This window comes from Campylobacter sp. CFSAN093233, assembly GCF_011068165.1.
Lineage (GTDB): Bacteria > Campylobacterota > Campylobacteria > Campylobacterales > Campylobacteraceae > Campylobacter_D > Campylobacter_D jejuni.
The window spans coordinates 114,524-170,738 of sequence record NZ_JAAMWY010000008.1 but is presented as its reverse complement, the minus strand read 5'-3'; the positions used below and the strand labels follow the sequence as shown (position 1 = coordinate 170,738).

The 56,215-nt window shown below is 29.8% G+C and carries 59 protein-coding genes and 4 pseudogenes (2 of these 63 cut by a window edge); 41 read left to right on the top strand and 22 right to left on the bottom strand.

Features of this window, described 5'->3' with window-relative positions:
• Positions 1-701, top strand: partial view of a tRNA (N(6)-L-threonylcarbamoyladenosine(37)-C(2))-methylthiotransferase MtaB gene (gene mtaB / locus FBF15_RS08160; protein ID WP_002858158.1) — the 3' portion only. Its footprint begins 550 nt before the window's first position; the window shows 701 of its 1,251 coding nt (coding positions 551-1,251); its start codon lies off the left edge, out of view; the stop codon is at positions 699-701.
• 3 nt (positions 702-704) lie between these two features.
• Positions 705-2,321 carry an ATP-dependent metallopeptidase FtsH/Yme1/Tma family protein gene (locus tag FBF15_RS08155; protein WP_032580799.1) on the top strand — a complete coding sequence of 539 codons (1,617 nt, stop codon included), beginning with the start codon at positions 705-707 and terminating at the stop codon, positions 2,319-2,321.
• Between the two features lie 8 nt (positions 2,322-2,329).
• Here FBF15_RS08155 and FBF15_RS08150 read toward each other — a convergent pair whose 3' ends face one another.
• Positions 2,330-2,746 carry a PepSY-like domain-containing protein gene (locus tag FBF15_RS08150; protein ID WP_032585073.1) on the bottom strand — a complete coding sequence of 139 codons (417 nt, stop codon included), beginning with the start codon at positions 2,744-2,746 and terminating at the stop codon, positions 2,330-2,332.
• A gap of 98 nt (positions 2,747-2,844) precedes the next feature.
• Between FBF15_RS08150 and FBF15_RS08145 the strand changes: the two genes are divergently transcribed.
• Positions 2,845-3,363, top strand: a complete 519-nt coding sequence (locus FBF15_RS08145; protein ID WP_002853058.1) for a rhomboid family intramembrane serine protease — start codon at positions 2,845-2,847, stop codon at positions 3,361-3,363.
• A complete protein-coding gene (locus tag FBF15_RS08140; protein ID WP_002852934.1) occupies positions 3,360-3,872 on the top strand; it encodes a histidine phosphatase family protein in 513 nt (170 codons plus the stop codon). Before FBF15_RS08145 ends, FBF15_RS08140 begins: the two co-directional genes overlap by 4 nt.
• Before the next feature lie 15 nt (positions 3,873-3,887).
• On the opposite strand, the gene rpoD is transcribed toward FBF15_RS08140, so the two are convergent.
• Positions 3,888-5,756 (bottom strand): RNA polymerase sigma factor RpoD, encoded by a 1,869-nt coding sequence (rpoD, locus tag FBF15_RS08135; protein ID WP_002852997.1) that lies wholly within the window; start codon positions 5,754-5,756, stop codon positions 3,888-3,890.
• Between the two features lie 79 nt (positions 5,757-5,835).
• On the bottom strand, positions 5,836-6,717 hold the full coding sequence (locus FBF15_RS08130) for a LysR family transcriptional regulator (protein WP_002855820.1): 882 nt from the start codon (positions 6,715-6,717) through the stop codon (positions 5,836-5,838).
• Positions 6,718-6,829: 112 nt separating this feature from the next.
• On the opposite strand from FBF15_RS08130, the gene FBF15_RS08125 reads away from it, so the two are divergent.
• Positions 6,830-7,927 carry a YeiH family protein gene (locus tag FBF15_RS08125; RefSeq protein ID WP_002859196.1) on the top strand — a complete coding sequence of 366 codons (1,098 nt, stop codon included), beginning with the start codon at positions 6,830-6,832 and terminating at the stop codon, positions 7,925-7,927.
• 94 nt (positions 7,928-8,021) lie between these two features.
• On the top strand, positions 8,022-8,594 hold the full coding sequence (locus FBF15_RS08120) for a hypothetical protein (RefSeq protein WP_002859197.1): 573 nt from the start codon (positions 8,022-8,024) through the stop codon (positions 8,592-8,594).
• Between the two features lie 15 nt (positions 8,595-8,609).
• On the opposite strand, the gene rsmG is transcribed toward FBF15_RS08120, so the two are convergent.
• Together rsmG and ribA are read right to left on the bottom strand one after the other, a co-directional pair.
• Positions 8,610-9,176 (bottom strand): 16S rRNA (guanine(527)-N(7))-methyltransferase RsmG, encoded by a 567-nt coding sequence (gene rsmG, locus FBF15_RS08115; RefSeq protein ID WP_038816712.1) that lies wholly within the window; start codon positions 9,174-9,176, stop codon positions 8,610-8,612.
• The gene (ribA, locus tag FBF15_RS08110) at positions 9,177-9,737 is read right to left on the bottom strand and encodes a GTP cyclohydrolase II (RefSeq protein WP_002855920.1); all 561 of its coding nucleotides are present in this window, start codon (positions 9,735-9,737) and stop codon (positions 9,177-9,179) included.
• Positions 9,738-9,794: 57 nt separating this feature from the next.
• Between ribA and hemB the strand changes: the two genes are divergently transcribed.
• The 6 genes from hemB to FBF15_RS08080 are packed head-to-tail and all read left to right on the top strand — an operon-like array spanning position 9,795 to position 15,550.
• On the top strand, positions 9,795-10,778 hold the full coding sequence (gene hemB, locus FBF15_RS08105; RefSeq protein WP_038816714.1) for a porphobilinogen synthase: 984 nt from the start codon (positions 9,795-9,797) through the stop codon (positions 10,776-10,778).
• Positions 10,775-11,695, top strand: a complete 921-nt coding sequence (argF, locus tag FBF15_RS08100) for an ornithine carbamoyltransferase (protein WP_038816715.1) — start codon at positions 10,775-10,777, stop codon at positions 11,693-11,695. The genes hemB and argF overlap by 4 nt, the downstream gene beginning before the upstream one ends.
• A complete protein-coding gene (locus FBF15_RS08095) occupies positions 11,692-12,183 on the top strand; it encodes a DUF2603 domain-containing protein (protein WP_002873198.1) in 492 nt (163 codons plus the stop codon). Before argF ends, FBF15_RS08095 begins: the two co-directional genes overlap by 4 nt.
• Positions 12,170-13,525: an oxygen-independent coproporphyrinogen III oxidase gene (hemN, locus tag FBF15_RS08090; RefSeq protein ID WP_038816716.1), complete on the top strand. Its 1,356-nt coding sequence runs from the start codon at positions 12,170-12,172 to the stop codon at positions 13,523-13,525. Before FBF15_RS08095 ends, hemN begins: the two co-directional genes overlap by 14 nt.
• Before the next feature lies 1 nt (position 13,526).
• Positions 13,527-14,792 (top strand): (Fe-S)-binding protein, encoded by a 1,266-nt coding sequence (locus tag FBF15_RS08085; protein ID WP_002853513.1) that lies wholly within the window; start codon positions 13,527-13,529, stop codon positions 14,790-14,792.
• On the top strand, positions 14,789-15,550 hold the full coding sequence (locus tag FBF15_RS08080; RefSeq protein WP_072233167.1) for a DUF5416 family protein: 762 nt from the start codon (positions 14,789-14,791) through the stop codon (positions 15,548-15,550). Before FBF15_RS08085 ends, FBF15_RS08080 begins: the two co-directional genes overlap by 4 nt.
• A gap of 2 nt (positions 15,551-15,552) precedes the next feature.
• Here the strand turns inward: FBF15_RS08080 and FBF15_RS08075 are convergent, their stop codons facing one another.
• Positions 15,553-15,759 carry a hypothetical protein gene (locus FBF15_RS08075; protein WP_052773679.1) on the bottom strand — a complete coding sequence of 69 codons (207 nt, stop codon included), beginning with the start codon at positions 15,757-15,759 and terminating at the stop codon, positions 15,553-15,555.
• 235 nt (positions 15,760-15,994) lie between these two features.
• Between FBF15_RS08075 and FBF15_RS09510 the strand changes: the two genes are divergently transcribed.
• From FBF15_RS09510 to FBF15_RS08060, 4 genes are read left to right on the top strand one after another with little or no spacing between them, the layout of a single operon-like run.
• Positions 15,995-16,405, top strand: a complete 411-nt coding sequence (locus FBF15_RS09510; protein ID WP_072233166.1) for an MFS transporter — start codon at positions 15,995-15,997, stop codon at positions 16,403-16,405.
• On the top strand, positions 16,393-16,617 hold the full coding sequence (locus FBF15_RS09505) for a hypothetical protein (RefSeq protein WP_072227251.1): 225 nt from the start codon (positions 16,393-16,395) through the stop codon (positions 16,615-16,617). The genes FBF15_RS09510 and FBF15_RS09505 overlap by 13 nt, the downstream gene beginning before the upstream one ends.
• A gap of 20 nt (positions 16,618-16,637) precedes the next feature.
• Entirely contained in the window at positions 16,638-17,213 is a 576-nt protein-coding gene (locus tag FBF15_RS09500; protein ID WP_072233165.1) for a hypothetical protein, read from the top strand.
• Position 17,214: 1 nt separating this feature from the next.
• The gene (locus tag FBF15_RS08060) at positions 17,215-18,366 is read left to right on the top strand and encodes a M20 aminoacylase family protein (protein ID WP_002860727.1); all 1,152 of its coding nucleotides are present in this window, start codon (positions 17,215-17,217) and stop codon (positions 18,364-18,366) included.
• A gap of 3 nt (positions 18,367-18,369) precedes the next feature.
• Here FBF15_RS08060 and yaaA read toward each other — a convergent pair whose 3' ends face one another.
• Positions 18,370-19,110 (bottom strand): peroxide stress protein YaaA, encoded by a 741-nt coding sequence (yaaA, locus tag FBF15_RS08055; protein ID WP_002860726.1) that lies wholly within the window; start codon positions 19,108-19,110, stop codon positions 18,370-18,372.
• Positions 19,111-19,202: 92 nt separating this feature from the next.
• The gene (gene jlpA, locus FBF15_RS08050) at positions 19,203-20,321 is read right to left on the bottom strand and encodes a lipoprotein adhesin JlpA (protein ID WP_002860725.1); all 1,119 of its coding nucleotides are present in this window, start codon (positions 20,319-20,321) and stop codon (positions 19,203-19,205) included.
• Positions 20,322-20,540: 219 nt separating this feature from the next.
• On the opposite strand from jlpA, the gene FBF15_RS08045 reads away from it, so the two are divergent.
• On the top strand, positions 20,541-21,380 hold the full coding sequence (locus tag FBF15_RS08045; RefSeq protein WP_002860724.1) for a cysteine ABC transporter substrate-binding protein: 840 nt from the start codon (positions 20,541-20,543) through the stop codon (positions 21,378-21,380).
• Positions 21,381-21,420: 40 nt separating this feature from the next.
• A complete protein-coding gene (locus FBF15_RS08040; protein ID WP_002869891.1) occupies positions 21,421-22,668 on the top strand; it encodes an MFS transporter in 1,248 nt (415 codons plus the stop codon).
• On the opposite strand, the gene FBF15_RS08035 is transcribed toward FBF15_RS08040, so the two are convergent.
• Positions 22,651-23,919 (bottom strand): M20/M25/M40 family metallo-hydrolase, encoded by a 1,269-nt coding sequence (locus FBF15_RS08035; RefSeq protein WP_165434627.1) that lies wholly within the window; start codon positions 23,917-23,919, stop codon positions 22,651-22,653. The genes FBF15_RS08040 and FBF15_RS08035 overlap by 18 nt on opposite strands.
• Before the next feature lie 67 nt (positions 23,920-23,986).
• Between FBF15_RS08035 and FBF15_RS08030 the strand changes: the two genes are divergently transcribed.
• Positions 23,987-24,514, top strand: a complete 528-nt coding sequence (locus FBF15_RS08030) for a thermonuclease family protein (RefSeq protein WP_002853671.1) — start codon at positions 23,987-23,989, stop codon at positions 24,512-24,514.
• Between the two features lie 8 nt (positions 24,515-24,522).
• Positions 24,523-24,696, top strand: a complete 174-nt coding sequence (locus FBF15_RS08025) for a hypothetical protein (RefSeq protein WP_002853638.1) — start codon at positions 24,523-24,525, stop codon at positions 24,694-24,696.
• Here the strand turns inward: FBF15_RS08025 and FBF15_RS08020 are convergent, their stop codons facing one another.
• From FBF15_RS08020 to FBF15_RS07985, 8 genes and pseudogenes are all read right to left on the bottom strand, one after another.
• Complete coding sequence (locus tag FBF15_RS08020) at positions 24,697-25,275, bottom strand: hypothetical protein (RefSeq protein ID WP_002853367.1); 579 nt, start codon at positions 25,273-25,275, stop codon at positions 24,697-24,699. It lies immediately after the preceding gene.
• Between the two features lie 72 nt (positions 25,276-25,347).
• Positions 25,348-26,238 carry a tRNA 5-methoxyuridine(34)/uridine 5-oxyacetic acid(34) synthase CmoB gene (gene cmoB / locus FBF15_RS08015; RefSeq protein WP_002859209.1) on the bottom strand — a complete coding sequence of 297 codons (891 nt, stop codon included), beginning with the start codon at positions 26,236-26,238 and terminating at the stop codon, positions 25,348-25,350.
• Positions 26,239-26,320: 82 nt separating this feature from the next.
• Positions 26,321-28,046: pseudogene (locus FBF15_RS08010) on the bottom strand (ShlB/FhaC/HecB family hemolysin secretion/activation protein).
• Between the two features lie 57 nt (positions 28,047-28,103).
• Positions 28,104-28,244 (bottom strand): annotated as a pseudogene (locus FBF15_RS08005) (hypothetical protein).
• A 264-nt stretch (positions 28,245-28,508) separates the two neighbouring features.
• Positions 28,509-28,833, bottom strand: a pseudogene (locus FBF15_RS08000) (hypothetical protein).
• A 1-nt stretch (position 28,834) separates the two neighbouring features.
• On the bottom strand, positions 28,835-29,596 hold the full coding sequence (locus tag FBF15_RS07995) for a hemagglutinin (protein ID WP_230116296.1): 762 nt from the start codon (positions 29,594-29,596) through the stop codon (positions 28,835-28,837).
• On the bottom strand, positions 29,544-29,720 hold the full coding sequence (locus FBF15_RS09745) for a hemagglutinin (protein WP_011049821.1): 177 nt from the start codon (positions 29,718-29,720) through the stop codon (positions 29,544-29,546). Before FBF15_RS09745 ends, FBF15_RS07995 begins: the two co-directional genes overlap by 53 nt.
• A gap of 467 nt (positions 29,721-30,187) precedes the next feature.
• A pseudogene (locus tag FBF15_RS07985) lies at positions 30,188-32,494 on the bottom strand (hypothetical protein).
• Positions 32,495-32,636: 142 nt separating this feature from the next.
• Between FBF15_RS07985 and FBF15_RS07980 the strand changes: the two are divergent.
• Positions 32,637-33,011, top strand: coding sequence for a thioesterase family protein (locus tag FBF15_RS07980; RefSeq protein WP_002871746.1), 375 nt, complete (start codon positions 32,637-32,639; stop codon positions 33,009-33,011).
• Here the strand turns inward: FBF15_RS07980 and FBF15_RS07975 are convergent.
• From FBF15_RS07975 to FBF15_RS07965, 3 genes are read right to left on the bottom strand one after another with little or no spacing between them, the layout of a single operon-like run.
• Positions 33,003-34,193 (bottom strand): hypothetical protein, encoded by a 1,191-nt coding sequence (locus tag FBF15_RS07975; protein ID WP_052795127.1) that lies wholly within the window; start codon positions 34,191-34,193, stop codon positions 33,003-33,005. The genes FBF15_RS07980 and FBF15_RS07975 overlap by 9 nt on opposite strands.
• Positions 34,190-34,798 carry a uracil-DNA glycosylase family protein gene (locus FBF15_RS07970; RefSeq protein ID WP_002853338.1) on the bottom strand — a complete coding sequence of 203 codons (609 nt, stop codon included), beginning with the start codon at positions 34,796-34,798 and terminating at the stop codon, positions 34,190-34,192. Before FBF15_RS07970 ends, FBF15_RS07975 begins: the two co-directional genes overlap by 4 nt.
• Positions 34,795-35,274 carry a GNAT family N-acetyltransferase gene (locus tag FBF15_RS07965; protein WP_002867426.1) on the bottom strand — a complete coding sequence of 160 codons (480 nt, stop codon included), beginning with the start codon at positions 35,272-35,274 and terminating at the stop codon, positions 34,795-34,797. Before FBF15_RS07965 ends, FBF15_RS07970 begins: the two co-directional genes overlap by 4 nt.
• Positions 35,275-35,404: 130 nt before the next feature.
• Between FBF15_RS07965 and rpmH the strand changes: the two genes are divergently transcribed.
• From rpmH to FBF15_RS07885, 16 genes are all read left to right on the top strand, one after another.
• Positions 35,405-35,539 carry a 50S ribosomal protein L34 gene (gene rpmH / locus FBF15_RS07960; RefSeq protein WP_002776864.1) on the top strand — a complete coding sequence of 45 codons (135 nt, stop codon included), beginning with the start codon at positions 35,405-35,407 and terminating at the stop codon, positions 35,537-35,539.
• Positions 35,536-35,862, top strand: coding sequence for a ribonuclease P protein component (gene rnpA / locus FBF15_RS07955; protein ID WP_002860715.1), 327 nt, complete (start codon positions 35,536-35,538; stop codon positions 35,860-35,862). The genes rpmH and rnpA overlap by 4 nt, the downstream gene beginning before the upstream one ends.
• Complete coding sequence (gene yidD / locus FBF15_RS07950) at positions 35,859-36,200, top strand: membrane protein insertion efficiency factor YidD (protein WP_002853395.1); 342 nt, start codon at positions 35,859-35,861, stop codon at positions 36,198-36,200. The genes rnpA and yidD overlap by 4 nt, the downstream gene beginning before the upstream one ends.
• Positions 36,197-37,783, top strand: coding sequence for a membrane protein insertase YidC (gene yidC / locus FBF15_RS07945; RefSeq protein WP_038817017.1), 1,587 nt, complete (start codon positions 36,197-36,199; stop codon positions 37,781-37,783). Before yidD ends, yidC begins: the two co-directional genes overlap by 4 nt.
• Positions 37,784-37,786: 3 nt before the next feature.
• Entirely contained in the window at positions 37,787-38,605 is an 819-nt protein-coding gene (locus FBF15_RS07940) for a Jag N-terminal domain-containing protein (RefSeq protein WP_002859220.1), read from the top strand.
• A complete protein-coding gene (mnmE, locus tag FBF15_RS07935) occupies positions 38,598-39,926 on the top strand; it encodes a tRNA uridine-5-carboxymethylaminomethyl(34) synthesis GTPase MnmE (protein WP_038817018.1) in 1,329 nt (442 codons plus the stop codon). The genes FBF15_RS07940 and mnmE overlap by 8 nt, the downstream gene beginning before the upstream one ends.
• Positions 39,927-39,936: 10 nt before the next feature.
• Entirely contained in the window at positions 39,937-42,123 is a 2,187-nt protein-coding gene (gene purL, locus FBF15_RS07930) for a phosphoribosylformylglycinamidine synthase subunit PurL (protein WP_032590965.1), read from the top strand.
• Complete coding sequence (locus tag FBF15_RS07925) at positions 42,120-42,890, top strand: DnaJ family molecular chaperone (RefSeq protein ID WP_038817019.1); 771 nt, start codon at positions 42,120-42,122, stop codon at positions 42,888-42,890. Before purL ends, FBF15_RS07925 begins: the two co-directional genes overlap by 4 nt.
• Before the next feature lie 2 nt (positions 42,891-42,892).
• Positions 42,893-44,425 carry a bifunctional phosphoribosylaminoimidazolecarboxamide formyltransferase/IMP cyclohydrolase gene (purH, locus tag FBF15_RS07920; protein WP_038817020.1) on the top strand — a complete coding sequence of 511 codons (1,533 nt, stop codon included), beginning with the start codon at positions 42,893-42,895 and terminating at the stop codon, positions 44,423-44,425.
• A 98-nt stretch (positions 44,426-44,523) separates the two neighbouring features.
• Positions 44,524-44,985 (top strand): DUF3365 domain-containing protein, encoded by a 462-nt coding sequence (locus FBF15_RS09970; protein ID WP_165434626.1) that lies wholly within the window; start codon positions 44,524-44,526, stop codon positions 44,983-44,985.
• A 456-nt stretch (positions 44,986-45,441) separates the two neighbouring features.
• Positions 45,442-45,975 (top strand): methyl-accepting chemotaxis protein, encoded by a 534-nt coding sequence (locus FBF15_RS09965; RefSeq protein ID WP_038817021.1) that lies wholly within the window; start codon positions 45,442-45,444, stop codon positions 45,973-45,975.
• Between the two features lie 15 nt (positions 45,976-45,990).
• Entirely contained in the window at positions 45,991-46,110 is a 120-nt protein-coding gene (locus FBF15_RS09960) for an MCP-domain signal transduction protein (RefSeq protein ID WP_072233164.1), read from the top strand.
• A gap of 15 nt (positions 46,111-46,125) precedes the next feature.
• On the top strand, positions 46,126-46,560 hold the full coding sequence (locus FBF15_RS07900; protein ID WP_038817022.1) for an META domain-containing protein: 435 nt from the start codon (positions 46,126-46,128) through the stop codon (positions 46,558-46,560).
• 98 nt (positions 46,561-46,658) lie between these two features.
• Entirely contained in the window at positions 46,659-47,636 is a 978-nt protein-coding gene (locus FBF15_RS07895) for an agmatine deiminase family protein (RefSeq protein WP_038817023.1), read from the top strand.
• Complete coding sequence (locus FBF15_RS07890; protein WP_002853697.1) at positions 47,633-48,520, top strand: cation diffusion facilitator family transporter; 888 nt, start codon at positions 47,633-47,635, stop codon at positions 48,518-48,520. The genes FBF15_RS07895 and FBF15_RS07890 overlap by 4 nt, the downstream gene beginning before the upstream one ends.
• Positions 48,517-49,389 (top strand): N-carbamoylputrescine amidohydrolase, encoded by an 873-nt coding sequence (locus tag FBF15_RS07885; protein WP_002928034.1) that lies wholly within the window; start codon positions 48,517-48,519, stop codon positions 49,387-49,389. The genes FBF15_RS07890 and FBF15_RS07885 overlap by 4 nt, the downstream gene beginning before the upstream one ends.
• An 11-nt stretch (positions 49,390-49,400) precedes the next feature.
• Here the strand turns inward: FBF15_RS07885 and FBF15_RS07880 are convergent, their stop codons facing one another.
• On the bottom strand, positions 49,401-50,747 hold the full coding sequence (locus FBF15_RS07880) for an SH3 domain-containing C40 family peptidase (protein ID WP_052773681.1): 1,347 nt from the start codon (positions 50,745-50,747) through the stop codon (positions 49,401-49,403).
• A 48-nt stretch (positions 50,748-50,795) separates the two neighbouring features.
• Between FBF15_RS07880 and pif1 the strand changes: the two genes are divergently transcribed.
• Both pif1 and FBF15_RS07870 read left to right on the top strand, forming a co-directional pair.
• Entirely contained in the window at positions 50,796-52,139 is a 1,344-nt protein-coding gene (gene pif1 / locus FBF15_RS07875) for an ATP-dependent DNA helicase Pif1 (RefSeq protein ID WP_002867436.1), read from the top strand.
• A 9-nt stretch (positions 52,140-52,148) separates the two neighbouring features.
• Complete coding sequence (locus FBF15_RS07870; RefSeq protein ID WP_002888359.1) at positions 52,149-52,883, top strand: hypothetical protein; 735 nt, start codon at positions 52,149-52,151, stop codon at positions 52,881-52,883.
• Here FBF15_RS07870 and lolA read toward each other — a convergent pair.
• The gene (gene lolA / locus FBF15_RS07865) at positions 52,880-53,389 is read right to left on the bottom strand and encodes a LolA-like outer membrane lipoprotein chaperone (RefSeq protein WP_002894186.1); all 510 of its coding nucleotides are present in this window, start codon (positions 53,387-53,389) and stop codon (positions 52,880-52,882) included. The genes FBF15_RS07870 and lolA overlap by 4 nt on opposite strands.
• Positions 53,390-53,488: 99 nt before the next feature.
• Between lolA and secA the strand changes: the two genes are divergently transcribed.
• Together secA and FBF15_RS07855 are read left to right on the top strand one after the other, a co-directional pair.
• A complete protein-coding gene (secA, locus tag FBF15_RS07860; protein ID WP_052803943.1) occupies positions 53,489-56,077 on the top strand; it encodes a preprotein translocase subunit SecA in 2,589 nt (862 codons plus the stop codon).
• Positions 56,074-56,215 carry the beginning of an ABC transporter permease gene (locus FBF15_RS07855; protein ID WP_002894188.1) on the top strand. Its footprint extends 1,064 nt past the window's final position, so 142 of the gene's 1,206 nt are visible here — the first part of the coding sequence; its start codon is at positions 56,074-56,076; its stop codon lies beyond the right edge, outside the window. Before secA ends, FBF15_RS07855 begins: the two co-directional genes overlap by 4 nt.

Here is a 56,215-nt window from a genome sequence, read left to right as displayed (position 1 = left end):
TAACAGGGACTAATATAGGTTCATATGGGCTTAAAAATGGCACAACCCTAGGCAAGCTTTTGCAAAAAATGGGACAAATTTTAGGTATAAAACGCATAAGGCTAGGTAGTTTAGAACCTGCACAGCTTGATGAAAGTTTTTTAGAAATCTTAGATGAAGCTTGGCTTGAAAGGCATTTACATATTGCATTGCAACATACAAGTGAAAAAATGCTTCGTATAATGAGAAGAAGATCACATACGGATAATGATTTAAAGCTTTTTAATACTATAGCAAGCAAAGGATATGCTTTAGGGACGGATTTTATAGTAGCTCATCCAGGCGAGAGTGAAGAGCTATGGCAAGAAGCTTTAAGAAATTTTAAAGAATTTCCACTCACTCATATCCATGCTTTTATTTTTAGCCCTAGAAACAACACGCATTCTGCTACCATGAAAGATGTGATAAATGGAACTTTAGCTAAAGAAAGGCTAAACACTTTAAAATCCATAGTAGAAAAAAATAATTATGAATTTAGGAAAAAAAATCAAGTTTCACTTGAAGTTTTGGTAGAAAATCAAAAAGATGGTTTTTTTGAGGGTTATGATCAGTTTTTTAATAAGATCAAAATTAAAAGTGATAAAGATATAGCTAAAGAATGGATCGTTATATCTGAATATGAAGTACAAGAAAAGTCTAACTTTACAAATTTAAAAGGCTAGATAATGAAAAATAAAAAGATAATTTTAGCATCTTTTATGGTTTTATGTATGCTTTTGGGAATTTTATATTTTAAAAATGAACCTAAATATATAGATGAAAATCTTTATCAAAGTCTATTAAGCCAAAATTTAATCCAAAAAGCTGTGATTGATAAAGACGAAATTTGGCTTAAGGCAGAAGGTGAAAATTACGTAATTATAAAAGATGGCATAGATATAAAAACACTTTTATCAAAAGTTCCCGTAGAGGTTAAAAAAGATAATACGCTTTGGGTGTTTTTTGTTTTACTTATTTTTATTATCGCACTTTTTATAAGTCTTGGTTATTTTGCTCGTAAAAAAGAGTTGGCTAAATATCCAATATCAAATAAGAATCAAAATCACACTCAAGCTCAAAATTCAAATATAAATTTAGAAAGTTCCCATATAAAACCTGTGATTTCAAATATTACTTTTAATGATGTAGCAGGTGTTGATGAAGTTAAAATGGAGCTAAGCGAACTTGTGGATTTTTTACAAAATCCTAAAAAATATAAAGAATTTGGTGTAAAAATGCCAAAAGGTGTTTTAATGGTAGGCCCACCTGGTGTAGGAAAAACATTGATAGCAAAAGCAGTTGCAGGAGAAGCAGGGGTGCCATTTTTTTATCAAAGTGGTTCAAGTTTTGTTGAAATTTATGTAGGTATGGGTGCAAAAAGAGTTAGAGAGCTTTTTTCAAAAGCTAAAATGATGGCGCCTAGCATAGTTTTTATTGATGAAATAGATGCCGTAGGTAAGGCAAGAGGAGAAATGTCAAATGTTGAAAGAGATAGCACTTTAAATCAACTTTTAACTCAAATGGATGGTTTTGAGGATAATAGTGGGGTTATTGTTATAGCTGCGACAAATAAAATCGAACTTATGGATCCTGCTTTATTGCGTTCGGGGCGTTTTGATAGGAGAATTTTTTTATCTTTGCCTGATTTTAAGGATAGACTTAAAATTTTAGAAATTTATATGAAAGATAAAAACAATAATATCAATTTAAATAAAATCGCTAAAGCAAGCGTAGGTTTTAGTGGAGCAGGGCTTGAAACTTTGGTCAATGAAGCAGCAATTAATGCTTTAAGAAGAAATAGTGCTTTAGTTGAGGAAAGCGATTTTTATGCTGTATTAAATAAAGTTCTTTTAGGTAAGAAAAAGATTTTAAGTTTTAATGATGAAGAGAAGAAAATTCAAGCCACTTATCAAGCTGCAAAAGCTTTGAGTGCGTATTATTTTGACATAGGATTTGAAAAAATCACTCTCATTGAAGATCGTTTTAAAGAATATGAGCATAATATAAGATCAAAATCAGAGCTTATCAATCGTATAAAAGTTTATTTGGCTGGTTCTAGAGCCATGAGATTGATTTACAATGAAAGTTATACTAACTCGCAAGATGATTTTTTAAAGATTAAAGAATTGCTTGATTATATGTTGAGTTTTGATATGTTGAAAGAGTCAAATTTAAGTGAACAAAAAAAAGAAATGGATGAATTTTTAAATTCTATGAAGGATAAAATTTTAAAATTATCAGAGCTTTTGCTTGAAAAAGAAAAGATAGAATATGACGATGTTAAAGATATAATGCAGGTTTGATGATATGTTTAATCATCAAATTCTTTATATAAGATAGTTCCATTAAAATCTATAAGAATTTTTATATCGTTATCAAGTTTAATCTTATAATGGTTGATTTTTCTTTCAATTTCTCTAGCTTTTGTATTTGGAAATTCGCTTTTGATGATATTGGCTAAATTTTGAGGTAAAAAATCTAGATCAAAAGGAAAGGCTTTATTTTCAATTTCCTTCCAAGCTCCATCTATATCAAATTCAAGCTCTGTTCCATCGCTAAGATAGACTTCATAGGAATTTTTGTCTTTTTGCACGATCCCTATAGGCGCTTTGAAATTATGTTGTAAAAATTCTTTAGAAACATTTGGTAAATTATCAGCAGAAATTATTATATCAGCATTTAAAGATAAACTTAAAATAGTAATAATATTTAAAAATTTAATTTTCAATATTTTTCCTAAATTATTTTTTAGTAAAATTGTAAAGAATTTATGTGAATTTTATGTGAATTTTAAGACAATATTATAAAAAATAAAGGTTTTATATTTTGCTTACAATTTTTTTAATTTTTTTAAATATTTTATGTTATTTTTTGATTTCTTATGATTATTACAATATCCTTGGTTTGAATATTTTATTTTTTAATGGAGCTTATTGGCAGCTTTTAAGTTCAATGTTTTTACATGGAAATTTAACTCATCTTATATTAAATATGATAGTTTTGTTTCAATTTGGGCGTATGTTAGAAACTTATTTGGGTGCTTTGTGTTTTATTTTTATTTATTTTATTGGCGGATTGTTGTGCTCACTTTTAAGTGTTTTTTATGTGTATTTTGATTTTAAATATTTTGGAGAAAATATAAATGTCATAGGCGCTAGTGGTGCAATTTGTGTTTTAATGGGCTTTTATGCTGTTATTGATAAAAATAGCACAAAAGGACTTATAGTGGCAATTTTACTTATGAGTTTTGTGCCATTGCTTATGGGGGTAAATGTTGCTTGGTATGGTCATATTTTCGGGTTTATGTGTGGTTATATTTTAGCTAAAATAAAAGAGGTAAAATGAAAAAAATTTATATTATAAGACATGCAAAAGCAAGTAAGAGTGAAGACATCGATGATTTTGAAAGAAAACTTACTAAGAGTGGAAAGGAAGATTTAAAAAAACTTTTTAAAAATCTTGCTTCGCATGAAATTCATCCTGATTTGGTGCTATCAAGTCCTGCTGTTAGAACCGCTAAAACAGCGAAAAAAATAGCCAAATTTTATAATTTTGATAAAAATAGAATTTGTTTTGATGAAAGATTGTATCTTTGCAATGTTGAAAATTTGCTAAAAATTCTGCAAGATATTGATGATGAGTTTAATGAAGTATTTTTAGTGGGTCATAATCCTAGTTTAATGGAGCTTGGAGAGTTGTTAAGTTCGCTATGTTTAGCTTCTTTTCCAACTTCTTCTATCTTGTGTTTAGAATTTGATATTAAGGAATTTAAAAATTTAAAAAAACATAGCGGAAAATTAGTTTTTTTTGAACATGTACGCAAGTTAAAAGAAGAAAAAGATCTGGGTTTTTAGTAAGGAGATTGACTCTTACTTCCAACCTTCTATATAATTTTTTAGTTTTCTTCCTACTTTAGGGTGTTTGAGTTTTTTTATAGCTGAGCTTTCTATTTGTCTCACTCTTTCTCGAGTGACATTAAGTTCCTTTCCAATTTCCTCTAAAGTTCTATCACTTTCATCATCCATTAAACCAAAACGCATACGAATTACCGCTTTTTCTCTATCGTTTAATTGATCTAAAACTTCATCAATTTGTTCTTTTAAATCATCCTTTAAGATATGATCCATTGGAGAAAGTGAATTTCTATCTTCAACAAAATCTCCAAATTTACCATCATCTTCATTTCCTATTGGAGCTTCAAGAGAAATTGGTTCTTTTGTGATTTTAATAACTTGTTTAACCTTATCTACGCTTAAACCTACTTCTTTAGCTATAACACTGACATCAGGTTCTTTTCCATCTTTTTGTAGATGTTCGCGGATAATTTTATTAATTTGATTGATGGTTTCTATCATATGGATTGGAATTCTTATGGTTCTTGCTTGATCAGCTATAGCCCTTGAAATAGCTTGCCTGATCCACCAAGTTGCATAAGTGGAAAATTTATAACCCCTTTTGTATTCAAATTTATCCACAGCTTTCATCAAACCTATATTTCCTTCTTGGATAAGGTCTAAGAAAGGCAGACCACGATTTGTGTAGCGTTTAGCTATGCTTACAACAAGGCGCAAGTTTGATTTTGCCATTCTTCCTTTTGCTTCATCAGAGATTTTTTTACCGCGTTTAATTTGCTCCAAAATTTCTTTTAAGCGTGATTTTTCAAGATCAAAGCTTTTTTCACTGGCTTCTTTAGTTTGAAATAGTTTTTTAATTTCCATATAAGTGCTTACCATGGTTGTTTCTAAAGCTCGCTCTGTGATTTCTTCTTTGCTCAATTTTGTAATATCTTTTAAAATATCTGCATGGCGTTTTTTAAGTTCATCAGAAAACATAGGTAAGCGGTATTCTAAACGCTTAAGTTCTTTGTCAAATTCTTCATCACTTTTTAGTGCAGTTTCCATTGATTTTACGATTTCGCTAATAAGTTTTGAAGTAGGGCCTAGATCCATTAATTTTTCTTTTAAAATATTTTTTTTGAACGCAATGCTTAATTTATCTAAAAGTTCATCTCCGCTTTCTTTGTCTTTGGATGTTTTTAGCCAATCTTTTTTAGCTTTTTCTAGAGCTTTAAATTTTTCTATAACTTTTAAAGTTCTTTCATCTTCTTTTTTGCTGTTTTTTTTAGTATTTTCTTCATCTGATTCTAATTCTGTTTCGTTTTCTTCATCTTCATCTATATCAAGTTCATCAAGTTTATCATCACTTTTTTCTTCATCGTCAAAGCTTTTAAATAGTTCTTTTACCCTTCTTTCTCTGTTTATTAAAGGTTCTTTATAATCTAAAATAAAATCTATCAAATAAGGTACAGAACAAAAAGCATCAATGATAATATCTTCGCCAAGTTCTATTTTTTTGGAAATTTCAATTTCTTCATCTTTGTTTAATAAAGCAATTTGTCCCATTTCTCTTAAATACATACGAACAGGAGAGTCTGATCTGCTCCATTCTAATAAATCGTTTTCATTGGCTAAATCAAATTCGTTCTCAAGGCTTGTATCTTGGAGTTTTTGTTTTTCTTCTTGAAGTCTTTTTGCATCTTCTATGTTTTTCATTTGTGCAATTTCAGCTGCTGAAAAAAGTTGCACTTTGTGTTTTTTCATTAATGCTTGCACTTTTTTAGTGGTTGATGCACTTGGTTGTTTTGTAAGATATTTTACCAATTTTTCATATGTGATATAATCTTTTGCATTTTCTTGAAATAATTCTTCTAATTCAGCTTCTTGAGTTTTGGCGTTCATTGATTATCCTTGAAATTTATATAAGCTTTGGATTTTATCTAAAAATTGCTTAACTTTCTATATAAATCGGTTATTATGTTTATGATTTGAATATTTTTTCAAATTTTTCTAAAGCTCTGTTAAAATTATAATTTTTTCTTTTTAAGGTATAAAATTTACGCTTTAGGTCGATATTTTTTAATTTAATTTCATAAAGTGTTGAATTTTTTAATTCTTTTTCTATGCTTTTTTTGGAAAAAATAGAGATTGCTTTTTTTTGTAAAACAAGTTCTTTAATCGCAGCCATTCTATCAAGTTCAAGAAAAATATTAAGTTTTTTTGAGCTTGCACCAATTTCGTTTAAAAATTTATCCCTTAAGCCTGAGCCTACTTCTCTTAAAATCCACTTTTGTTCCAAAAGTTCATCGATATAAAATTCTTTTTCATTGAGTTTTTTATCACTTGTAGCTACTATAAGTTCATCATCTTGCCAAAAATTTATTTCTAAATTTTCATACTCCACTAAAGCTGGATCAAGTTCTGCTTCAATGATTGCAAATTCTATATTTCCGTTTTTTAGTAAATTTAAACATTCTTTTGAATTCTGCGTTTGAGAGCGAATTTCTATGTTTTTAAATTCTGCCTTAAAATCAAATAAAATAGGAGCTAAAAAATGTTCAGAAATGCTTTGAGTTGAGGCTATTTTTATTTCCCCTAAGAGCATACTTTCGTCGTTTAATTTTTCTAAGCTTTGGTAGTAGGCTTGTATAATTTTTAACCAATTTTTTCCTAGTTCTAAAGCTTTTGGTGTAGGTAAGAGTTTTTTTCCAAGTCTTTCAAATAAAATGCCATCAAATTTATTTTCTAAATTTTTAATTACTATTGAAACATTAGGTTGAGTTATGGAAAAATTGTTGGCTGTATGAGTTGGACTTTGAGTGTTTAAAAGATCTAAAAATATTTCCATATCTTTGATTTTCATGAGTGATTCCTTTATTTAATAAAAAAAAATTATTATAAAAATTAAAATAATATATTTCTATAATTTTAATAAAAAAAATATAATAACACAAAATTTACAAAAAGGAAAATAAATGAAAACAAGTTTTTTAGCACATAGCGTGGCTATAGTGCGATCAAATTTTAAGGGTTTGCTTTTTACTGCTTGTATAGTGATTTTTGCTATGTATCTTTCTAGTGTTCAAAGTATCAAAGATACCACTCATTTAGCAGCGACTGCTTTTGCTATTATCATAGGAGTGTTGCTTTCTCCTTGGTTTTTTAAATACCAACATCATTTTCAAGCCGGAGTGCATTTTAGTGCGAAAAAACTTTTAAGACTTGGCATTGTTTTATATGGTTTTAATATCACTTTAACTGAGCTTTTAAGCGTAGGATTGAAAGGATTTTTGCTTTCTGCTATAGTGATATTTTTTGTTTTTATTATTGCTTTATTTGTGGGAACGAAAATTTTTAAACTCGATAAAGAAACTTCTATGCTTGTTGGAGCTGGAAGTGCGATTTGCGGTGCGGCAGCGGTTTTAGCACTAGAGTCAAGTTTGAAAAGTGATCCTTTTAAGGGAATTTTAGCTGTAGGTACGGTGGTGATTTTTGGACTTGTATTTATGTTCTTATATCCCATAGCTTTTTCTTTAAATCTTTTTCCTTTTTTTGATCAAAATGCTATGGGTGTTTTTATGGGAGCTACGTTGCATGAGGTGGCAAATGTCGCAGGTGCTGCTGAAATGGCAAAGGATATGGCAGGATTTGAGCAAGGTGCTTCTAATGTTGCAGTGATTATAAAAATGATGAGAGTGATTTTACTTGTGCCTTTTTTGCTTATAGTGACTTATTTTTTCGCTAAAAATCAACATTCAAGCAGTGGAAAAACTGCAAAAAGTATCACTATACCTTATTTTGCTTTTGCATTTTTAGGCATGATAGTTTTAAATACTTATTTAGCAAGCAAAGAAAGTATTTTAGGTATTGCTACGAGTGATATCATCTCTTTAGGTAAAACACTTTGTACTTTATGTATCGTTTTTGCTATGGCAGCTTTAGGCTTGCAAATTGACTTTAAAAAATTTTTAAAAAGTGGCTCTAGGGTATTTGGCTTGGCTTTTGTTTTAGGGCTTGTTTTGGTTTTTGGAGGATATTTTTTAACCTTAGCTTTTAAAGGTATACTTTGGTAATAAAAATTATTTTTTATTTTAGAAAATTTTATTTTATTAATCAACTAAGAATATAATTTAATTCATTAATTAAATTTATTAAAAAGGAATAAAGATGAAAAAAATTCTTGTAAGTGTTTTAAGTTCTTGCTTGTTAGCTTCGGCTTTAAGTGCTGTATCTTTTAAAGAAGATAGTTTAAAGGTTTCTTTTGAAGGATATAAAACTAAAGATATGATAGGAACAAAAGGTGAATTTAAAAATGTAGAATATAAATTTTCTAAAAATATAAAGGATTTGGCAAGTTATCTTAAAGGCGCTAAAGCTACTATAAAGCCAAGCAATGCTTTTATGGGTGAAGGCAATGATATTATAACCAATAATATCACAAAAGTATTTTTCCCTGCTTTATTGGGAGATACGGATATTAAAGTTGTTTTTCAAGATGTGATTGCGGGTGAAAATAAAGGCGTTATTTCAGCAAAAATTACTATGGATAAAAAAAGTACTATTGTACCTTTAACTTATACCATCAAAGATAATAAATTTGAAGCTAAAGGACAACTTGATTTGCATACTTTTAAAAATGGTTCTAAAGCATTAAAAGCATTAAGCGATGTTGCTGCAGGACATGGTGGAATTTCTTGGCCTTTAGTGGATATCAGTTTTAATGCTGATTTAGCAGAATAAAAAGTAGCCTTAGGGCTACTTTAAAATACAATATCTTCTTAAATTATTTTCAAAAATTTCATAATCTTTTATATTTTCAAGTTCTTGATAAATTTCACTACCTTTCCATAAAATAAAAACTGTATTTTCATCTTTTAGATTTTTGCAAATTTCAAGCAAAGGCTTGACATCCATTAAGGCTCTTGAAGTGATGATATCAGCTTTAAAGGTATTCTTGTATTCTTGAACTTTTTCTTTGTAAATATGTAAATTTGGAAGTTCACATTCTATTTTTAATGTCCGCAAAAAGGCAGCTTTTTTGGGATTGGGTTCGAAAAGATGAAAATTGCTTTGCAGTAAAAAAGCTAAAAATACAGCTGGAAATCCTGCGCCACTTCCTATATCGGCAAGATTTTTTGCTTTAGAAAAATCATAAAAATCTAAAATTTTAATACTATCAAAGATATTTTCATCTATATTTTTTAAATGAGTAAGATTGTGAATGCGGTTAAATTTAGATAATAATTCTTTATAAATTTTTACCTTTTCTTCAAAGTTTTTTAAATCGTAGTTTTGCAAAAAATCATAATCTTTAAAAATCATTTATTTAAGATGTCCCATTTGAGTTTGTTTTATGTTTAAATACTCTACATTAAAACGATTAGGTTCTATTAAAATCGGTATGCGTGTGATGATTTTTTCTTTGATAGAATCTAGCTTTTCAGGGTTATTTGTGAGTAAATTAACCTTAGAAATTTCATAGTGTTTGAGTATAAATTCTACAATTTCATAAGTTCTCTCATCGGCTTTAAAGCCAAGCTGATGATTTGCTTTAATCGTATCAAAACCTTTATCTTGTAAAGCATAAGCATTAACCTTGTTAAAAAGCCCTATACCCCTTCCTTCTTGCCTAAGATAAATCACCATTCCGCCATTCTTTTCTATATATTTTAGTGAAAATTCAAGCTGTTCCCCACAATCACACTTTAAACTTCCTAAAGCATCTCCTGTTAAGCACTCTGAATGAATTCTTAGATTGAGTGTGTCTTTTGGAGTATTTTTAAATATACATAAATGTTCTTTATCATTTTCTTTGAAACTTTGTATTTGGAAATTTCCCCATTTGCTAGGTAAATTCGCAATTTCTGAAATTTTTATTTTCATTTACTACTCTCTATAATCAAATTTATGTTAAGATTTTAGCAAAAAAAGGACAAAAAAATGTTTAAAAGATTTAGAAGATTAAGGCTTAATGAAAACTTAAGAGCCATGGTAAGAGAAAATTCTTTAAGTGTAAATGATTTGATTTATCCGCTTTTTGTGGTTAATGGAACGGGAATAAAAAAAGAAATTTCTTCTATGCCTGATGTGTTTCAAATGAGTTTAGATGAAATTTTAAAAGAGTGTCAAAATGTAGTTAATTTAGGCATTAAAGCCATTATACTTTTTGGCGTTTTGGAAAATGAGAAAAAAGACAGCTGTGGAAGCGATGCTTTAGATGATGAAGGGCTTGTTGCAAGAAGTATAAGAGAGATTAAGAAAAATTTTCCAGATCTTTTTATAATCAGTGATCTTTGTTTTTGTGAATACACAGATCACGGGCATTGTGGGATTATCGATCCAAAAACAAAAAGTGTGGATAATGATGTCACTTTAGAAATTTCAGCCAAACAAGCCTTAGTTCACGCAAGAGCAGGGGTAGATATGATAGCACCTAGTGGAATGATGGATGGTATTATCACTACTTTGCGCAAAGCTTTAGATAAAGAAGGTTTTGAAAATTTGCCTATAATGGCGTATTCTACTAAATTTGCTTCAAGTTATTATGGGCCATTTCGAGATGTAGCAGAATCAGCTCCAAGTTATGGAGATAGAAAAAGCTATCAAATGGATTTTGCTAATGGTAAAGAAGCTTTAGAAGAAAGCTTGGAAGATGAAGCACAAGGAGCTGATATTTTGATGGTAAAACCCGCTTTTGCTTATCTTGATGTGGTTAAAGAAATATCCCTTCATTCTAACTTGCCTTTGTGTGTTTATAATGTAAGCGGAGAGTATGCTATGTTAAAGGCAGCTAAAAATGCAGGAGTGATTGATTATGAAAAAGTTTTGTATGAAACTATGATAGCTTTTAAAAGAGCAGGGGCAAAGCTTATCATCACTTATCATGCCAAAGAATTAGCTAAAATGTTAAAAGGAGAAAAATGAAACATTTTTTAACTTTAAGAGATTTTTCTAAGGAGGAAATTTTAAGCCTTGTAAATCATGCTAGCGAGTTAAAAAAAGAGCCTAAAAAACTTTTACAAGATAAAACTTTAGCAATGATTTTTGAAAAAAACTCTACAAGAACAAGAATGGCCTTTGAATTAGCCATAACAGAGCTTGGCGGAAAGGCTTTATTTTTAAGTAGCAATGATTTACAACTTAGTCGTGGCGAGCCTGTAAAGGATACAGCTAGGGTGGTAGGGGCGATGGTTGATTTTGTGATGATGAGAGTCAATAAACATGAAACTTTACTCGAATTTGCAAGATATTCTAAAGCCCCTGTGATCAATGCTTTAAGCGAGCTTTATCACCCTACTCAGGTTTTAGGAGATTTGCTTACTATCAAAGAATGGAATAAGATGCAAAATGGTATAGCAAAAGTTGCTTTTATCGGAGATAGTAACAATATGTGCAATTCTTGGCTTATTGCGGCTGCGATTTTGGGCTTTGAATTTAGTATAGCTATACCAAAAAACTATAAAATTAGCCCTGAAATTTGGGAATTTGCTATGAAACAGGCTTTGATTTCAGGAGCTAAAATTTCCTTAAGTCATGATAAATTTGAAGCCTTAAAGGATAAAGATGTAGTCATTACCGATACTTGGGTTTCTATGGGTGAAGAGAATGAAAAAGAACGCAAGATTAAGGAATTTGAAGGATTTATGATCGATGAAAAGGCTATGAGCATTGCGAATAAAGACGCGATATTGCTTCATTGTTTGCCTGCTTATAGAGGTTATGAAGTGAGTGAAGAAATTTTTGAAAAACATGCAGATGTGATTTTTGAAGAAGCAAGAAATCGCCTTTATGTGGCAAAAGCCTTGCTTTGCTTTTTGGATAATCAGAGAGGAAGAGAATGAAAGAGCTAGAAAAGTATAGCACTTGCTTAAAGCGCATTGATGAATTTAGTCAAAATCTAGGAATAAAGAAAAAAGATAGAACGATTTTTAAAATGAAGCAAAGCGAGAGTGAAAACGAAAAATGTTTAGTTCTTGAAAATGGAAGTTTTGATTCTCCTGAGCCTTGGTTTGTGATAGATGAAAACGATGAAATTCACACTTTGCTTTCTTTACAAAGTCTTAAGAATATACTTGAAAGTTTAAAACAAAGTCAAAAAGAGAATTTTGAATTGCGTTTAGAAAAGGCGATTTATCAACAAATTCCTGTAGATTTTAACGATGTTTGGACGGTTGCCATGGATGAGATCAAGCAAAAGGCACAAAATGGTACTATGGAAGTTAGTATTGATCTTGAAAAATTAATTTCTAAAATCAAACAAGAGCATCCAAATTTATTTGTAGATATGCAAGCGATGATAGAAAGGGTAAACCAAAATGAGAGATTATAAAGCTTTTGTAAAATACTCTAAAGCAGGACCACGCTATACTTCTTATCCTACAGCAGTAGAGTTTAATACAAATTTCAAATACGAAGAATATATAGAAATTTTAAAAAAACAAGATAGATCTTTATCGCTTTATTTTCATTTACCATTTTGTAGGAGTGCTTGTTATTTTTGTGGTTGCAATGTCATCTATACTGCAAAAGAAGAGAGTAAAGAAAGGTATTTAACTTATATTTTTAAAGAGCTTGATATTTTAAGTACCATTTTAGATACTAAAAGAGAAGTGGTGCAAATGCACTTTGGTGGCGGAACTCCAACTTTTTTTAGCGCTAAACAACTTCAAAGTTTGATTTTAAAAATCAGATCTGTTTTTGGAAATTTTTCTAAAGATGCAGAGATTAGCTGTGAGATCGATCCGCGTTTTTTAAATGAGGAACAAGCCATAGTTTTAACGCAAAATGGCTTTAATCGTATCAGCTTTGGAGTGCAGGATTTTGATGAAAAAGTTCAAAAAGAAATTCATCGCATCCAGTCTTTTGAATTAACACAAAATGCTTTAAATCTTGTAAGAAATAAAGGCATAAAGTCTGTAAATATGGATTTAATTTATGGTTTGCCTTATCAAAATTTACAAAGCTTTACACAAACTTTAGAAAAAGTTATGCTTTTAAACCCTGATCGTTTGGCGATTTTTAATTACGCTCATGTGCCTTGGCTTAAGAAAAATATGAGAAAATTTGATGAAAATACCTTGCCAAGTCCTGATGTTAAGCTTGAAATTTTAGAATTTTGTGAGAAATTTTTAAGCAAAAATGGTTATAAAATGATAGGAATGGATCATTTTGCAAAAGAAAATGATGAGCTTTTTAAAGCTTTAGAAAATGGAACTTTGCATAGAAATTTCCAAGGTTATACTACCAAAGGCGGTGCTGATTTAGTCGGTATTGGGCTTACAAGTATAGGCGAAGGGCAAAGACATTATGCGCAAAATTTTAAAGATATGTCAAGTTATGAAGCTGCATTAGATAGAGGAGTTTTGCCTTTTGAAAGAGGCGTAGCTTTAAGCGATGATGATGAGCTTAGAAAAGCAGTGATTATGGAGTTAATGGCAAATTTTAAGCTTGATATCAAGTCAATAGAAAAAGAATTTTGCATTGATTTTCAGGAGTATTTTAAAGAGGATTTAAAAGCTTTAGAAGAATACAAAGATTTTATTAATTTTGATGAAAATTTTATCAAAGTCAATGAAACAGGCGTTTTGCTTATAAGAAATATTGCCATGTGTTTTGATGCTTATATGAAAAACATTAGTGAAGATAAAAAAGTATTCTCAAAAACGGTGTAAGATGAAATTTAGTCAAATAAGTGATGCTTGTGTTAAATGTGGCAAATGTATACCTGTTTGTACTATACATGAAGAAAATCGCGATGAAATTACTAGTCCAAGAGGATTTTTAGATCTTTTAGCTGCTTATAAAGAGGGAAGTTTAGAACTTGATAAAGAAGCTAAGAAAGTTTTTGAATCTTGTTTTTTATGCACCAATTGTGTTGAAGTATGTCCAAGTAAATTAAGAGTAGATAATGCCATAGAAGAAGTTCGTTATGATATAGCTAAAAAATTTGGTATAGCTTGGTATAAAAAACTTATTTTTTTCTTTTTAAGAAGACGCAAAATTTTAGATTTGGTAGCTAAGCTTGGCTATGTGTTTCAAAGTTGTGCGTTTAAAATTCAAAATGAGAATGAAAATACAGGTATGAAGGCAAGATTTTCCATGCCTTTTGTTAAAAAGGGAAGATTACTTACAAGTTTTAATAAAAAAAGTTTCTTAAATTCTAATCCAAAATTTATCAATAATGATGGAGAAAAAACAATAGGTTTTTTTGTAGGTTGTTTGGCGAATTATTTTTACATAGATACGGCTAATGCAGTGCTTAAAATCACTAAGGAATTAAAAATCAATGTGGATTTGATGAAAGAACAAGTGTGTTGTGGAGCACCGCAATTTTTTACGGGTGATTTTAAAAGTGTTGAAGTTTTGGCTAAAAAAAATATTGAGTATTTTGAAAAAAAATTAGAAAAATTAGATGCTATTATAGTTCCTGAGGCCACTTGTTCGGCTATGTTAAAGATAGATTATGAACATTTTTTTATAATGCAAAATGATTTAGACTGGGCAAAACGCGCAAAATGTGTGTCATCTAAGATATATATGGCTAGCGAGTATTTTTATAAATTTACTTCTTTGGAAGAAATTTTAAAAACAAAAAATAAATTTAATTATAGCATTACTTATCACGATCCTTGCCATGCAAGAAAAATGCAAGGGGTTTTTAAAGAGCCAAGAGAACTTTTAAAAACAAATTATCATTTTGTAGAAATGAGTAATTCTAATACTTGTTGCGGTTTTGGCGGGGTGGGTATGCAAACGGATTATTATGATAGAGCCTTAAGTGTAGGGCTTAAAAAAGCACAAATGATCGATGAAAGTAAGGCTAGTGTGGTAAGTGCCGAGTGTTCAGCTTGCAGAATGCAAATTTCAAATGCATTAGAACAAAATTCAAGCAAGGTTGTTTTTGCTAGTCCTTTAGAACTTATAGCAAAAGCTTTGTGATGATGAAGATAGTATTTAAAGGCAAAAGTTCTGAATATGAAATTCAAAGATCGTGCTTTTGTGTTGATGCTTTTGTGATTAAAGATAAGATTGAAGAACGAGATGGTGTTGATTTTATCACTTCAAATGTAGATCTTTTGGAATTTAGTGATGACAGTTTTACTTTTGAAGAAATTGTAAAACATTTTAATATTTGTGATAGTGAAGATATGATTATCGTTGAAGATTTTGACATGAAATCAAACAAAGATAATCAAAACCAAGAAGATGATATAGAACACAACATCCTAAAATCCGAAAAAATAATACATGAAAACACAAAACAAACAAGTATGCAATTTAAAAATTTAAAATTTTTTTCAAGAATTTTTAAAAATGAAAATTTTCTTTCTGATTTTAAAGAAAGTAAGCAAGAAGTTGTTACTATCAAAAAACATGAAAAACTTGAAATTTTTAAAAATTTATCTCAAGAAGATCAAGAAATTAGCTTTGTTAAAATTGAAATTTTAAATTATGATAGTAATGAAGATAGTTTAAACTTTAATCTTGATATATTTCCAAGCGGTATGAGCTATAAGTACGGAATTTTAAAAGGCTCTATGCATATTATTTTACAAGGTAAAACTTCTAGTACGATGCTTTTTCCGTTTTTAAAAAGTATGATTTATAAAAATAAAAGCGAAAATTCAAGTGAAAAAATTTTTACTTTAATGATAAATCAGAAAAAACACTATAAGCTTATCGCAAATCTTTCTTAGTTTTATTTTCTTATATTTTCTATATTAGAGCGATTTTTTTCAATTAAAGAGCGATTTTTTTGAGTTGTTTCTTTAAGATCGGCTATATCTTCTTTCATATTTTGTATGTTTTGGTTGAGTAATTTTATCTTTTTTTCATAGCGAGTAACGATGATAAAGACTACAAATAAAAATATAATAATCAAAAAAATAAATGCTAAAAATTCCATATTTTTCCTTTTTAAAACTAGATTTTGAAATATATCATTTAAATACTTCAAAAAACTTTTACGGGTTTTTTTATTTTGTATTTTAGTTTTTTTATCTTTAAACTTATATATAAATTTTCAAAAAGTAACAAAAAAATATATAAAAAAATAATTAAATTAAAAAAATAATTAAAGATAATAAATATCTTATTTTTTTATGTTTATATTTTAATAAATATCTAAAAAGGATTTTAATATGGAAAAATCACTTTTATTTCATTTTAGACGCATTGGAGTTGAATTTATCATTTTTAGTGTTTATGCTGTTTTTAGTATCTCTTGGGCAGCAACAGGGTCTTTAATGCCTTTGATTTCAAATGATCTTGCCCTAAATACTCAGCAAGCTACTTTAATCACTAGTATGATAGTAGTTGCGAAAATTTTTGGTGCTTCATTTACTGCTTTTTTGGTTTATAAATTCGGATTAAAAAAGGGATATTTTTTAGGCTGTATTTTAATGAGTTCGGGTATCTTTTTAAGTTTTATAGATAGTTATAGTGGTATTTTGATTATAAGATTTTTAACAGGGCTTGGTTCAGCTTGTGCTTTAGTTTGCTTAGTGCCTATTGCACAGCAATGGTTTGAAAAAAAGCTTTGCATTTTGTAATTAGTTTTAATATAACTTCAAATTTAGTAGGCATTACTCTAGGACTTATTTTAGCTGAAAGCATCTCAAATTATTTTGGAAATTGGAGAGATTCTTTATCATTTTATGCTTGGATTAATTTGATTTTATTGATTTTGTGGCTTTTTGTAGGTAAAGATGAGAATAAAAAAGAAGAAAAAAGAATAATGCAAAAGATCTTATTTATGCTTTAAAATCTCGTGTTGCTTGGGGTATGATTATTTTTTACATAGGGCCTATTTTATTTTTAAATTCTCTTTTTACTTTTTTACCAACTTTTTATGCACAATATGCGAGTTTTAGTAAAGAATTAGCTGATTTTGCTAAAAAAGAAATTCCAGCCTTGGCTAATTTTGCTATTATTTTTGGTCCTTATCTTGGATTATTTTTTAAAAGAAAAAATATCTCTTTTAAAATAATGCTATTGTCTGGAGGAGCGTGTATTTTTATATGCGGATTTTGTATGTTGTTTTTACAAAATTTAGTATTGATACAGATTTTTGCTGTGTTATCAGGCATTTTTTATTCTATGTGGTTTCCATTTTTCTTTAATCTACCTTCAGAATTAAAAAATTCCAACCCAAATCAAACTGCTTATATTATGAGTACTTTTTGGAGTATTACCTTTGTTATACTATCATTTAACCTATGGGTAGTATCTTGGAGTGTTGATAAAACCCATAGTTTTACTTTGGGTTTTGTTTATATTTTTGCTTTGATTTTTATTTCAGCGATCTTAGCACAATTTGTTTTACCTAGAAGAGAAAATTTTATACAAGGAGAAAAATAGAATGAATTTAATTCCAGAAATACTAGACTTACAAGGCGAATTTGAAAAAATTCGTCATCAAATTCATGAAAATCCTGAGCTTGGTTTTGATGAATTATGTACTGCAAAATTAGTGGCGCAAAAATTAAAAGAATTTGGTTATGAGGTTTATGAGGAAATAGGAAAAACAGGCGTTGTGGGGGTTTTAAAAAAGGGGAATAGCGATAAAAAAATAGGACTTCGTGCAGATATGGATGCTTTGCCTTTGCAAGAATGCACAAATTTGCCTTATAAAAGCAAAAAAGAAAATGTAATGCATGCTTGCGGTCATGATGGACATACTACTTCTTTATTGCTTGCTGCAAAGTATTTAGCAAGTCAGAATTTTAATGGCACTTTAAATCTTTATTTTCAACCTGCTGAAGAGGGTTTGGGTGGTGCTAAGGCAATGATAGAAGATGGATTGTTTGAAAAATTTGATAGTGATTATGTTTTTGGATGGCACAATATGCCTTTTGGTAGCGATAAGAAATTTTATCTTAAAAAAGGTGCGATGATGGCTTCTTCGGATAGTTATAGCATTGAAGTTATTGGAAGAGGTGGTCATGGAAGTGCTCCAGAAAAGGCAAAAGATCCTATTTATGCTGCTTCTTTACTTGTTGTGGCTTTACAAAGCATAGTATCTCGCAATGTTGATCCCCAAAATTCAGCAGTTGTAAGCATAGGAGCTTTTAATGCAGGACATGCTTTTAATATCATTCCAGATATTGCAACGATTAAAATGAGTGTTAGAGCATTAGATAATGAAACTAGAAAGCTAACTGAAGAAAAAATTTATAAAATTTGTAAAGGTCTTGCACAGGCTAATGATATAGAGATTAAAATCAATAAAAATGTTGTTGCACCAGTGACTATGAATAACGATGAAGCTGTGGATTTTGCTAGTGAGGTTGCAAAAGAATTATTTGGCGAAAAAAATTGTGAATTTAATCATCGTCCTTTAATGGCAAGTGAGGATTTTGGATTTTTTTGCGAAATGAAAAAATGTGCCTATGCTTTTTTAGAAAATGAAAACGACATTTATTTACATAATTCTAGTTATGTTTTTAATGATAAGCTTTTAGCTAGGGCTGCAAGTTATTATGCGAAGCTAGCTTTAAAATACTTAAAATAAAAACTAATCTAGAATTTCAAGCACAATTTCTTCCTTTAAACCTTTGATTTGAATTTCTTTGAGTTTTAGGTTTGAAGGAAGGTTTGCTAAAAGCTCTTTATTGTTTTTTACTTGGTTTTTTGCACTTATGGAGAGTAAAATTCCCCTATAAGCTTTAGCAAAATGACTGATGACTTTACCATTTTTTACAAATTTATAAGTATAAAATTTCTTTTTTGGGGTGTAGAATTTATCATAAAATCCTGCTCTAAGGTCAAGTATTTCTTTATTTTCTAAGTATTCATCTAAGGCTTTACTAAAATGTTCTTTATAAAATTTCTCTATGGCAAAATTTCCTATTTTAGCCCCTTGCTTGAATTTATAAAAAGGTAGGGTATCATTAGCTCTTACAACGCCAAAAAGATTAGAAAATATAAGAGTATTTTCTAAAATATAAGCTTGACTTTTTTTATCTAAAGCTTTAAAATTAAGATATTCATAACTTACCCCAGTATAAAGCAATATAGCTTCTTGAGTGGGAGCTTGTTTTAAGTCGTGTTTAAATTTATCAATTTCATTTTCGTTTTTAATGCCAAAAAGTTCTTGTAAATTTTTTAAACTTGCATTTTTGATAAATTCTCCATAATGCTTTAAAGCTTCCATTCTATAAGGAAATAATTCTTTAAATATAAATGAGTTTTCATCGATGGGATTTTTTGTACAATTTTCATTTTTGCTTTCACTAGGGGAGAATAAAATTTTCATTTTAGCCTTTTTTGTTAATGTTATGAAAACATTAAGAGCAAAGAAATTTAATCTTGCTTTTAATGTTTTTGAAGTTTTTATCATTTTAAAATTTAAAATGACGCTCCGCCCATTAACATAGAAAACATGATAAATGGAAGTATAATTTTTAACGCTTCTGTGGCATCTTGATTGTTGATGCTTAGTTTTTCTATGCTGTCGATTCCCTGTGTGCTATAGTCACTAACAGGGATGTTTTTAAATTTTAAATCAAGATTGAGTTTATAATCATCATTTTGAGTGATATTGTTTAAAATAGCTAAAGCTTTATCAAAGATTAATGCTTGTTCTTCATTTTGACTTTGAGTTTTTAAGGTTTGTAAATTTTCCTTAGCAGTTGTTATATAGCTACTAAATACGCCTTCGGTTTTAAGAGTTGAATCAATTTTAAAATTGTTTAAAATGATGTATTTTTGGATTGTATTGCTAAAATTTGAAGCTTGTTCGTAGTTTGCTATATTAAGAAGTTCATTGATAGCTTGTTCATCCATAGCTAAAGTTTGAGTGTTAAATTTTATACCCTTAGAATCAAGGTAATTAAGCAAATCTTCTTTTAGATTTATATTTAGATTTGTATTGAAATTTAATTTTGCGTTATAAAATTTTATATCAAGATTATCTAGATAATTGTTTTCTTGTTTGTTTATAGAGTTATCAAATGATAAAGTATAAGAATCCGAGCTTAATTTATTGATAAAAGATCTGATTTTTGGATCTTGTTGAAATAAGCTTGCATTGATGTCACTAACAACTTTTTCTCCAAGTTTAAAATCTTCAAAAACCAAATTTGATTGTATGCTTTTTTGGTTTTTAAAAAGATCGTTGTAATATTCTTTAATGCTAATTGATGTATTTGCTTCGCCTTTGTAAATTTCATTTGAACGAATTTTGATATTTTTTGCTTGAAATAGTTCTTGATACTCATCGTTATTATCTTTTGCAAGAGTTTTGAAATTTGGACTTAAACACGCTATAAAATCACCATCTGCATTGCATTTAAAATCAGAAAATTCAATCTTTATTCCAGAGTCCTGAGAAAGACTTGCAATTTCTTGTTTAACTGTTTGATTTAGTTGATTTTCATATTTTTTAACTGTTTTTTCATCTATGGAATTTCCGCAAGCTGAAAACAAAACAGCTATTCCAATAGAGAGAAAAATACCTTTTTTCATAGTTTTCTCCTTAAAAAATTTAAAAAAAGATTATATCTTTTTTTACTTAAAATTTAAACAATACTAAAAGAGAGTGTGTGATTAATTACATTTTTACACATAGGAAAATCTTTTTAGTTTGTTTCAAATGCATTATTTATAATTTTAAGTATAATTAACTTTGCAATTATTATATATTTTTGCAACAGCTTTAAGCTTATTTTTAAAGAAAGGAAATGTATGAAAAAAATACTTCTAAGTGTTTTAACGACCTTTGTTGCAGTAGTATTGGCTGCTTGTGGAGGAAATTCTGACTCTAAAACTTTAAATTCTCTTGATAAGATCAAGCAAAATGGAGTTGTTAGGATTGGGGTATTTGGCGATAAACCACCTTTTGGTTATGTAGATGAAAAAGGAAACAATCAAGGCTATGATATAGCTTTAGCTAAACGCATAGCAAAAGAACTTTTTGGCGATGAAAATAAGGTGCAATTTGTTCTTGTTGAAGCTGCAAATAGGGTTGAGTTTTTAAAATCAAATAAAGTAGATATTATTTTGGCTAATTTTACTCAAACTCCGCAAAGGGCAGAACAGGTTGATTTTTGCTTGCCTTATATGAAGGTAGCTTTAGGCGTAGCTGTACCAAAGGATAGTAATATAACTAGCGTAGAAGATTTAAAAGATAAAACCTTGCTTTTAAACAAAGGTACAACAGCAGATGCTTATTTTACGCAAAATTATCCTAATATTAAAACTTTAAAATATGATCAAAATACCGAAACCTTTGCCGCTTTGATGGATAAAAGAGGCGATGCTTTAAGTCATGATAATACCTTGCTTTTTGCTTGGGTGAAAGATCATCCTGATTTTAAAATGGGTATCAAAGAGTTAGGTAACAAAGATGTTATCGCACCAGCGGTTAAAAAAGGCGATAAAGAACTTAAAGAATTTATCGATAATTTGATCATTAAACTAGGCCAAGAGCAGTTTTTTCACAAGGCTTATGATGAAACTTTAAAAGCTCATTTTGGAGATGATGTTAAGGCTGATGATGTAGTGATTGAAGGTGGAAAAATTTAATAAAGGGCTTTTTGCCCTTTATATTGATTTAGGATAAAATATGCAAAAAAAATACAAAAATATTATTTATGCTTCTTTGGGTGGAATTTTAGAATTTTATGATTTTGTGCTTTTTGCCTTTTTTTTGGATATTTTTGCTAAGGTATTCTTTCCGCAAAATGATGCTTTTTGGATGCAGATAAATGCTTATATAGCCTTTGGTGCTGCTTATTTAGCGCGTCCTTTTGGTTCTATTGTGATGGCACATTTTGCTGATAGATATGGAAGAAAGAATATTTTTTATATTTCTATGCTTTTGATGGTTTTGCCTAGTTTTGCTTTAGCTTTTTTGCCAAGTTATGAAAGTATAGGTATATTTGCTACTTTGATTTTATTTACTATACGCATTTTGCAAGGTTTAGCCGTTGGAACTGAGGTGAGCGGAGCTTGGATTTATGTGAGCGAATTTGTCAAAGGGCGTCAAATTCCTTTAGCTCTTGGTTTTATTTCAGCGACTTTAACCATAGGTTTATTGCTAGGAAATATTGCCACTTTAGGCATAAGATCTTATTTTACCCCAGAAGAAGTTCAAAGCTATGCTTGGAGAATTCCTTTTATCATAGGAGGATTTTTTGGAATTTTAGCTTTGTTTTTAAGAAATAAACTCAGCGAAACTCCAGAATTTATAAAAGTTCAAAATGAAAAGAAAATTTTAAGTTTTCCATTGTTCGAAGCTTTAAAAACTCATAAAATGAGTATGCTTGTTTGTTTTTTAATGACCATGGTTTTAACAAGCGGTGTGGCAACTTTGATGATTTTACCTAAGTATTTTGAAAGTCTTTTAGCTATGAGTAAAACTTCTGCTTTATGGGTGCAAAATTTTGCTATTTTAGCGGTGATTTTTGGAGCTTTATTTCAAGGTTTTTTAGCAAGCAAATGGGGAAGCTATAGGATTTGTTTTATTTTTAGTATAGCTTTTATTATTTTTGGTGTGCTTTTTAGTTTTTATGATGAGAATTTTTTATTTTATTTTTTACTGGCTTGTTTTGCACAAGGTATTATTACTTTCGCGCCTGTTTTTATGACGCAAATTTTTAAAAGTGAACTGAAATTTAGCGGGCTTAGTTTTGCTTATAATATTTCTTATGCGATTTTAGGTTTTTTAACCCCTTTTATAGTTAATGCTTTTTATAAAGAGTATTTGGGTATTTATCTTGCTATAGTGGGATCTTGTTCCTTGCTTTGCGTGTTTTTGTTAAAACGCGTTTTTGTAAGAAGCAAGATTAAAGAATTAAGCATTGTCTTTTAAAATTTCAAAAACAACCTTAGATATTTTTTCAACTGAAGCGATTTCACAATGCTCATCAGTTGAATGAGGATTATGGATATTTGGGCCTATAGAAGCGCATAAAAGCTCTTGTTTTTTCTCTATAATGCCACACTCAAGCCCTGCATGGATAGCTGAAACTTTGGCATTAGGCGATACTTTTTTAAGCGCTTTAAAAACCATGTCGCTAAGTGCGTTTGGTTTGCCTTCCCAAGGTGGATAGAAATTAAAACTTCTTACTTTAAAATCAAAAGCCTTGAAAAATTCTAAAGTTTCAAATTCTACTTGCTTAAGTCCATCAAGTATATTAGATCTTGCAAAAAGTGCGAATTTGATTTGGTTATCTTGCATTCTTAAAGTAGCTAGGTTAATGCTTGTTTGAACTATATCTAGATTTTCATCATAAGCTCTAACTCCATGAGTGAAAGAATTTATAAGGCTTAAAAGTTTTTTACTTTGATCGCAAATTTCAAATTCATTTTCTTCTTTAAATTCGCATTTTATCCAGTCGTTGCTCTTTACTTCATCTTTAAAATGCACTAAAGCTTTGGCGTGTTTAGGTATAGAATTGATTCTTTCTCCGCCTTCAAAAGAAATGATTTCTCCTTCATTCTCTTGTATGAATTTAGCCATTTCTTTGATGGAACTTTTTTCATTGCGTATGATATTTATGCCTGAGTGTCCACCTTTAAAATTTTGCGCACAAAGCTCATAAATTTTACCCTTTTTTCTAAGGGTATTAAAAGACAAACTTGCTTCTATATCTACTCCACCTGCACAGCCTATCATGATCTCATCATCGCTTTCATGATCTAAATTTAAAAGCATTTTAGATTCTAAAGTGTGCTCGAGTGAATTCACTCCCATGAGTCCTACTTCTTCATCGTTTGTAAAAAGACATTCTAAATTTTCAAATTCAGCCATAGCACTCATCATGATGGCTATACCTATGCCATTATCTGCACCAAGACTTGAATTTTTGGCTCTTAAAAAGCCATTTTCTTCATAAACTTCTAAGTTTGGTGCATCGCCCATACAGACCATATCATAATGGCTTTGTAGACAAATTTTTGGTTTGCCTTTTATGGCATGGATATTTCCTGCCTTATCTACACTCACCTTAAAGCCTTTATCTTTGGCGTAAGAGCTTAAAAATTCTTTCATTTGTTCTGTTTCATAACTGCAATGAGGAATTTTGCATAATTGTTTAAAATTTTCTATAACATTTTGCATTTTATCTCCTTTGTTTTGATAAAATTATGGCATATTTTTTAAAATTTAAAGGCAAAATGATTAAAAAATGAGAATAAATTATAAAAAATTATTTAATCTAAGAAAATTATTAAGTGATCCAAAAAAACTTTTTTCTGTATTAATCTTCACTCTTGTAGTTGTTTTTATCCAGAACTATATTGCCCAAAATTCTAGTTTTGAAGGAAAAGTAGTTAGAATTATTGATGGAGATACTATAGAAGTTAATCATGAAAACAAACTCGCTAGAATAAGATTTTTTGGTATAGATGCACCAGAACTTAAACAAAGTTTTGGAAAGCAGTCAAAAGAAGCTTTAAGTAGAATTTTAAGTGGCAAACAAGTTGAAATTATTTATAAAAATAAAGATACTTATGGTAGAATTGTTGCTATTGTAAAGCTTAATGATGTTGATATTAATCGATTTTTGGTAAGCAAAGGCTATGCTTGGGCTGATACTTACTATAGTAACGCTTATACCAAAGAACAAGAAAATGCTAAGAAAAATCATTTAGGTCTTTGGAAAGAGAGTAATCCTATAGAGCCTTATAAATGGAGAAAACACAATAAATTCTAAGGAAAAACATGAAAAAATATACTTTAATGGTGCTATTAGCTTTAGGAATTTCTGGATGTTTTGTAAATGAAAGAGGGATTTCAAATCGTTTTTATGATGATTGTAAAGAGTATTATGATGGAAGTGGAACTTATCATAAGGATTGCCCAAAAAATTGGGTAGATATTAAAATGACTCCTTGATTATTTTCCACCCACAGAGGCCATTAATGCAGCTGCTACAGCTTCTGGATTGTTGATTTTGGCACCTTGTTCTTGATTTTCTGTAGGTTTAACAGTGTTAAGTGGCGGACGCTTGAGTTTAAATATATGCTCATCGGTGCTAACAACTTGTATCGTTCCTTCAAACATTTTAACTTCTTTAACATGTCCAACCACTTTTACATCTCTTTTTTTGGAGGTTTCGTCAAAAAGTGCATGAGCTTCAAGTTCTAAAACATCGCCTAATTTAAGCGGAGCATAAAAAAAACATTTTGATCCAATAATCACTGAAAATTCTTTATTGATAGAGGCTTGTGCTACATAGTTTGCCGCAGCGAAAATAAAGGCATCAAAAATCAATCCTTGATCATCTGCTACCATTTCGCTTGTGGTTATTAAAATTGATTTGGCATAGTTTTTATCAATTTCTATAATGGTTCCAGCAAGAGAGGTGTTTAATTCAGGACAAGTGAGTAATTCTGCTCTAACGCGAGATATATCTTCTGCAGATGCGTATTCTTCAAGTTGTGCATATTCTTCAAAATTATCTTTTTTTGCCATATCTAACCTTTAAATTCTACTTATCTACTTCAAAATATCTAATTTTCAATATCGGTAAAAAATAAAAAGAATTTATATTTTAATGCGTATATAAACTCTTTTGGGTGCTTCATAGCCTTCAATGGTAAGATTTTTATCCTTTGGATCTAAGAAATTTTCCAGCGAAAAAGAGTCTATCCATTCTGTTTTTCTTTGTTCGTTTTCATCGGTTTTTTTTGTAGCTAAAACTTCAAATTCTTTAAATCCTGCTCTTTCACACCAGTTTTTTAATGCACTAATGCTTGGTACAAAATAAATATTTGGAATTTTAGAATAAGTTTTATTAGGCACAAGAGCGATTTCTCTCTCATCTTCTATATACATGGTATCTAAAAAAACAACTCCATTTTTATTAAGTCCTGCTTTTAAATCTTTTAGCATTTTTATAGGATCACTTCTATGATAAATCACCCCAAGACAGAAAATCACATCAAATTTCAAGCCATAGCTTGGAAGATCTTCTACGCCTAAAAGTTCGTATTTTATAGGAGTTTTAGCTAAAGCGTTAATGAGTTCAAATTGCAAACGGTATTTGATAGAAGGATCAAAACCTATGAGTTTTGCAGGATTAAATTCAAGCATTTTAAACATATAATAACCATTATTACAGCCTATATCAGCAACGCATTTTTGAGAAATTTCGTTCATGAAAGGCTTTAGAATGTTGAATTTAATAAAACTTTGCCATTCTGTATCGATGAAAAGATCGTCTATTTTAAAAGGACCTTTTCTCCATGGTTTAAGTTCTTTTGCTATAGCTAAGATTTCATCTTTGGCTTGAGAATTTGTAGATAAATTTACACTATCATCTAAAGAAAAATTACAAGCAAGATTGAGAGCTTTAAGTTCTTGAATTTTAGCGTATAAAGGGTGATTTAGAAATTGTTTTTCAAGTAAATTTTCTTGCATTTTTATCCTTGACATTTGCTTTTAATGCTAAATTATAACATTAAAAGCTTTTATGGCAATATAAATTATATGCATTAAATATTTGATCAAAAATAACTCAAAAATACTTTCTAAAGATTACATAAGCTTTAGAACTATAATCATCATCTAGTTTATATTTCTTTAAAGCTCTAGCTAAATCAAGCTTGACATAAAAATTCCCTGTTTTATTATAAAGCAGTTGTAAACCATAAGCATCCATATAGTTTGTTTCACTTGCTCTATATAGTTTAGAATCATTCTCATACCAAGAATAACCTATATCATAAAAAGGAGTGATATAAAAATCTTTTAAAGGAGTAGCCATTCTAAGTCCAAAGCTAGCCACTACAGCATTATCTCCTTCTCCATCTCCATTATTATAAGCCCTTACTCCATAAGGATCTCCTAAAGATATAGTTTCACTACTATCTAATGTAGCTCCATTGACAACTTGTTGATAATTTAAACTAAAAAGATGAGTAAAAGTATCATTAAAGAAATAAGCATTGTTAAGATTGACATTGAGTTTAGCAAATTTTCCAAAGCCATCTCCATCTGTTTTAGAACTCATTCCTAATATAGTAGTTCCCCCATCTTTAACATTACCATAGCTTACATTAGCACTATAAGAAAAACTATCATTACTAATGCCATTATAAACTCCTTCTATACCAAAGCTTATCGTATCAGAGCTTTTATCTATAGTCATGATATTTAATCTTGAATTACTAAGCTTTTTATGATAATAACTTGAAGTTAAATAAAAAGAATTATAAGTCGTAATCCCCAAAGGATATTTTAAATCTATACCTAGATTTTCAGAAGTTCCTATAAAGTTTGCATTTTTATAAGCTCCTCCTAAAGCATAGTTTCTTTTAGAATAACTTGGAGTGATTTTTAAATTCCCTAAGAAAGTAGTATAGCTTATACCATAGTTAGTTTGTGCTTCATCGCTTCTTTGCAAATAAGCATTAAGACTATCTCCTTGATGAGCTATGTTATTAAAACTCATACTAGCACCACCCCTATTATCTGCCTGATTCTTTTATACCGTAATTATCCCCATAAAACAATACAGAAACGAAGCTATCACTAGGGGTAGTTTCTATCACTATATCTGTGTCACCTGGATTATCTCCTGCTTTTAAAGAAGCAAGAGTTTGTATCCCATACATTTCATTGACTTTATAAACCGCATCTTCTACTAATTTAGTAGTGATGATTTCACCTTTATGATTAGGTAATTTGCTTTCTATAGCATAATCTCTTACACTAGAATTGTTTTGAACCACATATTTACCTAAAACACCTAAGGTGATATTGATTTGAATTTGATCTTTTAGTTCTTGTTGTGGGATATAAGCTGTAGCAGCAGGATAACCACTAGCTTGAACATAATAAGAAATAATATTGGCTATATCTTGTAAGTCTTGAACTGAAATACTTTCTTTTTTGTAATCGTTTAAGGCTTCTTGTAAAACTTGCTCATCTAAACCTAGATCTTTAAAGTTTATGTTTTTATTGGTAATATGAAAGTTAAAGCTAACTTTATGAATTGATTCTTCTTTAGAAGTATTTTTTAAAGAAGGAGTGTTTGAATTTGGGGTTTTAGTTTTTAAAGTATTATCATTAGACAAGTTAGGTTGATTTTTTTGAGTGTTTTTCTTTGTGTTAGTGGTTTTTGAATTATTATTATCACTAGTATTAGAATGATCTATGATAATCACTCCATCTTTTACTTTTAAAGTGTTATTGTAGTTTTTTAAGTTAGCATCTTCTTTATAAGGAGATTGTTCTAACATTTGTATGGTTTTTTATTATCTTTAATATCACTAGCATAAAGGCTTAAGATAGCTAAACTAGATAGTAAGATAATGCGTTTCATTTAAATTTTCCTTAGTGTTTGTTTGATTTTTAATCTTTAAACTTTGTTTGTTTTATTAATTTTTAACAAGATCCAAAAGGCTTTTAACCTTTTGGATTTTAATCATCTTGAGCAAGGGTTTCCTGCTTTAAAATTATCCGATACTATACAACATTACCACTTTCTTGAGTGCTGGCTTCATCTATACTTGCTTGTTTATCATCTTCATTGATATTTGGATCTTCATCTGTAGTTTGCATAAGCAAAGCTGTAGTAATGTCAGGTTCTTGTTGTCCTATGGTATCATTTGGGTTATTATTAGAACCGTTGTTGTTACCATTGTTAATATCACCTGAATCGGTTCCATCGTTTCCGTTGTTGGAGTTGTTGGATCCTGAATTTATAATGGATACTGGCTTATAGTTTGCACTATATTTTCCATTGACTGTAAGATGACTAGTTCCATTTATGCTCGCACTTGCTAAAGTTTTATTAGAATTTTCTAAACTAGAATTAGTACTCGCTGTAGCGATTTGAAGAGCTATTGTAGCTTGTTATAAATCACTAGAAACTTTATCTACAGCTTGTTTTAAACCTGCAATAACTTTATCGCCATTATTACCTGTTATACCACTTAGAGCTGTATTGTAAGCTTTAACTGCTTCATTATAAGCATTTACAGCAGTATCGTAAGTTTTTTGAGCGTTTTCTTGCCCTTCGGTCATTTTAGGAATTTTGAGAAAGAATTTCCTTTGTTTTAATAATGACTTGATTAGCTTTTCCTAGATCACCATAAGAATTTCCCAATACTTCCTTTAAAGCGTTTGCAAATGTTGCATTATTACTATCTTGAGTTTGTCCATATAAAGCAGTAATAAAATCCATACTTTGATTAATGCTTGTTAATTCATCAGCTGTTAATATTTTTCCATTTTTATAAAATTTACTTAAGTCGCTAATATCAACACTAGAATTAAATTTCAAGTCATTAAATATAGAATTTAAAACTTCATTTGAGATGTTATCTTTAGTAATAAGATCGCTAGTTTCTTTATAGTTTTCACGATTTTTTATCGCTCCTGTTCCAACTAAAGATTTTGTAGCACCTGTCATAGATGGTCCATTTACTGCTAAAGATGTAAAAAAATCATTAGGGCTGTAAACATACAAATAAGCCGGTTTTTCTATTGTGCTTGTAAAAAAATATCTACCATGATTATTATTAGAATCATATTCCGTAACATATTTTCCCACCATAGCAATCCCTTCTCGTACTGTCATAGTTTCTAAATTTATAACATTTCCTGCATTGGATTTAATTACAGGTGATATTGTTTTAGGATCTCCTTCAAATGCTGAAGGTTTTCCATCTTTTACAAACTCCTTCATCCCCTTATCCTCTATTGATGAAGCAGACAGAATAATTTTTTTTGCATTAATACTTCCACCATTGAGTGTTCCATCTATAATGAGAGCTTTTAGAACCATAGGCAATATTTAAATAATTTTGGTTAGTTTTTCCTTGTCCAAAATTTACAGTTTCACCACTTGCTATATTAAAACCACCACCCCATTGGATAACAGAGTTTGTTTTACTTCCTGAGATATTCATAGTGCCACCACTAACACTTATACTTCCACTTGTTCCATGAGTGAACTTACCCCCACTTGGTAAAGCATAGCTTTGTGTAAAAAGAAAGAACCTACAACTAAAGATAAAGAAAGTTTATTTAACTTTTTCATGACTTGCTCCTTTTTGTAAGATTAAGATTTAAGAATCTTTTGTTTATATTTATAAAAATACAAATAAATCATTCCTATCTTTAAGATAGGAATGATTTATTTTATCCTTGCGTAAATGCTTTTGCCATCTTGAGATATTCTTGCTTCATAAGAAAGCTTTTATAAATTCATATTTTTTAATCTATCTATAGAACTTAGTTTAAAATCTTCTTTGTTTTTTTGCATTTTTTCAATAAAGCTTTGAAGTTCTTCTTGATTTAAAGTATTAGAGTTTTCATCTATAAAACCTTGCTCACTTTGTAAGATTAAGATTTCTTTATTTTTAAGGTAGGGGTATTACTCTTTGAGGGTATAAAGAGCCAATACTCCCTCGCTAGAAATATTAATAGGAGCATCGTATGACTTCAAAAAGGGGAGTTGTGTTGATTTTATTGGATACAATAAGATAATAATGCTCAAAGTTATTAATAATTCTAGCTTCAACTTTAGTATTTAAAATCAGTCTATTGTTTTTACTTAAACTGATATCTGAAGGAGCTATAGCATTAGAAGTACTATAATTATCTTCATAATGTACTAAGGCTCCTGCTAATATATCTATGAAAGTGTTTTTAAATATATTTAAATTCCCGCCTATATAAGGTATTATTATAAGATTTAGCTTCACTTAAACCTGTAATGGCCGAAGGAGCTATAAAAACAGAATTGTTATTTTTATACTCATCAAGATTGAGATTGTTTATGATTAAGGTATTATCATGGCCATTGTTTGAAAGTCCAGCTATAATACTTAAAATTCCTTCTCTTTTATCTGAAGCTACACCAAATAAAGTATCATTGATAATGATTTTATTATAAGCAGCTTCATTATAAGCCATAATCAAATAAGCATTATCAGCTGCATTAGAAGAATAGTTTTTTATATCTATGGTATTATGATTGGCTTTATCTAAAGCTCTTATGATGATTTTAGAACCTTTATCTATATTACTTGCATCAGTAATGCTTTGAACATTGTTATAATTTATAGTATTATAAGAAGCTTCTTTGGCTTCTGTTAATACAGTTAGATTTCTAAAAGAAGCAAAATCTTTAATCGATACTTTATTGTTATTAGCACTACTAGGATAAAAGTCTTGATTATTAAGAAGGTTTTTCTTAGTTGTATAAATGTATACAGGTAAGGTTGACATAGAATTATTAATATAAACTTTATTATAATCCGCATTGCCTTCCAAGGTTCTACCAGCTACAATATTTAAAGCATCTTTATAGCTTTGAGAAAGATCGGTTGTGGTAAGATCGTTTTTAATGTTAATGGTATTATGATTAACTCCTTTAGTTGCAAAGTCACCATAAAAAGAATGTTGGTTATAACCTAAGAAGTTATTAGCGATTTCTAAAGGATGTTTTAATTCTATGTTTAAGGTATTATAATTTACTTCTCCATTATTATAAGCTCCTGCGTAGAAGTTAAACAAAGCTTGAGCAAAAATGTTCTCATTGTTTTTATTTTTTTAGGTTTTTAATATCTTTTAATATTGATAGTATTATCTAAGGCTTGTCCTTGTTCGGTTTTTCCACCCAAAAAATCAGCAAATAAAACAGAATTATAAGCTAAGGGTTGTTTATCATGGTTCATATACATATCAAGATTAAAACCATCTATGTCTAAAAGGTTTTTACTGGCTTGAAAGTTTTTATCTGTTCCACTATCTATATAACCTGCACTAATATGAGCAGCAGCTAAACTAGCATAAGCTTTGCTTGGACCATGGATAATCATATTAGCATCTTTGAAAAGATTTTATTGTTTTTTACATTGCCTTGATAAGCTAAACCACCTACAAGGTGAGTGATTCTTTCATCAAAGGTATTATTACCATTTTTATCTTTTTTAGGCAAGGAAGTAAAAAACTCTACACTGCTACCTGCTTTTATATTTAAACTATTATTTGTAGAATCTCCATAAGTGGCTATAGCTCCGATTAAATAAGGAGAACCATTTAAGGCTAAATCATAAGTGTTCTCAACTCCCATACTAATATGAGCATCTTTTTGAAGTATGGTTTGGTTATAGCTTGCATTACCATAATGAGTAAAGGTAGAACTCATTAAGAAATTCATGCGTTGATTGCTTTTAGAATTACTAGGGTTTTTATATGAGTATCTTTAGGTTTAAGATAAAAAACTGAACTAAGTTCTCCTTGTTCTAATATAAGTTTATTATAACTTGCATCAGCATGATCGGTTTTTGCTGTGATTAAAAAAGGAAGCACTCTAACTGTTTTTATACTATGATCGGCTGTATTAACACCATGCTTTGCTTTAAAAGAAAGAAATTCATCTTCTCTCATATCAGGAGTAAGTAAATAATGTTTAAAATTTAAATCGTTTATATTTGTAATATTTTGTTTAGAATTGTTAAATATTGTTAATATATTGTTTAGAATTCTTAGCATAATAATTTATACCTTGGAGTTTTTTATAAGTAGAATTGCTTTTATCATAAAGTTCGTTATCATTAAAATAATGCTCTGGAATATTGAAATTTCGATTGTCTGTAGTATTTGCTTGAGTGGCTGCAAAAGCGTTGATGTTTAAGAAGGTAACAATAGAAAGTTTAAAACAAAATTTCTCTATACCCCCGCCCCGTGAAGTTAAAAAGCTTTATTAAATTAAGATTGGACGGAATTTTTTAATATAAACTAAAAAGCGATATCAAAGAATTTCCGTTGTATAATCTAATGTTTTTTAAATGTAAAATATTTTTTAAGGTAAAGCGATGAAAATGCGTGTGTATTACGAAGATACTGATGCGGGTGGAGTGGTGTATCATAGTAATTATTTAAAATTTTGCGAGAGAGCAAGAAGTGAAATTTTTTTCAATAAAAAAGTAGATATTTTTGATGCGTCTAAGGGATATTTTTTGCTTGCAAAAGCAAATTGCAATTTCTTAAAACCTGCAAAACTTGGAGATATGATAGAGATTAAAACAAAAATTTTAGAAGTCAAAAATGCTTCTGTGGAAATTTTACAAGAAATTTATAAAGATGAAATTTTGCTTTTTAAAATGGAATTAACTTTAGCTTTTATTAAAAACGAAAAACCAGCTAGAATGGATATGCAGTTAAAAAAGCTCTTTGAAGAATTATTTTAATTCTTCAAAGCTTGCTTGCTTACCTTGCATAAGACGCACTTTGTAATCAACTTGAGAATTTTTGATTTTCTCATCAAATAAACTTTCGCTTTTTTTATTTAGGAATTCGGTATAAAAGTAATCAACTCCTATGCTAGTAGCATAAGCAATCCAGTTATAATCTATACTTTGATTAAAAATTTCATTAAGATAGACTAAGTTATCATCGTGGTTATTGATAGAATTAGCAATGATAAAATTTTCTCTATCTCCTTGTTGTGTTAAACTTAAAAATGTTGGATTATAGTTGATTTGAGTGGATAAAAGCACATAAGGATGAATGTTATAAATTCTTAGTTGAGAACTTGCTAGAGCTGTTTTGATCAATGGAGTGTTAAAAAATATTGAGGCATTATTAACTCCACCTTGTGATCTTAAAAGCCTGCTGAAATCAAGCTTCTCGCCTTCTATGATATATATTCTAGCATTATTATTTTGAGCAAGAATTCTTGAATTTAGATTGCTTGATAAGGCAGAGCCATCGCTAAATATTGCGATATTAGTATTTGATTTGCTTAAAAGTGTGGCAATTTGAGCATCATAGTCAATACTTCCAAAAATAATATTTTGATTTGAAATTTGTATGTTGTTTTTATGGATAGTCGGTATGAAAATTTTCATATTTCCTGAGTAATTTTTCAACTCATTAGCACCTTTTAGGGTAAATCCAGCTATGGCATACTGATATCCTTGAGCTTGTACTGCATCAAGCGCGGCTCGAATTTTATCACTATCTTCTGTGCCGGTTAAAAAAACTTTTACTTTGATTTCAGCTCTTTGTCTTAAAAGATAGGCTATGCTTGAATTTATTATAGTATTTGAGTAGCTTTTTATGGTTTTTTCTGGGATAATTATCGCAAGTTTAACAGAAGTAATTTTTTGAACATTTTTTTCAAAATCAGTAATGGAATTTAATAATTTTGCATAAACATTAGATAAAAATTGATCGTTTTGGTCTGCAAATTCACTTAAAAAACTGAGATACAATCTTGACTCTAAAAGATCAAAAAGACAATTTGTGTTGCATTCTTGAACGCTTAATTTAGGATAAAAATTTTCAACGGGTTTTACATCGACTAATTTTTGCTCTTTTGCATTAAGCAAAAAGCAAGATAAGAAAAATATTAAAAATATTTTTTTCATAAAAATCCTTTAATTTTTTTTAAATCTTGTATAAAATTTTTTTCATAACTTGGATTTTTTTCTATAAAATCTAAATCATAACTTGGCATTATGAAAAAATTTTTATAAGCAAAAACTTCACCTTTTAAAATGTGATAATCTTTAAATCCCAAGCTTTTAAATGTATATTCTCCTAGACAAAGTAAAAAAGCAGGTTGAATCAGTTTTAGTTCGTTCCAGAAAAATGGTAAGCAAGATTGTAGCGAAAAATCATCAAATTTTCCATTACAAAAACATTTAAATAAATAAGAAAAATAAAAATCTTCATCGCAAAGCCCTAAAATTTGATAAATATAGTGTTTTAATTTTTCACCTTTTTTTGAATTAAGTAAAATTCCGCTTTCATTTTCACTCTTTTGCCCAAAAACATCAAGAATTAGCAATTTGGCATTTTTTATCTTAGGCTCCATAAGACTAAATTTTCTTGTTTTGGAAAATTGGCATAAGGTGCAAGATGAAACAAGTTGTTTTAATTCTTGAAAATTTTGTACTTGTTCAAAGTGGTTTGTATGTGTATCAACAAAGTTAAATCCCATAGCTTTTAAATAATAAAGACTTCTTATCATAAATCACACAATTTTTCTAAATTTTCTCCACTTAGACGATAATTTCTCCATTGTTTAAGATGTTTAGCGTTTAAACTTTCATAAAAATTAATACCTAAAATATTATCATTTAAGCAAACCCAGTCGAGTCTTTTTAAATTTTCTTTTTTGCAAATTTCTCCTAAAAATTTAAAAACAGCTTTTCCATAACCTTTTTTACGAAAATTTTCTCGTATATAAATATCTTCAAGATAAATTCCACCGCTGCCCCAAAAAGACGAAAAAGTATAAAAATAAATCATATAGCCTATAGTTTTTTCATTTTCTTTTAACAAAAAAGCACGAGCAAATTTATTTTTTAGTAAAGAATGTTCCAGTTTTTCTTTCGTGCATTGAAGAAAATCTAACATATCTTCGTATTTTGCAAATTCTATGATCATTTCTTGTAAAATATCTAAATCTTCTTGTCTTAAATCAATAATTTTAAATTCTGACATTTTTAACCTTTTAAAAATAATTTCAAAATTTATCAAAAGAATTTAAAAATTACTCTTAATCAAAAGCAATTTATAAGTAAGATTAAGATAAAATACAAGTTTATTTTATAATTTTTTAAGGAAAAATCAAATGAAAAGAACTTATCAGCCACATGGCACTCCAAGAAAACGTACTCATGGTTTTCGTGTTCGTATGAAAACTAAAAATGGTCGCAAGGTGATCAATGCAAGACGCGCTAAAGGTAGAAAAAGACTTGCTGTGTGAAAAATTTTGATAAATTTAGCACAAACGAGGAATTTTCATCTGTATACAAAATAGGTAAAAAATGGCATTGCGAAGGTGTGATTATTTTTTATCTGAATAGTTATGAAAAAAAAATAGCAGTTGTTGCTAGTAAAAAAGTTGGAAAAGCAGTGGTTAGAAATCGTTCAAAACGAATTTTAAGGGCTTTGTTTGCTAAGTTTGAAAGATATCTTCAAGATGGCAAATATATTTTTGTAGCTAAAAATGAAATCACTGAACTTTCTTTTTCTAGGTTAGAAAAAAATCTAAAATGGGGATTGAAAAAACTAGAATGTTTCAAATGATATGCCTAAAAATACTCCGTTTTTATCAGAAATTCTTAAGCCCTTTAAAACCCGCTGCTTGTAGGTATTATCCTAGTTGTTCTGAGTATGCGCTTTGGCAGTTTCAAAAAAAGAATTTTTTTCTAGCTTTTTTTTCTACTTTTTTTAGAATTTTAAGATGCAACCCTTTTTTTAAAGGGGGTTTTGATTATCCTAGAGTTTCTAAAAATTTTTATCCTATAAATTTATGTTTTAAGCCTATATTTTTAGCAGAAAAACAACTTTGTTTTTTATATATACCTTATAAAAATAAAAGTTTTTATCTTATAAAAATCATCTTTAAAAGGACAAATCAGTGAATAATTCAAATAATATTTTTCAGCAAAAGCGTATACTTTTAGCTGTTGTGATTTCTTTTTTATTTTTTGTTATTTATGATTATTTTTTCATTCCAAAGCAACCTTTAAAAATAGAACAAAACATTACACAAAAAAATCAACAAAACACAAGCATAAATAACACTCCTAATATACAAAATACCACCACAAATACTCCAAGTGCGGCTTTAGTTTCGCAAGATAGTGTGATATCTAAGGTTCAAAGCAAGCATTTTGAAGCACAAATTGACTCTTTTGGTAGAATTTCTGCTTTTTATTTAAAAGATAGAAAATACCAAAATGAGAAAGGGGAATTTATAAATCTTATTAGCAAGGAAAATAGTCCTTATCCTTTAGAAATGCGTTTTAGTGATCCAAGTATTAACTCAGAGGCTTTTAAAATTCCTTATGTCGCTAACGCTAGCAATCTTTTTGTTGATGAAAATGGAAGTCAAGTTTTAAAACTCACTCAAAATCTTTCCGGATTGAAAATCGAAAAAGATATTACTTTTTATCCAAAAGGGAATTATGAGATAGAAGTTAAACTCAGCAAGAATGCAAATTATTTTATAAGTCCAGGATATCGTCCAAATATTGCCGTAGATAGTTATACGGTTCATGGTGCTTTAGTAATGGATAATAAAGAAACCATCGAAACTTATAAAGATGGAGATGTAGAAAAGGATGAAAGTGCTAATAATGTCGTAATGACTTCGGCTTTTGATAGATACTATGCAACTTTCTTTTATAATTTTGATAAACCTTTAAATGTGGCAATCAGCAAGGATGTTAATCAAAACCCTATAGTTTTTGCTTATAGTGATAATGAATTTAAAGCAGGGGGCTATATAGGCTCTAAAGAACATGTGATTTTAAGAAGTATAGATCCACGCCTTGAAGCAGTTGTTGAATATGGTTGGTTTACTTTTATTGCTAAGCCTATGTTTGAGTTTTTGAATTTCTTGCATCAGTATATAGGAAATTGGGGTTGGGCTATCGTTGTGATGACTTTAATTGTGCGTATTATTTTATTCCCGCTAACTTATAAGTCTATGATTTCTATGAATAAACTTAAAGATCTTGCTCCTAAAATGAAAGATATTAGAGAGCGTTATAAAGGCGATCCACAAAAAATGAATATGCACATGATGGAGCTTTATAAAAAACATGGTGCAAATCCTATGAGTGGTTGTTTGCCTATACTTTTACAAATTCCTATTTTCTTTGCTATTTATCGCGTTTTGCTTAATGCTATTGAGCTAAAAGCAGCTCCTTGGGCGTTTTGGATACATGATTTATCGGTAATGGATCCTTATTTCATTTTGCCTATTTTAATGGGTGCAACGATGTTTTTACAACAACTTATTACACCTATGACTATACAAGATCCTATGCAAGCTAAGATTATGAAATTTTTACCAGTGATTTTTACTTTTTTCTTTATCACTTTCCCAGCAGGACTTACGCTTTATTGGTTTGTAAATAACCTTTGTTCTTTGGTTCAACAATGGGTTATCAATAAAATATTTGCTAAAGAACATCACAAAAAAACAAGCGGAGCATGAAAAATGAAAATCGAAGCCATTGATCTTCAAAGTGCCTTAACAGAAGCTTCAAGAAGTTTAGAATGTTCTGTGATGGACTTAGAATATGAGATTATTCAGCATCCAAGAAAAGGTTTTTTTGGATTTGGAAGAAAAAAGGCAATTATAGAGGCTAAAGCAAAAAAAAGGATTTTGAAAAAAAATCCTAAAAAAGAATTTACAAGTTCAAAAAATCACAAACCAGAAACACATGAGCCAAAACAAGAAAACAAGATTGAAACAAAAAATGAAAAAAATAAAAGCCAAAAAGAAAAATATACAGTAAAAAGTGATGAAATTTTTGATAGTTTTCATCGAGAAAGCAAAGGAGTGCGTAATACTCAGGATATTTTAGATGAGATTCGCATTCAGCTTGTAAAACTTTTAGAAAGCTCCCAGTTTAAAATAGAGCTTAGTGAACTTAGAATGTATGATGAAGATTGCGTTTTGATTCGATTGGATGGGGAAGATGCTGCTTTGATGATAGGTAAAGAAGCACATCGTTACAAGGCTATTTCTTATCTTTTACATAATTGGATCAATTTAAAATATAATCTTTTAGTGCGCCTTGAGATCGCTCAATTTTTAGAAAATCAAATTCAAGGTATGCAGCTTTATTTACAAAACGTGATTGAAAAAATTAAAATTCATGGACGCGGACAAACCAAACCTTTAGATGGGGTTTTGATAAAAATCGCTTTAGAGCAGTTAAGAGCTGAATTTCCAGATAAGTATGTAGGAATTAAGCAAAATAATGATCAAAGATTTGTTGTAATAAACGACTTTTTCAAAAAAGATGAGTGATACTATAGCGGCTATTGCCACAGCTCATGGTGTGGGTTCGATTTCTATTGTAAGATTAAGCGGTGAAAGGGCTTTAGAATTTGCCTTAAAGCTTAGCCACAAAACCAAACTTACCCCACGCCATGCTACTTTTACAAAACTTTTTAATCAAAATAATGAAATTATCGATGAAGCTATAATGATATATTTTAAAGCCCCTTATAGTTTTACAGGGGAAGATATAGTAGAGTTTCAAACTCATGGAGGATTTAGTGTGAGTGAAGTTTTACTCGAAGAACTTGTGAGTTTAGGAGCAAGACTTGCTTTAGCAGGGGAATTTAGCAAAAGAGCGTGTTTAAATGGCAAAATGACTCCTTTAAAAGCTTTAAATATACAAGATCTCATACTTTCAAAATCTGCACTTGCAGCTAAAATTATAGCACGCAACATGCAAGGAAACTTAGGAAAACTTTTAGAAAAAATTCGCACAGATTTGGTTAAAACCTTGGCTTTTGTAGAAACTAGCATTGATTATGCTGATGATGATTTACCTTCTGATTTATTAGAACAAATTTCTACTATGTGTGAAGAAAATTCTAAAATTTTAAAAGAAATTTATACACTTTCTCAAAGCAAAAAAGGACTTATAGAAGGTTTTAAAATCGCTATTGTAGGTAAGCCAAATGTAGGCAAATCTTCGCTTTTAAATGCCTTGCTTTCTTATGAAAGAGCTATTGTTTCAGATATAGCAGGCACCACTCGTGATACTATAGAAGAGAGCTTTAAATTAGGAACGCATTTATTACGCATTATAGATACAGCAGGTATTAGGGAAAGTAAAGATGCTATAGAACAAATCGGCGTAGCTTTAAGTAAAAAAAGTTTAGAAGATGCAGATATTATTTTGGCAGTCTTTGATGCTTCAAGAGTGCAAGATAAAGAAGATGAGAAAATTTTTGACTTATTAGCAAATACTGATAAAAAAATCTTTTGGATTTTAAATAAAAGTGATTTAGAAAATGTTTTCAAAAATACTCAAAATAAAAATTTTATCAAGCTTAGTGCTCAAAAAGACATCACTTTATTAAAAGAAGAATTGCAAAATTATTTTAATTCTTTTGATAGCGAAGGTATTATGGTAAGTTCTTTAGATCTTATTAATGCTTGTAAAATTTCAAGTGAAGCGATTTTTAGAGCTAAAGGGCTTTTAGAGGAAAGTTCTTTAGAACTTTTTGCTTTTGAGCTTAATTTAGCGATTAATGAACTTGCAAGATTTACCAAAGATTTTCAAAGAGATGAAATTTTAGACGAAATGTTTGGTAATTTTTGTTTAGGAAAATGAAAGGATAAAAATGGACAAAGAAACCATAAAAGCACATAAAATCAGTGATGAAGAATATGCACAAATTTTAGAAATTTTAGGACGCGAGCCAAATTTATTAGAACTTGGGGTTATTTCTGCGATGTGGAGCGAGCATTGCTCTTATAAATCCAGTAAAAAATATCTTAATGGTTTTCCAACTAAAGCACCTTGGGTGATTCAAGGCCCAGGAGAAAACGCAGGGGTTATTGATATTGGGCAAGGTATGGCAGCAGTTTTTAAGGTAGAAAGTCACAATCATCCTAGCTTTATCGAGCCTTTTGCAGGTGCGGCTACGGGAGTAGGGGGAATTTTGCGTGATGTTTTTACTATGGGTGCAAGAGTGGTTGCAGGGCTAAATTCTTTAAAATTTGGCAATATTCATGATGAAAAATGCGGCAAACATCAAAAATACCTTGTTAAAGGTGTGGTAAATGGAATTTCTCATTATGGAAATTGTATGGGTGTGCCAACTATAGGTGGAGAATGTGCTTTTGATGAGTGTTTTAATGGAAATATCTTAGTTAATGCCTTTGCTTTAGGGGTTTGTAAAAGTGAAGATATCTTTTATGCTAAGGCTGAAGGTGTAGGAAATCCTGTGATTTATGTGGGTTCAAAAACAGGGCGTGATGGACTTGGTGGAGCGGTTATGGCAAGTGATAGCTTCAATGAAGAAAGCAAATCTTTGCGTCCTACAGTGCAAATTGGCGATCCTTTCAGTGAAAAACTTCTTATGGAAGCTTGTTTAGAGCTTTTTAAAACTGATTATATTGTGGGTATTCAAGATATGGGTGCTGCAGGGCTTACTTCAAGTTCTTTTGAAATGGCAGGAAGAAGTGGCAGTGGCATGAAACTTTACTTAGATAAAACTCCTATACGTGAAAGCGGTATGACTCCTTATGAGTTAATGCTTAGCGAGTCTCAAGAAAGAATGCTTATTTGTGCGAAAAAAGGCTATGAAGATAAGGTTATAGAAATTTTCAAAAAATGGGATTTAGATGCTGTGGTTATAGGTGAAGTTACCAATACAGGAAAAATGGAGCTTTTTTGGCATGATGAGCTTGTAGGGCTTATTCCTATCGAGCCTCTAAGTGAAAAAGCGCCGATTTTAAGTCGTCCTATAAGTGAGCCAAAATATTTAAGTGAAATTAAAGATTATAAATTTGAGCTAAAATTAAGCATTCAAGAGCTTTTTATACAAATGCTTCAAAATGAAAATATTAACAACAAAGCTTTTATTTATGATCAATTTGATTCAAGTGTGCAAACCAATACTATAAAAGCTGATGGAAGATTAGGTGCTAGTGCCATTCGTATCAAAGAAAATGGTGCAAGTGTGGCTATGGCTATAGAATGTAACTCACGCTTAAATTATGTAAATCCTAAAATAGGAGCAGCTTTAGCAGTAGCTTCAGCAGGAAGAAAAGTTGCTTGCACGGGGGCTAAGCCTTTGGCAATAAGTGATTGTTTAAATTATGGAAATCCGCAAAATCCTGAAGTGATGTGGCAATTTGCACAAGGTTGCGAAGGCATTAAAGAAGCTTGTAAAGAGTTAAATACCCCAGTAGTAAGCGGCAATGTTTCACTTTATAATGAAACTGAAGGCGTAAGTATTTATCCAAGTCCTACTATAGTAAGCGTAGGGGTTTTAGAAGATGCAAATAAAACCTTAAAAGCTAGTTTTGAAAAAGAAAATTTAAGTGTTTATCTTTTGGGTGAAAGTTTAGGGGAATTTGGTGGATCTATGGTAATGAAAATCCAAGATAAAAAAGTATCAGGAAGTCTTAAAGAGCTTGATTATAAAGCTGAAATTGCACTTTGGGATTTGCTTTATAAAGCCAATCAAAATTCTTTACTTGAGTGTGCCAATAGCGTAGGAATAGGGGGTATTGCTATGACTTTGGCAAAAATGTTTGCTATTTCTAGTGTGGGTGTAAATTTAACAAGTGGTTTTGATGATGAAAAAATGATTTTTGATGAGAGTGCAAGTCGTGCTATAGTAGGGCTTAGCAAAGAAAATGAAGAAGCTTTTTTAAATTTAGCCAAAGAATTTGGAGTAAAAGCTTATAAATTAGGTGTGAGTACAAGCCAAAAACATTTTAAACTTGATAACATTGAGTTAAGCAAGGCTGAACTTGACAAGCTTTATTTTGAAAGTTTTAAAGAGCAAATCCAATGACTTTAGTTTTAATTATACTCGTTATTTTGGTGTTTTACTGGTATTATAAAACTTGGGGAAAACAGGATTTTTTAAACTCAGCTACAAGAGGAGCCAAAGGCTTTGCTAAGGGTTTTGCTCGTGGGGTTATGGAAGAAAGAATGGATGAGTTTAAAAGGCGTATGAATTACTATGTTATCGCACTTTTGGCAAAAATTGCAAAAAGTGATGGTAGGGTAAGTGAAAATGAAGCTGAAATGATCAAAGATCTTTTAGATGCAAATGCCAAAGATGAAAAAGAAAGAGCTTTTTTAAAAGCAAGTTTTAATGAACATAAAGAAAATTTAAGTGATGCTTTTTATGTGGCAAAAGATTTTTTAAAAGAAGTGCCTTTGCCTAAAAATGAGCGTTTTAATGTCTTGCGTGTGCTTGTTTTTATGGCTTTAATCGATGCAGATTTTAATGCTAAAAAGCGTGAAATTTTAGAGCAAATCGCTAAAGCCTTTGATATAGCAAAAAGCGAATTAGACGCTTTTATAGCAAGTCTTTCAAATTTAAAAAGTTCTAAAAAAGAATTAAGTCTTGATGAAGCTTTTACTATTTTAGAACTTCCAAATAATGCAGATTTAAATGCGGTAAAAAAACAATACCGCAATTTAGCAAAAAAATATCATCCTGATATTTTAAATGCAAACAATGTTAGTGAAGAAAAGCTTAAAATCGGTGTAGAGAAATTTCAAAAAATCAACGAAGCTTACGAAAAAGTTAAAAAACATTTAGAAAGGTAAAAATGAGAGCATTACTTAGTGTGAGTGATAAAGAAGGCATAGTAGAATTTGGCAAAGAGCTTGAAAATTTAGACTTTGAGATTCTTTCAACAGGCGGGACTTTTAAGCTTTTAAAAGAAAATGGAATAAAAGTTATAGAAGTGAGTGATTTTACAAAGAGTCCTGAGCTTTTTGAAGGGCGTGTGAAGACTTTGCATCCTAAGATTCACGGTGGGATTTTGCATAAAAGAAGCGATGAAAATCATATCAAACAAGCAAAAGAAAATGAAATTTTAGGCATTGATCTAGTTTGTGTAAATTTATATCCTTTTAAAAAAACCACTATCATGAGTGATGATTTTGATGAAATTATAGAAAATATCGACATAGGTGGGCCTGCGATGATAAGAAGTGCAGCAAAGAACTATAAAGATGTGATGGTGCTTTGCGATCCGCTTGATTATGAAAAAGTGATTGAGACTTTAAAAAAAGGTCAAAATGATGAGAATTTTCGTTTAAATTTGATGATAAAAGCTTATGAGCATACGGCAAATTATGATGCTTATATTGCAAATTATATGAATGAACGCTTTAACGGAGGTTTTGGAGCGAGTAAATTTATAGTAGGGCAAAAAGTATTTGATACAAAATATGGAGAAAATCCACATCAAAAAGGGGCTTTATATGAGTTTGATGCCTTTTTTAGTGCAAATTTTAAAGCTCTTAAAGGCGAAGCAAGTTTTAATAATCTAACCGATATTAATGCAGCTTTAAACTTAGCTAGTAGCTTTGATAAAGCTCCAGCTATTGCTATAGTAAAACATGGAAATCCTTGCGGTTTTGCTATAAAAGAAAATTTAGTACAAAGCTATATACATGCTTTAAAATGCGATAGTGTTAGTGCTTATGGAGGAGTGGTTGCAATCAATGGGACTCTTGATGAGGCTTTAGCAAATAAAATCAATGAAATTTATGTAGAAGTAATCATCGCAGCCAATGTAGATGAAAAAGCTTTAGCCGTGTTTGAAGGTAAAAAACGCATTAAAATTTTCACTCAAGAAAGCCCGTTTTTAATCCGCGGTTTTGATAAATATGATTTTAAACATATTGATGGGGGTTTTGTATATCAAAACAGTGATGAAGTGGGCGAAGATGAGCTTAAAAATGCAAAGCTTATGAGTCAAAGAGAGGCAAGCAAGGAAGAATTAAAAGATCTTGAAATCGCTATGAAAATAGCAGCGTTTACCAAATCAAACAATGTTGTTTATGTAAAAAATGGCGCTATGGTGGCTATAGGTATGGGTATGACAAGTAGAATCGATGCAGCAAAGGCAGCAATCGCTAAAGCTAAAGAAATGGGACTTGATTTGCAAGGTTGCGTTTTAGCAAGTGAAGCCTTTTTTCCTTTTAGAGATAGCATAGATGAAGCAAGTAAAGTAGGGGTTAAAGCTATAGTAGAACCAGGCGGAAGTATAAGAGATGATGAAGTGGTAAAGGCGGCTGATGAGTATGGTATGGCGCTTTATTTTACAGGAGTAAGACATTTCTTACATTAAGTTTAATGGAATGTTATGTTTTTTACACATAATTCAATAAAAATTAAATAAATTATGTGTAAAATATTTCCGAAAAATTTTATTTTTAGGAAACTATGATGTTTAAAACTATAGGATTTAAGGTTTCTGCTGCAATTTTTGTGGTGTTGCTTATAAGTTTCATTGTAATGCAAGTGATTTTAAATTTGGATTTTAAAAATACTGCCAATAAAATGAGCAGGGCAAATTTAAATACCGTAAGTACTTCTGTTTTTCAAACAATGAGAATGGCTATGAATTTAGGAGATCCTGGAAAAATTAAAGAAGCCATTGAAGATGTAAAAAGTATAGAGGGTATTAGTGATATTAAAATTTATCCTTCAAAAGATACTATAGATCTTTTTGAGATGAAAGCCCCTCAAATTTCAAATGATAAGCGTATTATAGAACAATTTTCAAATCCTAAAATTCAAGCTTTAGAAGAAAATATAAATGGTGTTGTGTATTTAAGATTGATACGCCCTTTGATTGCAGATGAAAGTTGTGTTACTTGTCATGAAATGCTAATGCAGGAAGTGTGATTGGGGTTATGGATATATCACATTCTTTAGAAGGTGTTTAAAAAGATATAAGCAAAACCGGTCAATCTTATATTATAATATTTACTATTGCTTTGATTTTTACCCTTTGTGGTGGTTCTTTTAATGCTTAAAGTTGTTGTTGGAAAGCCCGTTTTAGAGCTTTTAAATCATGCTAAAGAATTAGCTCAAGGAAGCGGCAATTTTAAAAGCTCGTATTTCAGTTAAAGGTCAAGATGAAATTGCTTTAGCTTGTGGATATATCAATCAATTTATCGAAAAAACTCACAAGGCAGTTAGCAGTGCAAGTCATAATTTAAAAAATGTAGAAAAACAAAGCAATCTTTTAAATTCAAATGCTATTTTTTAAGTGATATCAGTTCACAAAGTCATAAGCAAATAGATCAAAGTTTTAAACTTGGTGCAAATGTTGGTAATGAACTTAGAGAACTTGCTAGTTTGTCAAATAAGGCAAATAGTGCCAATGAAAAATCCTTTTTATTATTAGAGCAAATGCTTAAATCTTTGTTTAATGTTGCTAATAAAGTATCAATAGTATCCCAAAATGAAAATGAATTGGCTAAAAAAGTTGAAAACATGGTCAATCAAGCAGGTAGTATACAAAAAGCAACTCGAATGATGGATAAGATCGCAGATAAAACAAAATTACCATCCCTAAATGCTGGCATAGAAGTAGCTAGAGCTGGTGCATTTGGACTAGGTTTTTCTGTAATTGCTGAGGATGATAGGCAGTTGGCTCAGAACAGTGAAGAATTTTTGGGAAATGTAGCTCAAATTACAAAAGAGCTTTTGCAAAGTATTAATGAGGTTAACGCAGAATTAAAGAAAAATACTCAAAGTATACAAGCTTTAAATGATGACACCGCTTTATTGGTTGATGATGCTAATGAGGTTAAATTATGTAACGAAGATGCTAGGGCTTTGGTAACTCAATGTACTGAAAAAATAAAAATTTCCCAAGAGAATATATAAAATTTACTTTCTCGTATGCAAGAAAATGTTGAAGTAAGTGAAAAGAATGAAGAAATTTCTAAAATTCTACTTCAAGTTGCAGATGAGTTAAAAATAGTGTGTCATAATCTCGAAAGCGAACTTAACCAATTTTAAATTTAAAGGAATAAAATGAAAAAAACGCTTCAAATTGCTTTAGCTGCAACTTTTTTTGCAGGTTGTGCTAGTACTTCTGTTACTTCATCTACTTCTAAAGGTAATAATGAACTTGTACAAGATCAGCTTTTCAAAATAGAAAAAATTATAGTTAATGGTAAAACTTTTGATCCAAAAAACGCAGAGGAAAGTCCAAATATTAGTTTTGAAAATAATAAATTTTATGGTTATTCAGGGTGTAATCGTTTTTTTGGTTCTTACCAAACTAAGGCGGATACTTTGCAAATCGAAGGTGATCGCGTAGCTTCAACTCAAATGCTTTGTCATCCAATGGATGTAATGGATTTTGAAAATTCTTTCCTTTCAAATTTCAAAGGAATTTTTAAAATTTCAAATGAAAATGGAAAACTTGTTTTAAGTAATGATGAAATGAAGATCTTTTTTAAATAATACCCTAAAGCCTCGAAATATCGAGGTAATCTTCTTAAATTTGACAAAAGTCTAAAAAATGATACAATTATAATTTTATTATCAAAAAAGGTAGTTAAATGATAAAATCAATTCCTGAATGGAGTGAGCAAGAATACCTCATGCTTTCTTTACCCCATGAAAAAAGCGATTGGAATCCCTACTTAGAGGAAATTTTGCAAAGTTATAAAGAATTTGTAAAAGTGGTAAGTGAATTTCAAAAAGTTTTACTTATAGCTCCTAAACAGAGTGATTTTGAAAATTTTAAAGATATAAAAAATGTAGAGTATTTTAAATGTGATACCAATGATACTTGGATACGCGATTTTGGAGCTATAGATATAGTAGAAAATGGTCGTTTAAAAGCTCTTGATTTTACTTTTAACGCTTGGGGAAATAAATTTCAAAGTGAGCTTGATAATGCTGTAAATTCTAAGCTTTTTAAAGAAAAATTTAAAGAGGAGCTTAAAAAGGTTGATTTTATTTTAGAAGGAGGAAGTATTGACTTTAATGGAGAGGGTGTGATGCTTACAAGCTCTCATTGTCTTTTAAATGAAAATAGAAATTCTCATCTAAACAAAACCCAAATTGATATAAAATTAAAAGAAATTTTTGGTTTAAAACAAATTATTTGGCTAGAAAATGGTTTCATAAAAGGTGATGATACGGATCATCATATCGATACCTTAGCAAGATTTATAGATAAAAATACCATAGCACATTGTATTTGTGAAGATGAAGAGGATGAGCATTATTTGCCTTTGCAAAAAATGAAAGAAGAGCTTAAAAAAACAGGCTTTGATTTAGTAGAACTTCCTATACCTAAGCCTTTATACTATGAAGGAAGAAGATTGGGCGCAACTTATGCGAATTTTGTTTTTATAAATAATGCTTTAATTGTGCCTTTTTATAAGGATAAAAATGATGAAATCATAGCTAAAAGACTTTCTAAAGCTTTACCTAGTCATAAAATTATAGGAGTAGATGCAAGAGTGTTTTTACGACAAAACGGTTCTTTGCATTGTTCTTGTCAAAATCGTTTCAAAGGTTTAAGATGAGTTTGCAAAAAAAAGCAACTCTTGTAGCAAGTTTATGTGCCATTGTTTTAGCCTTGGTTAAATTTATAGTAGGCTTAACAAGTGGTTCTGTTGCAGTACTTTCAAGTGCGATTGATTCTTTAATGGATTTTGCTATTTCTGCTTTTAATTTTTTGGCTCTTAAAAAAAGCTCACAAAAGGCGAATGAAAATTATAATTTTGGTTTTTCTAAAATTGAAGCTTTAATGGGTTTGTTAGAAGGTGTTTTTATAGTTGGCGTGGGGATTTTTATTTTTTATGAGAGTATTTTAAAGATTTATTATAAAGAAGAAATTAAAGATTTAAATTCAAGCATCTATGTGATGATTTTTGCTTTAATTATGACTTTTTTTCTTGTACTTTTTTTAAATTATGTAGCTAAAAAAACCAAAAGTTTGATTATAGAAAGTGATGCTTTGCATTACAAAACAGATTGCTTAACCAATGCTTGTACTTTAGGGGCTTTGGTTTTGATTTATTTTACAAATTTACATATTATTGATGCTATTTTTGGGATAGTGATCAGTCTTTATACGGCATTTTCTGCTTTTAAAATCATTAAAAAAGCTTTAGCTTTTTTAATGGATGAGGCTTTACCTAAGGAACAAGTGGATAAAATTTGTACTTTGATTTCTAATAATCCTGAAATAATTTCCTATCATGAATTAAAGACGCGTAAAACTCCAAGTTGTAATTATTTAAGCGTGCATTTGGTTTTTTGCCCTATAATTTCGCTTTTAAATGCGCATAAAATTTCAGATGAAATAGAAGAAGGTGTGCGTAAGATGTTTGAAAATGAAAAATGGGATATACAAATTCATTTAGATCCTTATGATGATGCAGAACAAGAAAGGCAAAGACAATGAAAATCGCTTTAATACAACAAAAATTTCATTTAAATAAAGAACAAACTATAAAAAAAACTTGCGAATTTATAGAAGAAGCCTCTAAACAAGGAGCTGAGCTTGTTTGCTTAGGAGAACTTCATCAAAGTGAGTATTTTTGTCAAAGTGAAAATGTGGATTTTTTTGACTATGCTAATGATTATGAAAAAGATGTGAAATTTTGGGCAAATATAGCTAGAAAAAATCAAATAGTGCTTATTGCTTCATTGTTTGAAAAACGAAGTGCCGGACTTTATCATAATACTGCAGTGGTTTTTGAAAAAGATGGTTCTATAGCAGGCAAATATCGCAAAATGCACATACCCGATGATCCTTGTTTTTATGAAAAATTTTATTTTACTCCTGGAGATTTGGGTTTTGAACCTATAAATACAAGTTTAGGTAAGCTTGGAGTGCTTATTTGTTGGGATCAGTGGTATCCTGAAGCAGCAAGAATTATGGCTTTAAAAGGAGCTGAGATTCTTATTTATCCCACGGCAATTGGTTGGTTTAATAAGGATAAAGATGAAGAAAAACAAAGACAGCTCAATGCTTGGCTTGGCGTACAAAAAGGACATGCTATAGCTAATGGTTTATATGTAGTAGCTATCAATAGGGTAGGTTTTGAAAAAGATGTAAGCGGGGTAGAAGAGGGCATTAGATTTTGGGGAAATTCTTTTGTTTTTGGCCCTCAAGGTGAAGAACTTTGTCTTTTAGATTCTCAAAACGAATGTGTAAAAATCATAGAAATAGATAAAAAAAGAAGTGAAAATGTGCGTCGTTGGTGGCCTTTTTTGCGAGATAGACGCATAGAATATTTTGCAGATTTAACTAAAAGATTTATTGATTAAATCAATAAATCTTATTTGTTTTGTATATTTTCAAGATAGCTTTTTATTTGCTCTTTTTCTTGTTCGTTTAAATTTATAAAACTTATTTCTTTAAGTCTTGATAAAAGCAAATTATCTTCTAAAATTTCATTTTTTCCTATTTCTAAAGAAGTGATGACGCTAGAACTTATGAGAAGTCTTTGGGTTGCATCTTTTCTTAAGCCCCATATATTATGTATGGCAATATTATTATCTGTAATTTGTCCTGCATAAAGCATAATATGTCCAGGTAAATAAAGTAAACTAAGATAAGCTTTCCCAAAGCGGTTTAAAAAATCTTTTTTTTGAGAATTGCTAAGAGTGCTTATATCAAAATGATTAAAAGAATTTTTTTGTGCAGCTGAATTTCTTGGTAGATAAAGTCCAAAAGCTGAAAAGATATCACGAGTTAGTAAAGAACAATCTCTTTCAAAATTATAACCGCCCCAGCCATAAGGCAAATTTAAAACTTGTGAAAGTTGATTTTTTAAATTTTTATCATTGAATTGTAAAGGAAATTTAGATACATCTTTTTTAGAAATTTTATATTTTTTAGAACCTATTTTTCCATAAAAATAGTTTTTATCTTCTTTGTAGTAAGGATAGATAGCACCAATTCTACTTTCAAAGAAAAATTTACCATCCTCGCTATAGATAGCAAATTTTTCTTTTAGTGGTGTGATAAAGTTGAGATTTTCATAGATTTTCGCTCTATCGTTTGAGAAAAATTCCAAATTTTTACTTTCAACAAATCCAAATCCAGCTTCACCTAAAACAAAAGCATAACGCTTATCTTTACTAAAATGTGAAATTAAGACAGGGGCTCCAGTATTTAAAATGCCATCGCTTGCATAGTCAAAAGGAATTCCTTCATTTTCAAAAAAAGGATTTTTTAAGATAGCTCTTTGGGTTGGAAGATTTTTAATGATTGTATTTTGGATAATCAAAGCTTTTTGATTAAGTTTGCCAAATTCTTGGATATTTGCGTTATTTATAGCATTTTTAAACCATGAAAGCGGAATAATTTGTTTATTGAAAAAATAATAAGTATTTTTTGAATTTAAATATAAAGGAAAGGACCAAAAAATATTTTGTCCTTTGTAGTTTTTAAATGAATCATGCCAAGGGTTAAAGAAATATTTTTTATATCGTTTTGCATCAAAATTAATATTGTAAGTAAATTGTGGTAAAATGCTTACATTTTGTTCGTATTCAAGTTTTGCATAATGTTGATTTTCATTTTTTTGTTCTAAATTTTCATGATGAAGCGAAGTTAAATTTTTTGTTGAACAAGCTGTTAAAAATAGCACTATAAAAGTAAAATATAAACAAGATTTCATAATCAACCTTTTAGAAAAAATAGTTATAATTAAAGCTAAGGAAATATAATGCTTGATAAACTAGAAAAAATTTTAGCTTATGATAATGTTTTTTTAAGTGGTGGCGCTGGAGTTGGTAAAAGCTTTTTGACAAATGAGCTTATCAAATCTTATAGAAAACAAAAAAAATTAGCCATAGCTCTTGGTTCTAGTGCTCTATCGGCGTTTAATATAGGCGGTGTTACTTTACACAGCTTTTTTTGTTTAGGGTATTGTGATGATATGATGAAATTAAGCGCATTGGATCGCAATCAAAAACAAAAAGAAAAATTAACAAAACTTAAAGAGCTTTTAAAAACGATTGAGCTTATTATTATCGATGAAATTTCCATGGTTAGCGCAAATGTTTTTGAAATGATAGGCTTTAGACTTAAAAATTCTCAATTTAATGGAAAAATTTTAGTTGTTGGAGATTTTTTTCAACTGCCTCCAGTAATTAAAGAAAAAAAAGAAACTTTATTTAACCATTCTTATTATGCTTTTTCTTCATTTTTTTGGCAAGATTTAAATTTTAAGAATATTAAACTTTCTCAACCTAAAAGAACGCAAAATATGGAATTTTATAACCATTTATCTTTGATTAGACAAGGTTTTTTAGATGAAAAAATTTTAAGCTTTTTTGAATCTTTGCGAATTGATTATAAAGAATTAGAAAATTTAGAAGATGATTATACTTTACTTTGTGGTATCAATAAAAAAGTAAACAATATCAATCAAGAAAAATTAAGCAAACTTGAGACCCCGCTTGTATGCTTTAAGGCTCAGGTTAAAAAAGAAGATAAGAGAATAAAAGATGAAGAGCTTGATTCTTGGATTAGAAGCTTAAATATATTGGAAGAATTAAATATTAAAATAGGCGCTCGTATTATTTTTTGCGTAAATAATTGGGATAAGAATTATTATAATGGAGAGCAAGGTATTATAGAAGATATTCTTTATGAAGAGGAGAAAATTTATATTAGCATTATTAAAAATAATGGGATGAAAATTTTACTTGAACCTTATACTTTTTTCATGGAAGAACTTGAGCAATCAGGTAAAGATTTTGTTGTTAATATTCTCGCAAGTGTTACACAATTTCCTATTAAATTAGCTTATGCTATTACTATACACAAATCACAAGGTATGAGTATTGAAAAATTAGTGTGTGATATTGATCATATTTTTGAAAATGGACAGCTTTATGTCGCTCTTTCTCGCGCTACAAACCCAAATACTTTAAAAATTTATTCTACAAAAAAGATAAATTTTGGATTTTATTTTGCTAATATTTTAAAAATAGATTCTAATGTGATTGAATTTTATAAAAAACATAATTTTTTAGATCTCGAAATACAAGAACAAATCATTTAAAGGCATTAAATGAAAAAAATATTTTTAAGTGTTTTTTTGGTTTTGAGTTTAAATGCTCAAAATCTTGAAATAGATAAAATAAGAACAGATTTGTATTCTAAAAGTGGGACAAATGTTCTTAAAAAAGTCGAAATTTCTTTGGAATTTGATGGGAATAATTTAAAAGAAAATGAAAATAAGTTAATTGATGCTGTAAATACAGTAATTTCAGGGTTTTTTTACGAAGATATTTTTACAGAAATTGGAAAAAATAATTTCAAAAAAACTTTAGAAAAATTTTTAGATAAGAAGTATAAGATTGAATTAGATGATATATATATCATATCTTTAAGCGGAGTGGAAAAATTTGATTTAGAGGAGTTTAAACGCTTTTTAGAAAGTACTGAGGCTAAAGAGAAGGGTATGGGTAGCGAGGTAAAAAAAGCACTTGAAAACTTAGAAGTTCCTAAAACTCAAGTTCCTAGTGTTGAAAAGATCCCAACTCCTAGTGTTCCAAATTTAGAAGTCAAGCAAGTTGAACAGCTTTTCAAAGATCCAGATGAAGAAAATAAAAATGACAATGGAGAAATCAATATAGATAATTTAAATACACCTAAAATGACTCCAGATATAGAAGAAAAAATTAAAAGAGATTTAATCGCCAATCCTCCACAAATATTCAAAGAAAATAACGCAAGCAAGCCTTATCATTTGCCACAAACAGGCTATGATATAAAGCTTGATGAAAATTCAACGCAAAATTAGCGAACTATATCATAATTTTGCGGAATTTTTGCCTTGAAAATATCGGAGTTGATTTTTGGATTTTTAATTTGATTGTTTAGATTGATTATAACATCATTTTCAAATTCATCTTTATAGGATATGCTTTGAATTTGCTCTTGATTAAGCTTAATTGTATAGTTTATATTATCATATTTTGCTGCAAGTTTATCCTTATCTATAAGACTTGCTTTTTTGAAAATTTCATTAAGATTTGGAATGTTATCAAGATGAGAGAAAATGACTTGTTCTAGATCGTGCTCTACTATGGTTACTTGATTTTTGTTGATATAAATCTCTTTTTTACTAGGAGTATCATAACTCCAATATGCTTGATCTTTGCTCAGTATAAAATGCCCAGAATAAGAAAGTGTAGAGTTTTTGGATTTCACTATTTGGGTAAAATTGCTTGAAAAGGTATTAAAATTAAGATCAAGGGCAAAAAGTTGTCCTATAAAAATAAAAAATATCAAGAATGTTTTTTTCATTTATTTTCCTTAAAAAAATATATTTTTTATGTCATTCTAGCTAATTTTAATTAAATAATCGTTATAATGATAGTTTGAAAAATTTATAAAGGTTTAAAAATGTTTTTAAATACTTTAAAAGCCGTGTTTGGCACAAAAAATGATCGTGAAGTTAAGAAATATTTCAAGCGTGTAGCACAAATCAATGCTTTAGAAGGCAACTATCAAAATTTAAGCGATGATGAATTAAAAGCCGAATTTGCAAAATTTAAAGAGCAAATTTTAAGCGGAGAAAAAAACGAAAATGATGTTTTAAATGATGTTTTTGCTATAGTCAGAGAGACAGGTAAGAGAACTTTAAATATGCGTCATTTTGATGTGCAGTTAATCGGTGGTATGGTTTTGCACGATGGAAAAATCGCAGAAATGAAAACAGGAGAAGGTAAAACTCTTGTAGCAACCTTACCTGTTGTTTTAAATGCCATGAGTGGCAAAGGCGTACATGTCGTTACAGTAAATGATTATCTAGCCAAAAGAGATGCTGAGCAAATGAGTGCGATTTATAATTTTTTAGGTTTTAGTGTTGGCGTGGTGCTTTCTTCTCAAAATAGTGATATAGAACACAAGCAAGCTTATGATTGTGATATTACTTATGGAACCAATAATGAGTTTGGTTTTGATTATTTGCGTGATAATATGAAATTTTCAAAAGCTGAAAAAGTTCAAAGAGAGCATAATTTTGTTATCGTAGATGAAGTAGATAGTATTTTAATTGATGAGGCAAGAACTCCGCTTATCATCAGTGGTCCTACAAATCGTACTTTAGATGGTTATATTAAAGCCAATGAAGTAGCTAAACAAATGCAAAAAGGTGAAGCAGTTTTACCCCCTGCAAAACCTGAGGGTGATTTTGTAGTAGATGAGAAAAATCGTAATATTTTAATTACAGAAGCAGGTATTGCTAAGGCTGAAAAACTTTTTGGCGTAGAAAATTTATACAGTCTTGATAATGCTATCTTAGCTCATCAGCTTGATCAAGCCTTAAAAGCACATAATCTTTTTGAAAAAGATGTGCATTATGTTTTAAGAAATAATGAAGTTATCATCGTTGACGAATTTACAGGGCGTTTAAGCGAAGGACGTCGTTTTAGCGAAGGATTGCATCAAGCTTTAGAAGCTAAAGAAAATGTAAAAATTCAAGAAGAAAGCCAAACTCTAGCAGATATTACTTTTCAAAATTATTTTAGAATGTACAATAAACTTGCAGGTATGACAGGAACTGCACAAACAGAAGCGACTGAATTTTCTCAAATTTATAGTTTAGATGTTATTTCTATACCGACAAATATTCCTATTAAAAGACAAGATAAAGATGATCTTATCTATAAAACTCAAAATGAAAAATTCAAAGCTGTAATTGAAGAGATTAAAAAAGCCAATGCTAAAGGTCAGCCTGTACTTGTAGGAACCGCAAGTATAGAGCGCAGTGAAGTTTTTCACAATATGCTTGTAAAAGAGAAAATCCCTCATCATGTTTTAAATGCTAAAAATCACGAGCAAGAAGCTTTGATTATCCAAGATGCAGGTAAAAAAGGTGCTGTAACTATCGCTACAAATATGGCAGGTCGTGGTGTGGATATAAAAATCGATGATGAGATTAGGGCTTTGGGTGGGCTTTATATCATCGGTACAGAAAGACATGAAAGCCGCCGTATTGATAATCAACTTCGTGGTCGTGCAGGAAGGCAGGGTGATCCTGGAATAAGTCGTTTTTATCTAAGTTTAGAAGATAATCTTTTAAGAATTTTTGGTGGGGATCGTATTAAAAGTATTATGGATCGCTTGGGCATAGAAGAGGGCGAAAGCATAGAATCAAGAATCGTTACAAGAGCGGTTGAAAATGCGCAAAAAAAAGTTGAAAGCTTGCATTTTGAAAGCAGAAAGCATTTGTTAGAATACGATGATGTAGCAAATGAACAAAGAAAAACTATTTATCGTTATCGTAATGAGCTTTTAGATGAAAACTATGATATTAGAGCTAAAATTTCTCAAAATATCGCTGAATATAGCGCAAATGTAATGAATGATTATATGCTTGACGAAAGCGGTTCTAATGTAAATTTTGAAAATTTGAAAGCAAAAATTTTGTATGAATGTTCAACTCAGATTAGTGAAAAAGATTTTGAGAATTTAAGCGTCATTGAAATGCAAGACAAGCTAAGTCAAATTCTTGAAAATTCTTATAATGAAAAGATGTTAAGACTTGAGATTAAAGAATTGCGTAATATAGAGCGTATTTTATATTTGCAAGTTTTGGATAATGCTTGGAGAGAGCATTTGTATCAAATGGATATTTTAAAAACAGGAATAGGACTTCGTGGATACAATCAAAAAGATCCTCTTGTGGAATATAAGAAAGAAAGTTATAATCTTTTCTTGGAGTTGGTCAATCGTATTAAATTTGATAGTATTAAACTACTTTTTAGCGTGCAATTTAATCAAGAAGAGGCGCAAAATTTAGAAAATAAAGCCAATGAAGAAAATGAAAAGCTACTTCAAAGCTCAGTAGAAATGGGCGCAAGCGAAGATAATCTTGGCGAAGCTGAATTTAAAAAAGTTCCACGCAATACTCCTTGTCCTTGCGGAAGTGGAAAAAAATTTAAAGAATGCCATGGAAAAAGTGGTCCTAAGCAAGGAATTTTAGCTTGAATAAAAGCGTTTTAAAATATTTACTTTTTAAGTATTTAAGATTTGATAAAGAGCAACCCTTTATCAATCTTTCTATGCTTTTGGCCTTTTTAGGAGTTTGTGTAGGACTTTGCGTTTTGCTTGTAGCTATGGCAATTA

What these genes read in the sequence shown, in the direction of transcription:
- FBF15_RS08155 (WP_032580799.1), top strand. Translation starts at nt 705, where the DNA reads ATGAAAAATAAAAAGATAATTTTAGCATCTTTTATGGTTTTATGTATG.
- FBF15_RS08140 (WP_002852934.1), top strand. Translation starts at nt 3,360, where the DNA reads ATGAAAAAAATTTATATTATAAGACATGCAAAAGCAAGTAAGAGTGAA.
- rpoD (WP_002852997.1), bottom strand. Translation starts at nt 5,756, where the DNA reads ATGAACGCCAAAACTCAAGAAGCTGAATTAGAAGAATTATTTCAAGAA.
- FBF15_RS08130 (WP_002855820.1), bottom strand. Translation starts at nt 6,717, where the DNA reads ATGAAAATCAAAGATATGGAAATATTTTTAGATCTTTTAAACACTCAA.
- FBF15_RS08125 (WP_002859196.1), top strand. Translation starts at nt 6,830, where the DNA reads ATGAAAACAAGTTTTTTAGCACATAGCGTGGCTATAGTGCGATCAAAT.
- FBF15_RS08120 (WP_002859197.1), top strand. Translation starts at nt 8,022, where the DNA reads ATGAAAAAAATTCTTGTAAGTGTTTTAAGTTCTTGCTTGTTAGCTTCG.
- rsmG (WP_038816712.1), bottom strand. Translation starts at nt 9,176, where the DNA reads ATGATTTTTAAAGATTATGATTTTTTGCAAAACTACGATTTAAAAAAC.
- ribA (WP_002855920.1), bottom strand. Translation starts at nt 9,737, where the DNA reads ATGAAAATAAAAATTTCAGAAATTGCGAATTTACCTAGCAAATGGGGA.
- hemB (WP_038816714.1), top strand. Translation starts at nt 9,795, where the DNA reads ATGTTTAAAAGATTTAGAAGATTAAGGCTTAATGAAAACTTAAGAGCC.
- argF (WP_038816715.1), top strand. Translation starts at nt 10,775, where the DNA reads ATGAAACATTTTTTAACTTTAAGAGATTTTTCTAAGGAGGAAATTTTA.
- FBF15_RS08095 (WP_002873198.1), top strand. Translation starts at nt 11,692, where the DNA reads ATGAAAGAGCTAGAAAAGTATAGCACTTGCTTAAAGCGCATTGATGAA.
- hemN (WP_038816716.1), top strand. Translation starts at nt 12,170, where the DNA reads ATGAGAGATTATAAAGCTTTTGTAAAATACTCTAAAGCAGGACCACGC.
- FBF15_RS08085 (WP_002853513.1), top strand. Translation starts at nt 13,527, where the DNA reads ATGAAATTTAGTCAAATAAGTGATGCTTGTGTTAAATGTGGCAAATGT.
- FBF15_RS08075 (WP_052773679.1), bottom strand. Translation starts at nt 15,759, where the DNA reads ATGGAATTTTTAGCATTTATTTTTTTGATTATTATATTTTTATTTGTA.
- FBF15_RS09510 (WP_072233166.1), top strand. Translation starts at nt 15,995, where the DNA reads ATGGAAAAATCACTTTTATTTCATTTTAGACGCATTGGAGTTGAATTT.
- FBF15_RS09500 (WP_072233165.1), top strand. Translation starts at nt 16,638, where the DNA reads ATGATTATTTTTTACATAGGGCCTATTTTATTTTTAAATTCTCTTTTT.
- FBF15_RS08060 (WP_002860727.1), top strand. Translation starts at nt 17,215, where the DNA reads ATGAATTTAATTCCAGAAATACTAGACTTACAAGGCGAATTTGAAAAA.
- yaaA (WP_002860726.1), bottom strand. Translation starts at nt 19,110, where the DNA reads ATGAAAATTTTATTCTCCCCTAGTGAAAGCAAAAATGAAAATTGTACA.
- jlpA (WP_002860725.1), bottom strand. Translation starts at nt 20,321, where the DNA reads ATGAAAAAAGGTATTTTTCTCTCTATTGGAATAGCTGTTTTGTTTTCA.
- FBF15_RS08045 (WP_002860724.1), top strand. Translation starts at nt 20,541, where the DNA reads ATGAAAAAAATACTTCTAAGTGTTTTAACGACCTTTGTTGCAGTAGTA.
- FBF15_RS08040 (WP_002869891.1), top strand. Translation starts at nt 21,421, where the DNA reads ATGCAAAAAAAATACAAAAATATTATTTATGCTTCTTTGGGTGGAATT.
- FBF15_RS08035 (WP_165434627.1), bottom strand. Translation starts at nt 23,919, where the DNA reads ATGCAAAATGTTATAGAAAATTTTAAACAATTATGCAAAATTCCTCAT.
- FBF15_RS08030 (WP_002853671.1), top strand. Translation starts at nt 23,987, where the DNA reads ATGAGAATAAATTATAAAAAATTATTTAATCTAAGAAAATTATTAAGT.
- FBF15_RS08025 (WP_002853638.1), top strand. Translation starts at nt 24,523, where the DNA reads ATGAAAAAATATACTTTAATGGTGCTATTAGCTTTAGGAATTTCTGGA.
- FBF15_RS08020 (WP_002853367.1), bottom strand. Translation starts at nt 25,275, where the DNA reads ATGGCAAAAAAAGATAATTTTGAAGAATATGCACAACTTGAAGAATAC.
- cmoB (WP_002859209.1), bottom strand. Translation starts at nt 26,238, where the DNA reads ATGTCAAGGATAAAAATGCAAGAAAATTTACTTGAAAAACAATTTCTA.
- FBF15_RS07995 (WP_230116296.1), bottom strand. Translation starts at nt 29,596, where the DNA reads ATGGTTCTAAAAGCTCTCATTATAGATGGAACACTCAATGGTGGAAGT.
- FBF15_RS09745 (WP_011049821.1), bottom strand. Translation starts at nt 29,720, where the DNA reads ATGAATATCTCAGGAAGTAAAACAAACTCTGTTATCCAATGGGGTGGT.
- FBF15_RS07980 (WP_002871746.1), top strand. Translation starts at nt 32,637, where the DNA reads ATGAAAATGCGTGTGTATTACGAAGATACTGATGCGGGTGGAGTGGTG.
- FBF15_RS07975 (WP_052795127.1), bottom strand. Translation starts at nt 34,193, where the DNA reads ATGAAAAAAATATTTTTAATATTTTTCTTATCTTGCTTTTTGCTTAAT.
- FBF15_RS07970 (WP_002853338.1), bottom strand. Translation starts at nt 34,798, where the DNA reads ATGATAAGAAGTCTTTATTATTTAAAAGCTATGGGATTTAACTTTGTT.
- FBF15_RS07965 (WP_002867426.1), bottom strand. Translation starts at nt 35,274, where the DNA reads ATGTCAGAATTTAAAATTATTGATTTAAGACAAGAAGATTTAGATATT.
- rpmH (WP_002776864.1), top strand. Translation starts at nt 35,405, where the DNA reads ATGAAAAGAACTTATCAGCCACATGGCACTCCAAGAAAACGTACTCAT.
- yidD (WP_002853395.1), top strand. Translation starts at nt 35,859, where the DNA reads ATGATATGCCTAAAAATACTCCGTTTTTATCAGAAATTCTTAAGCCCT.
- FBF15_RS07940 (WP_002859220.1), top strand. Translation starts at nt 37,787, where the DNA reads ATGAAAATCGAAGCCATTGATCTTCAAAGTGCCTTAACAGAAGCTTCA.
- mnmE (WP_038817018.1), top strand. Translation starts at nt 38,598, where the DNA reads ATGAGTGATACTATAGCGGCTATTGCCACAGCTCATGGTGTGGGTTCG.
- purL (WP_032590965.1), top strand. Translation starts at nt 39,937, where the DNA reads ATGGACAAAGAAACCATAAAAGCACATAAAATCAGTGATGAAGAATAT.
- FBF15_RS07925 (WP_038817019.1), top strand. Translation starts at nt 42,120, where the DNA reads ATGACTTTAGTTTTAATTATACTCGTTATTTTGGTGTTTTACTGGTAT.
- purH (WP_038817020.1), top strand. Translation starts at nt 42,893, where the DNA reads ATGAGAGCATTACTTAGTGTGAGTGATAAAGAAGGCATAGTAGAATTT.
- FBF15_RS09970 (WP_165434626.1), top strand. Translation starts at nt 44,524, where the DNA reads ATGTTTAAAACTATAGGATTTAAGGTTTCTGCTGCAATTTTTGTGGTG.
- FBF15_RS09960 (WP_072233164.1), top strand. Translation starts at nt 45,991, where the DNA reads ATGCAAGAAAATGTTGAAGTAAGTGAAAAGAATGAAGAAATTTCTAAA.
- FBF15_RS07900 (WP_038817022.1), top strand. Translation starts at nt 46,126, where the DNA reads ATGAAAAAAACGCTTCAAATTGCTTTAGCTGCAACTTTTTTTGCAGGT.
- FBF15_RS07895 (WP_038817023.1), top strand. Translation starts at nt 46,659, where the DNA reads ATGATAAAATCAATTCCTGAATGGAGTGAGCAAGAATACCTCATGCTT.
- FBF15_RS07890 (WP_002853697.1), top strand. Translation starts at nt 47,633, where the DNA reads ATGAGTTTGCAAAAAAAAGCAACTCTTGTAGCAAGTTTATGTGCCATT.
- FBF15_RS07885 (WP_002928034.1), top strand. Translation starts at nt 48,517, where the DNA reads ATGAAAATCGCTTTAATACAACAAAAATTTCATTTAAATAAAGAACAA.
- FBF15_RS07880 (WP_052773681.1), bottom strand. Translation starts at nt 50,747, where the DNA reads ATGAAATCTTGTTTATATTTTACTTTTATAGTGCTATTTTTAACAGCT.
- pif1 (WP_002867436.1), top strand. Translation starts at nt 50,796, where the DNA reads ATGCTTGATAAACTAGAAAAAATTTTAGCTTATGATAATGTTTTTTTA.
- FBF15_RS07870 (WP_002888359.1), top strand. Translation starts at nt 52,149, where the DNA reads ATGAAAAAAATATTTTTAAGTGTTTTTTTGGTTTTGAGTTTAAATGCT.
- lolA (WP_002894186.1), bottom strand. Translation starts at nt 53,389, where the DNA reads ATGAAAAAAACATTCTTGATATTTTTTATTTTTATAGGACAACTTTTT.
- secA (WP_052803943.1), top strand. Translation starts at nt 53,489, where the DNA reads ATGTTTTTAAATACTTTAAAAGCCGTGTTTGGCACAAAAAATGATCGT.